Source organism: Nocardia jejuensis NBRC 103114 (assembly GCF_001613145.1).
GTDB classification, from domain to species: Bacteria; Actinomycetota; Actinomycetes; order Mycobacteriales; family Mycobacteriaceae; genus Nocardia; species Nocardia jejuensis.
Genome location: NZ_BDBU01000002.1, coordinates 1 through 55,781, shown reverse-complemented (window position 1 = coordinate 55,781; position 55,781 = coordinate 1). Strand labels below are relative to the sequence as shown.

The following is a 55,781-nucleotide window of genomic DNA, read 5'->3' as shown; positions in this document are numbered from 1 at the left end:
GGTGCCCGGGGCGAGCACGATCGAGGGAGAACGATGAAGGGGCTGGGGGCACTCGAGAGTCGGGTGATGGCGGTGCTGTGGGAGAGCCCGGATGCGCTCACGGTGCACGATCTGGTCGAGCGGCTCGGCGACGACGAGCGGGTGCCGGCGTACACCACGGTGCTCACGGTGGTGACGCACCTGTGGGAGAAGAACTGGGTGCGGCGCGAGAAGATCGGTCGTTCGTACAGTTATCTGCCACGCCGCACCCGCGCCGAGGCGACCACCGATCTGCTCCGGGAGATCCTCGACGCCAGTCCCGATGCCCCGGCGGTACTGCTGCACCTGGCCCGCACCGCCAGCGCGCACGAGGTGGACGCACTGCGGCGGGGACTCTCCGATGGACGGCCGTAGCTCATGATCCTCATCACCGCGTTGCTGGCCGCGGGCATCGCGCTGGCCGCGGCCACGCCCGCCGTGCTGTCCCGAATCGATTTCACCGCCGCCCCGCTCGCCGGGATGGTGGCGTGGCTGGGGGCGAGCGTCGCGACGCTGGGATGCGGTGTGCTGGTGCTGATCGCACTGCTGTGGCCGGGCGATCCGCCGGGCGAGTTCCTGGCGGGCAGCGTACTCGAGAGCCTGGGCGCGATCGAGCCGATGGTCGTGACCTGGACGGCCGGGCTGATCCTGCCGGTCGCGGCGATCGGCATCACCGTGCCCACCGGACAGCTCGCGCGAATCGCGATCGGACATCGCGGACGCGGTGCGGCGCTGCGCCGCCGGCACAACGAACTGGTCCGAGTGCTGGGCCGCGCCGATCCCACGAGCGCGAACCTGGTGTGGCTGGATCATCCGATTCCCCTGGCCTACAGCGTGGCCGGCCGCGACGGGTACATCGTGGTGACCGAGGGCCTGGCGCGCTGCCTGGACGAGGCGCAGTGGCGGGCGGTGCTCGCCCACGAGCGGGCCCATCTGCGGGGCCGTCATCATCACGTGCTCGGCGTGAGCCGCGTTCTCGCCCAAGCTTTTTGGTGGGTCCCGCTGTTCGGCGCGGCCCCGGCGGCACTGGCCACCCTGGTCGAACTCGCCGCCGACCGCACCGCGGCGGTCTCGACCGGCCCGCTGGCCCTGCACTCCGCACTGCACGCGGTCGCCGCGCACGCGGGCACCACACCGCTGGATCTGATCGACGAATCCCTGACCGTGCGGCTCGAATGCCTTTCGGCCGCACCCGAATCCCGGACGGCGTCTCGTCGCACCGCGACGCTACTACTCCTCGCGACATCGCTGCTGGCCCCGGCCGCGGCCGCGTTCACCGTCGGGCTGAGCGCGGCACTGGCAGGTCTGCTGATCGGCTGAGAATCGCTGCAAAATACTATGTTCCATAGTATTTTGACGGGCGAGGCGCGCGCCACCTGACCCAACCCCTCCTGAAGAGCGAGGAACATCGGCCGCCCCAAATGTGAAATGTCATCAGTTCAGAGTGAGACGCGTTGCGTGTCAACACCTCCTACCCAGGAGACACCGTGTGAGATATCTACCGATTGTCGCCACGTCCACCTTGCTGGCCGCCGGGCTCGCCGGAACCGGACTCGCCACCGCCGATCCCGTCCCGGATCAGACACAGACCCGCTATTCACTCGTCAACGGCTGCTACCGAATCGACGCACCGGCCGGTCCCCTCGTCCCGGACGCCGGGCCGTACCGCATGCACGCCACAGCCCTCGGCGAGTATCTGCTCTACGGACGCAAAGGCGAGATGCTCGACGCGTCCGGCAGATCCATCCATGCCGCGAAGAGTCCGTCGGAAAGCGCCGTCTGGACGGTGAACGGTTCCGGCGCAAGCGGATTCACCCTCACCAACGAGGCGACCGAGACCAGCACAGCCGCCTCCTTCGTCACGGACACCGGATGCGCGGAATTCCCCGAGGCCCAGACCGGGGCGGTGGGCACACCCGGCCCCAGTGTCAGCGCGGACGGTTCGGTGCTGGGCACCATCGACGCGCACGCGCATGTCACGGCCTACGAGTTCATGGGTGGCGACTTCCATTGCGGCCGTCCGTGGCACCCGTACGGGGTGACCTACGCGCTGCCCGACTGCGCGACGTACCGCACCGGCACCAACGGTCTGGTCGCCAGTTTCCTCGACTACGGCGCACCGTTCCACAGCTCGGATACCCGGGGCTGGCCCACCTTCCGGGACTGGCCGAAACCGTCCGTGCTCACCACCGAGGGCACCTACTGGACCAGCATCGAGCGATCCTGGAAGGCCGGGCTGCGTGTGATGACTGTCGACCTGGTCGACAACGAATCGCTGTGCGCGATGATGACCGATCGCCGAAACCCCTGCGACGACATGACTTCCGTGCGAACCCAGGCCGCCGGGCTCCGCTCGCTGCAGGATTACATCGACGCCCAGGCAGGCGGTCCCGGCCTGGGCTTCTTCCGGATCGTCACCAGCCCGGCCGAGGCACGCCTGACCGCGGCCTCAGGCAAGCTCGCGGTGGTTCTCGGGATGGAGCTGTCGGATCCGATGGGCTGCGGCGTGTTTCTCGGCCAGCCCAAGTGCGGCACCGGCGATGTCGATCGCTGGCTGAGCGAACTCCGTGGCCTCGGGGTCACCAGCTTCTTCCCCGTCCACAAATTCGACAATGCCTTCGGCGGTACGAAGATGGACACCGATGCCACCGGGCTGCTGGTCAACGCGGGCAACTTCATGCAGACCGGAACGTTCTGGAATGTGCAGTCCTGCAACGGCCCCGAGCGCGACAGCACTCAGCCCTCGGTTCCCATCGCCGGTGACGTCAATCAGTTCCTCAGCCGGCTCACCGGGCCGCTGCTCGGCGGCGCACCACTGCCGCTCTACGCGGCGGGGCCGCACTGCAACGCACGCGGACTCACCGATCTGGGCAGATACCTGATCAACCAGATGATCGACCGAGGGTTCCTCATCGAAGTGGATCACCTGAGCGAGGCGACCGCCGACGCGGTGATGTCGATCATCGAACAGCGCCACTATCCCGGAGTGCTGTCCTCACACGGCTGGGATTCGACCAAGACCACCCAGCGCGTCTATGCGGCAGGCGGTTTCGCGACGCCGTACGCGGGCGGGCCGGCGGGATTCGTGAACGCGTGGCGTGAGGCGCGCGCAATGGCGAGACCCGGTGGGGATTTCGGCTTCGGCTTCGGCTCGGATATGAACGGGATCGCCGGACAGGGTGCGGCGGTGGGTGCGGGAGTCGTGCCCTACCCCTTCACCTCCCACGACGGAGCGGTGACATTCGACCGGGAACGCTGGGGTGAGCGAACTTTCGACATCACGACCGACGGAACCGCGACCTACGGCACGTACGCCGACTGGCTCGAAGCGATTCGCGTGCTCGGCGGGCCCGAGATCATGACCGACGTGTTCCACGGCGCGGAGGTCTACCTGCGCCTGTGGGAGCGGGTCCGGGGATGAGTCGATAATCCCTCTCCGCCTCGCAGGTCGCGGCCTGCGAGGCGAGTTCTCGACCCGATCAGGCCCTGACGAAGAGCCGCATCGACTCACCGACCACGGCCTCGCGGGTGCGCCCCTGCGAGTCCGCGTCCGGCCGCAGCCAGATGGAGGCGTGATTGAGGATGCCGTGCAGGCAGTGCAGCGCCACCGAGGGGTCCGGGCAGTCGAACTCCCGCGACGCGATGCCCCGGTCGATGACTTCACGGAAGATCCGGTCGTGCCGGCGGCGCATGGTCTTGATGGCTTCCGTATGCTCGCTCGGCCACGGCGCCGGGAACGAGAACAGCTTGCCCGCTTCGGGATACAGGACGGTGAGCACGTGGAGTTGCTCGGCGACGAGCGCGCGCAACTGATCGGTCGCGGATCGGCCGGCGGCGGCATCGAGGGCTTCGCGCAGGCGGGTCAGCACATCGGAGGTCAGCGTCTCGAGAACCGCGGAGACGAGCGCGTCCTTGCTCGGGAAGTAATGGTACAGAGTGGCTTTGGCGATATCGGTGCGCTCGGCGACATCCTCGAACCGCATGCCCTGATAGCCGCTGCTGGACAGGATCTGCAACGCGGCCGCGATCATCTCCGCCTTGCGGCGATCGCGGCGACGCGCGGCACGCCCGGCGGGGGCGGCTTCCTCGACCGGATACGCAGTCATGAGCCGATCATATCCGGGACGCCGGTCGGAAAACCGGCCGTGAAGAGTGCTCGCGGACCCGGCGATCGAGCCGTCGAACTGCCCGAATCCACTGTTCCAGGGCATCGAGTGGACACCCACCGTGAAATCGACCACAAGGACTATCTACCGACTGGCTTGAACAAAACTCGACCCATAGGTTGAGAATCATGACGGACGCCACCGCCCACGAATCGAGCTACTTCCGGCGAAGTGGTGCGCACAGCTTCGTCCCGACCCGGCACGCCGGGGGCGCGTGGGACCTCACCGAGCAGCACTTCAGCCCGCTGGGCGGGCTGATCGTCCACGAGATCGAGCGCGCCAGAGCTCAGCAGGGGCGTCCCGCCCTCGCGATGAGCCGCATCAGTTTCGACATCCTCGGCCGAATCGCGTTCGAGGAGTTCGATATTCACGTCGAGGTCACTCGCCCGGGCCGAACCATAGAACTCGTCGAGGCCACGGTCACGATCGCGGGCCGCAGCGTGGTCGGCGCCCGCGCATGGTTCCTGCGCTCCGACGACACCGCCGGCGTCGCGGGCGGCGAACCCGACCGGCTCCCCCATCCCGACGCACTGCGGTCCTGGCCGCTGACCTCGGTGTGGAGCGGCGGATACATCGACTCCATCGACGTGCGGCCGGTGGGCGTCCCGCAGCCCGGCCGAACCACGGCCTGGGTCGCCACCCCCGTGGACCTGGTCGCGGACGAGGACACCACCCCGCTCGCGGCCTACATCGCCCTGGTCGACACCGCCAACGGCATCGCGGTCCGCCAGGACCCCACCAAATGGATGTTCCCCAATCTCGACCTGACCATCCATCTCTATCGCGGGCCGGAAGGCCCCTGGACCGGCCTGGACACCAGCGTCGTGTTCGGCCACACCGCCCAGGGCCTGACCAGCACCACCCTGCACGACCTGCACGGACCGGTCGGATCCGCCCAGCAGACGCTCACCCTGCGCCCCCAACCGGATCAGCGCCCCTGAGCCACACCTCGGCCGACCGGACTCATCACCATGTCGGGACGGGTGAGGGGTGTCATAATTTCGTTAGTTAGCGACATGCAACTATATTTGCTGTAGTTCGTTCGTTCGCTATTCGGGAGGCAAGATGGCTGCGGCCCCCACCACCGATCTCGATCCCGGTGATGTTCAGACCATTCGGCGGCGGTTGCGGGTCGACCGGGATCATCCGCACTACAAGTGGGTGGCGCTGAGCAATACGACGCTCGGCATGTTGATGGTCACCATCAACTCGTCGATCGTGATCATCTCGCTGCCCGCGATCTTCCGAGGGATCGATCTCAATCCCCTCGCGCCGGGCAATGTCAGTTATCTGCTGTGGCTGCTGATGGGGTTCCTGCTCACCTCGGCGGTGCTGGTCGTGCTGTTCGGGCGGCTCGGCGACATGTACGGGCGGGTGCGGATCTACAACCTCGGATTCGTGGTTTTCACGCTCTGCGCGATCGCGTTGTCACTCGATCCGTTCAACCACGGCGGTGGTGCGCTGTGGTTGATCGGGTGGCGTGTCATCCAGGGCGTCGGCGGCGCGATGCTGATGGCGAATTCGGCGGCGATTCTGACCGACGCGTTCCCGACCAACCAGCGCGGCGTGGCTCTGGGCATCAATCAGGTTGCGGCCGTTGCGGGTTCGTTCCTGGGTCTGCTGGTCGGCGGCCTGCTCTCGGAGTGGGACTGGAAGGCGATCTTCTGGGTCAGCATTCCGTTCGGCATTCTGGGCACCGTGTGGTCGTATCGATCGCTGCACGATTCGGGGGTGCGGACGCCGGGCTCGCTGGACATTCCGGGAACGGTCACCTTCGCGCTCGGTCTCACCGCGCTGCTGACCGGCATCACGTACGGCATTCAGCCGCACGGTGATTCCAAGACCGGCTGGGACAACCCGTGGGTGCTGGCCGCGGTGTTCGGCGGCATCGCACTGCTGCTCGCGTTCTGCTGGATCGAATCCAAGGTCGCCCAGCCGATGTTCAATCTGTCGCTGTTCAAGAATCGCGCCTTCGGCCTGGGCAACCTGGCCGGGCTGATGGCTTCGGTCGGACGCGGCGGCATGCAGTTCATGCTCATCATCTGGCTCCAGGGCATCTGGTTGCCGTTGCACGGCTACGACTTCGAGTCCACACCCCTGTGGGCGGGTATCTACATGCTCCCGCTGACGGTCGGATTCCTGGTGTCCGGACCGATCTCGGGCTGGCTCAGTGACCGCTTCGGCGGACGCTGGTTCACCACCGGCGGCTTGACGCTGGCCGCGGTCACCTTCGTACTGCTGGTGGTGATCCCGGTGGACTTCAACTACTGGCTGTTCGCGTTGATCATCCTGCTCAACGGCCTCGGCACCGGCATCTTCACCTCGCCGAACACCGCCGACATCATGTCCTCGGTTCCGGCCTCGCAGCGCGGTGTCGCCTCGGGTATGCGCGGCACGCTGATGAACGGCGGCATGGCGCTCTCGATCGGAGTGTTCTTCTCGCTCATGATCGTCGGACTGTCCGGCACCCTGCCCAATGCCATGAACTCCGGGCTCCAGGAGCAAGGCGTGTCCGGCGACGTCGCGGGTCAGATCGCGGATATGCCTCCGGTCGGCAGCCTGTTCGCGACGTTCCTGGGCTACAACCCGTTCAAGGAACTGCTCGGCCCCAGCGGCACGCTCGACAAACCCGGCGTCAACAGCGATGTTCTCACCGGTCAGGAGTTCTTCCCGCACTTGATCTCCGGGCCGTTCCATTCGGGTCTGGTCGTCGTGTTCCTCGCGGCCGCGCTTATGATGCTCATCGGCGCGGTGGCATCGTGGTTCGCCGGTGGCGGGTCCGTCCCGGATGAGGCCGAGGAGTTGCGTGCGGCCGAACGCGCCGGAATCTGACCGATGACGCCATGAGTCTGGAGGCTGTGCCTTTCCATGAGCCAGGAGGCTGTGCTGCCGAAACCCACCACTGTCGCCGATCCGGAACAACTCACCGAAGCGGCCGAGCTGTACCACGCGATCGGCCGGCTGCTGAGATTACTGCGGCACGCGGGTGACCTCGGCTCGCTGAGCCCCGGGGCCGCCTCGGCGCTGGCCTCGCTGGCTCGGTCGGGTCCGATGCGCCTGAGCGACCTGGCGAATGCCGAACGAGTCAGCGCACCGACCATGTCACGCATGGTGACCGGCCTCGAGAAGGCCGGTTACCTGGTGCGCGACGCGGATCCGGAAGATGGACGGGCACAACTGCTCTCGGCGACCCAGTCGGCGAACGACCTGGTGTCGGGACTCACCTCCGCACGCATCCAGCGTTTCGCGGTGGCGATGGAACAACTCGACCAGGAGCAGCGCACCGGACTGATGTCGGCACTGAACGGGCTGATCACAGCCCTCGACGAATAGCGGCCCGCCGGCGAACAACGGCTCAGCCCAGGCGCTTCCACTCGATCCAGTGCTCCGGGTCGGCCATCCGCTCCCCCTGCGGCACCGCCCAGCACGCGGACAGCAACCGGTAGCCGTGCAGGATCAACGCCGCGTGGCCGGGCCAGTGCGCCCGCGTCCACGCGGCGTCGTCGTGTGCGGCATCGACACCGCCACGCATGGCGCCGGTGAGTTCGAATTGCAGATCGCGGCGCAGTTCCATGGTGCGATCCACCGGTTCGGTGCGCAGATGCTCGACCAGGGTCTCGATCGCCGCGCGCACCCGTGTCTCGGTCCAGAGGAAGGTGCGCCGGTACGCGTGCGGCAGCAGCAATCGCAGCACGAGCACCGCCACCACGACTCCGACCACGGTTTCCAGAACGCGGTCCCCGACCAGCGCGCCGATCGCCTGATCGGTCGCACCACCCAATCCCGCGAGCAGCGCCACCGGCGTGATGAACACCGCGGCCAGCGCGTAGTTGCTCGGAATGAAGACCTCGATGCCGAACAGCAGCACCGCGACGATCGCGATCAGCGGATATCCACTCGGCGACAGGTGGTAGATCAGCGCGAACAACCCCGATCCGACGATGGTTCCGGCCATCCGATGCTCGGCGCGAATCCGGCCGCGCACCCGGTCCGGCCCCAACTGCAGCACGATGAGCGCGGTGAGAATCGCCCAGTGCGGATGCGGCGACCAGAGCAGCCAGCCCACCACACCGGCCACGGCACAGGCGAATCCGACGCGGAGGGTGGTCACCAGAGCATGCGCGTTCGGGGTGAGGGACCGGCGCAACCGGTAGCGCAGTGACGGTCGGGCCAGCGGGACGAGTCGCGGATCCTCGCCCGGATCGAGTGGACCGGCGTCGTTCAATCGCCGGTGCGCGTCGAGCAATTCGGTGACCAGGGGCGAATCCGGTGCGCGTTCGGAGATCCCGGCGTCGTAGAGCACCGCCCACGCGTGCGAGATGATCTCGCCCGCCGCGTGCCGTCCGGCCGCGGTGTCCGGTCCGTCCGCTCGCGCGGCGAGGTAGGCGTCCACCGCCGCGGACGCCGCGGCCACGGCCAGCCGTTCCGGTTTGCGCCGATCGATCAGGATCCCGGCCATCGACACCAGCATCGAGCCGCCGACGCCGAATGCCGTGTAGGACACCAGCTCTCGCACGTCGACTCCGGCGCCTCCGGCCACCAGTCCACCCGCGCAGGTCAGGGTGAAGAACAGCGGTCCGGGCGGACCCAGGCGACCGGCGTTCACCACGTAGGTTCCGATCATGGCGATCGTCACCAGGACCGCGATCTCGATCGCGACGGTCCCGGCATCGAGTCCCGCGCGCGCCGAGCCGATCACACCGCCGAGTCCGATCGCGGCCATCAGGGCGAGGCCCGCGACGAGCACCACCCATCCGCGCACCCGATAGGCGCGGCCGTCGCCGTAGAGCACCGCGAACGCGCCGAACAGGACGAACAACACCGCATTCGCATGCCCGGTGGCCGCGAGCACCGAGGCCGGAATCGCGAACGCCGACGCCGAGCGCGCACCCGGACCCCACCGCCTGGCGACGGACGACAGCGAGAAGGACGGCATCCGTTCCCGCGCGACCGGGGGTAGCGGATCCGGTGCTGCCGTACCTGTCGAAGTCACGGCATCCATCAAACCAGCCGGGTTGCCGGCCGGATGCGGGCGGCATCGACGCCTCGGTCACCGGTACCGCCACCGCTCTACTCGCGACCGGTCGTCCGGCTTCGCAGCCGGGGGGCCGAGCTACCCGTGCAAGTAGCGGACCAGGTGTTCGCGCTCGGTCTCCAGTTCCGCGATCTGGCTCTTGACCACGTCGCCGATGCTGACGATGCCGACCATGCGCCCGTCCGCCAGCACCGGCAGATGACGGATCCGGTGTTCGGTCATGGTGGCATTGAGGGTTTCGACATCGTCGTCGGGCGCGCAGGTGTGCACGACCGCGGTCATGATGTCGGCGACCGTGGCATCGAGCACGCCCGCCCCGTCGCGGTGCAGGCACCGGACCACATCTCGTTCGGACACGATGCCCGACATCAGCACTTCATCCGGTGATACCACCACCGCACCTACATTGTGTGCCGCCAGAACTCGCAGCAATTCGTGCACTGTTGCATCCGGTGCAATAGTGATGATGCCGGAAGTCTTTCGCCGCAGAATTTCCGAAATTCGCATACGCCCACCGCCCAACGCTCGGGACTATCTACCGCTCTCAGGATCCCGCGTTTCCGAGCGCGTGAACAGCAACGATTACGATCCGATCCCCAACCGGACGCGAGTGCGTCATGCGGTGATACCCATCACGGCATCATGACTCTCCCGCCCGTCCGGGCCGTGTGGAATTTCCCGGATTCCATTCACCGTGACTTCAACTCACGACTTTGCGACGGGCTCGAGTTGCTATGGCGAGTGCTGCCGGACAACCGGCTTCGCACCGCGCCAATCGAAGGACCCACCCATGGGACGGAACTCTTATCGACTCGCCGCCGCGTTCGCCGCGCTCGGCCTGTCGGTGATCGCCGCACCGGCCGCACAGGCCGAGCCCGCGCCGCTGAACGGTCTGTTCGCGCTGTCGCCGGGAGTGTGCTCGGGCGGTTCCGTGACGGGCAGCTTCTTCCGGATGATCCTGCCGACCGGCGATGCGAGCGGACCGTTTCTGGCCAACAGCGATTCGCGGTGCAGCGATCAGACGGTGACGACGCTGTCGGCGGGCAGCGACGGCGGACTCGTCAGCGGGAGTTATCAACCGCAGCCTGCGGCGGCCTTCGACGGCGCGGGCAACGCGCAATCGGGACGGGTGACCACGCCGGTGCGCTTCTACGGCGTGGACTTCGCGACCGCGACCAACCCGACCGATCCGCAGACCGGTGGTGGCACCTCGGTGCCGCAGCTGTTCACCGACGGCGGGCAGCTCTCGGGGGATCTGAGCAGTCTCGGGGTCACCTGGAACAACCAGGTGTTCAATCAGGGCTCGCCCAAGCCGGGCGGTGGGCTGCCGGGTAAGACGAGTCCGATCAGCGGAAGCATCGACGGCGCGGGCAATTTCGTCATCGAATGGACGAGTCAGATCGTGGGTGGGCCGTTCAACAACTTCACCGGGCTGTGGCATCTGGCGGGGCAGTATCGGGGTTCGGTGCCGCAGGCGGCTCCCGCGGCCGCGCCGTTGGGGGTTGCGCCGGGCGGCGGGTCCGCACCGGCGGGTGAGCAACCCGCTGCCAGCCAGCCGGGGGTCACGCCGTCCGGTGCCGGGCAGGGAGCCGCCGGGCAGGGCGGGGTCACTGGGCAGGGCGGGGTCACCGGGCAGGGCGGTGTCACGCAGCCCGGTGCCGGACAGGGGCTGCCAGGGCAGGGTGGGGTCGCCCCCGCGTCCGCGGCGGCCACGGTTCCCGGTTCGGTGCAGGCCGATCCGGTGCTCGCGACCAAGACCGTGGCCTTGCCGCGCGGAGACCGCAATCCGATCTGGCTCGTTCCGTCGCTGCTGGTGCTCGCGGTCGTTGCCGCCGGTGTGTTCGTCGGCGCGGACCGCATAGCGGGCCGGAATCGATCGTGACGGCCGTGGCCTCCACGCCGGGCAGCGCCGGGATCTCCGGTCTGCCCGCCTATTCCGAGTTCGTCTCCAATCTCGAAGCGCCACCGCCACCTCCGGCGACGCGGTGGCCGTTCGCGGTGCTCACCGTGATCGGTGCGCTGCTGGTGATCGCGCCGCTGGTGACGGGGATGTTCCCGCGAGCGGTCAAGGGCGAGGCCATGATCGGCTCGTTCGCGCCGTACGTGACCCAGTCGAGTATCGAGAACTATCGCGGTGATCTCGGGGTGCTCGACGAGGCGCGATCCAACGTTCTCGCGCTGCGTGCCGCCGGTGTGGAACCGGTGGGGCAGGTGTCCGGCGGTTATGCCCGGGTCGATCAGTTCGTGCGGGACTACCCGGAGATCCGGTCGGACATGTCAGCGATGATCGACGCGATCGACGGCAATCGGGGGAACTACGAAAAGCTTGCCTCCGTACCGCCTTTCGGGTCGCTGCCCTGGCTGATCGCCTTGCCGGGGCTGATTCTGATCGCCGCCGGAGTGTTCGGGTTCCGCCGCGCGCAGGCGGGCAATCGCGCGATCGTGTGGCGGTCGGTGGCCGCGATCGCCGCGCTCGGGTTGATCGCGGTTCCGCTCGCGGGTGGGCTCTTTCCCGCCGCCCCCGCCGCGCAACCGCTGATCGACGGTTTCCGACCGATTCTCACGCAGGACGAAGTGCGCAGGGTCCAGGGCTATTTCGTCACCCTGGTCGCCGCCGACGGTGAGCTGAACAGCCGCTACACCGGCGCGGTGCGCACGGCTCATCCCGACGCCGATCTGGCCGGGATCACCACGCTCGAATCCCGTTGGCAGCCGATGACTTCACGCTTCGCGGCTCTGATCGGCGCGATGAACGACAACATCGGCAACTTCGACGCGGTGGTGGCGCTCGATGATTCGACAAAGCCCTTGGGGTTCGGCGCGTTCCGCGGACTCGGATGGTTCTATCTCCTGCCCGGCGTGATAGCGCTGGCCGCCGCGGGTGCCGGGCTCCGCTCACGCGCAGCGCGGTCGGCCTCACCGGACGGAGGTCGGCGCTCCGCGGCTTCCGCCGGCAACTCGGCCGCTCCGGCACGAAACCCCGACCCTACGACTTCGATTGGTGGCCTGTGATGAGGACACGCACGACTATCGCCGCGACCGTCCTCGCAGTGCTGACCCTGGTGCTGCCGGGCTGTTCCAGCGGCGACGGCGAGACCGCCACTCCGTCGGCCCCGGAGAATCTGGTCGGACTACTGCGCTTCACGCCGGGTGCGGTGAGCGGAGATTCCGTGTCGGGCACCTGGTTCCGAATGGTGCAACCGGGCGGAACTCCGGAGAAGGGCCCGTACATGCCCAATGGAGACTCCCCCGCCCAAGCCGGCGCGACCACCCTGCTCGAACCCGGCAGTGAGGGCGGCCTGCGGATCGGCGCATTCCAGAGCGAACCCGAACCGGGCTTCGCGCAGGGTAATTCGCTCTCGGCATCGATCACGAAGCCGACCAAGTTCTTCGCGGTCGAGTTCGGGATCTCCACCAATCCGGTGGATCCGCAGACACAGCGCGAGGTCGCCCCGCCCACCGTGGTCCGGGACGGGAACACGCTCACCGCGAATCTCTCCTCGTGGGCGGCGTCCTGGAACGACCAGGAGTTCAACCAGGGCGCGCCCAAGCCGCCGGAGAAGCAGGGCGCGCAGATCGCGGGCGCGGAACAGGTCCAGAAGGTCTGGGATTTCGTCGCGCACCGCTGGTTCGATCAGCCGAAAGCCGATACGCCCCAGGGCCCTTCCGCCACCGGCACCTACGACCCCGCCACCCGCAAGTTCACCCTCGAATGGACCAGCCTGATCGTCGGCGGCCCGTTCAACAGTTTCACCGGCGTGTGGCATCTGGAAGGTGTCTTCGAGCCGGACACCGCCGCGCCGTCCTCTCCCCCGGCGGTTCCCGGGGCGAGCGGCCCCTCTGTTCCCTCCACGCCTGCCACCGAGACGACAACCCCACCGGCGCGATAAGCCGGCCGTCACCGAGACGAACCGCGACTGCCGGTGCCGACTCCGAACATCCTCGAGAAGGACACGACCCGATGACTTCCCGCACGACGACCCGCCCCGCGCTGGCCGGCGCTATCCGCGCTGTCGCCGCACTCACTGTGATCGGCAGCGCGGTCGCGGTCACCGCACTGACCGTCCGTCAGGACGATGATGTTGCCGCCGTGGTTGTTTCGCAGCAGCAGCCCGCGGCAACCGCCGCGACCACACAGGCTGCACCCGATGCGATCGCCGGCGCGCCCGGTGCGGCGCCGTCCGCCGGAGCGGGAGCGCCCGCGCCCGGCGGGGCTCCTATCGCGGGAGCCGCGCCCGCCGGTCCGGGTGCCTCGGTTCCCCTCGGAACGAGCCCGGGCGCGTCCGTTCCCCTCGGAACCAGCCCCGGCGCAACACTTCCCGCCGCGACCACGCCCGGCGCAGCGACTCCCGGGGTCGCGACTCCGGGTGGATCGAACCCCGGTGCGGCGGTTCCGCTCGGCACCGGGCCCGGTGCTTCGGTCCAGCTCGGCGCGGGGACGAATCCGTTCGCCGCCGCCCCGGCCGATACCCAACCCGCGTGCCCGCTGGGCTGGCCCGCACCGAAACAGCAAGGCGGCCTTGCCTCGTTGATCGGCCTCGCGCCCCTGGCTGGCCCGTTCTCCTCCGAGGCGTTCGCACTCGGGTCGGTATATCAGCCGATACTGCAGCTCGTCGGCCCGGTGCTCGCGGAGATCGCCCCGGTGATCACGCAGTTCCAGCCGCAGATCGACCCGCTGATCGCGCAGGTTCAGGGCGTGGAAGCCACTGTCCTGCAAGCGATCCTGCCGTACTACGGACCGTACCGCGATCAGCTCATCGCGGCCGAGGGCGATTTCGCGAAGGTTCTGACTCCGATCCTCACCAACGCCTACAACAGCGAGATCGCCTCGTGCTTCGTGGCGTGGCAGGGGCAGATCATCGATCAGGCCAAGGGCGGCCGCATCACGGTCGCCTCGCTCGCGCACCCCGGCACCGTCGTGGAACTCGACCCGAAGGACTGACGCACGCGGACGCGAACGCTCGCGGCCTATTCGGCCGCGAGCGCTTCCTCGACGGTGTGGTAGAGCGCCAGGACCTCATCCAGTCCGGTCAGTTCGATGGGCCGGATCACGGGACGGTTCGCATCGACGACGATCTTCAACGGCTCTCGCCTGAGTTCGGCCTGCTGCGTCACGTCCACGAGGGTCGCGAGCCCACGCGGGCCGAGGAACTGCACCTCGGTCAGATCCACGATGCACGGTCCCGCGGCGGCGCGATCGAGAGCGGCGATGATCACCTCGCCCATCGCGGGGGCGGTGTCGGAATCCACCTCACCGGCGATCGCGACCACGACGACATCGGGCAGGTTGTGCCAGTGGACCGACAGCGTCGGCGCGGGCAGCGGGATATCGTTCGGAGAGGCCACCGGGCCACCCTAGCCGAGGTCCGGCTCCGGGTTTTCCGGCGTGTCCGCGACGGCCATGTGCAGGGCACCGGGCCGGTCCGTCGCGATTTCGACCCAGACCGTCTTGTGGTTCTCGTGATGAATCACGCCCCACGAGTGGGAGAGGCGGTCGATCAGCACCATTCCCAGGCCGCCGGTGGTGTCTCGCGCGCGTTGTGTGGGTGCGACGGGTGAGCTGTCCTCGACCTCTATGCGCAGTAGTCGTTGCGCGTTCAGCATGATCAAACGACAGCTGCGAGGCGGACTGCCGTGCCGGCGGGCATTGCTCACCAACTCGTCGGCTACCTGGACCGCGTCATCGACCACGACTCCGGTGCGGGTGCCGAACAGCCGGCGCACCTGGGCTCGGACCTGCTCGAGCGACGTGAGATCAAGATCGATGACAATCACGGGATCGCGATCGGCCGTGCCCGAGCTCTGCGACGCTGCACCCATTGCATCCTCTTCGTTATCGGCAGTTCACGGTACCCGCGCCCGGTCCGGCCCCGGCGATCGCCCCGGCCGGCGGGCGCGCGCCGGTCGGGTGGTCCCATTCTGCCGTCCCCGTTCGGAGATCCCCCTACCCGGGCCACGGCGTGTATTGCATTGCGATCGTGTGGATTTGAAATGGAAACGACTCGCTGGTCCGCTCTAGGGTGGACCCATGACATCGGTCAGGCAGATCCAGGTCACCTTCGACTGCGCGGAACCCGAACGCGTCGCTCGATTCTGGTCCGAGGTGTTGGGTTACGAGCACCGAGGTAGGGCATGCGCCGATCCCGCTGGTGTGGGCCCGCGTCTGTACTTCCAGCGCGTGCCCGAAGGCAAGGTCGTGAAGAATCGGGTGCACATCGACGTGCGAGTCGGCACCGGACTGGTGGGCGACGAACGGGTGGAAGCACTCGAGTCCGAATGCGCACGACTGGTCGCGCTCGGCGCGGTTCGCGTGCGATTGCTGCGCGCCGATGGCGTCAACGAATCGTGTCTCGTGATGCAGGACATCGAAGGCAACGAATTCTGCCTCGACTGAGCGAGATCGAAACCGGCACTATGAACGGGTGAACTCGACACAACAGAACCAGCAGCTACCCGGAGAACGCGAGACGCTCACCGAAGTCCTGGAATTCCATCGAGAAACACTGGCCCGCAAGTGCTCCGGACTCACCGCCGACCAACTTCGCCTGCGGGCCGTGGAACCGTCGCGATTGTCACTGCTCGGCCTCGTCCGTCATCTCACCGACGTCGAACTGGGCTGGTTCGGCCGCATTCTCTCCGGATCGAATACCCCGTTCGAGTACTGGCAGGCCGACGCTCCGGACGGCACCGATTTCGAGGTCGACAACGCCGATGCGGACGAAGCACTCCGATTGTGGCACAACGCCTACACACGATCCCGCGAGATCGCCGACGCCTGCGAATCACTCGACACCTTCGGCGTCGACGAGCCCACCGGCGACCGCTACAGCCTCCGCTGGATCCTCACCCACATGATTCAGGAATACGCCCGCCACAACGGCCACGCCGACCTCCTCCGCGAACGCATCGACGGCCGCACCGGAGATTAGCACCGGCGCGACCGAACGAGACCCTCGAATAGTCAACCGGGCCAACGAATCCGACATCACCTTCGACCGGCCCTCACGAATACCCTGTGGTCACCGTCGATATCGGTATCGACACCGGCGATGTCCTGCGCCTTGTCGAAATCGGCGGCGTGAACAGTTGGGGAATCTATGGTTCGAAGGTCTCCGATTTCATCGCCGCGATGGAAGCCGAGGCTCTCGATCGTGCGGATGTGTGAGGGGTGCGGGGCGTCACGAATTACAGCGATGCGATTCAGCGGCGGGTATGGATGTGCGGTGGGTAAAAGGCTTTTCGAGCGCATACCCCGAATACGGGCATACGATGGATATGTCGTTCGTACTTGAAACGAGATGCGCTCAGGCATCGCGGCGAAAGGTACCGGAATGCGATTACAACGCTCTACTGCGGTTTTGATCGGTGCGACTTTTGCTTTTCCACTGCTGACAGGTTTGGCCTCCCCCGCATCGGCCGATCTGGTGTACGGCGGATGCTACGGCGGTGAACTCACCACCACCAACGTTCCAGGTAGTGGCAGCGTAGGAATGAATACCAATGTGACGGGCGGGCTCACCGACTGCGGCAGCGCGCAGATGCCCGGTGTCTCCGGTGGGATGCTGAACATCAGCTATCCGTTCAATATCGTCACCGGCAGCAACTCCGGAACCGGTGCGGGCGGCAATCCCGCCAGCGGTTCCATAGCCTGGTCCGACGGCAGCGTCAGCGTCGTCTCGGGCAATTGGGTGACCTCACCGGTGGGCCAGAACGCCATCAGCACCCTGGGCGTGCAGAGCGGCCCGGGCGCGGGTCAGCAAATCGTGCTCGGCACCCGCCAGATCGCCAACGCCGGATCGGTCGGCGGCGGCAGCGGCGGCGCCGGATCGGTCGTGGTCATCGACGCACTCTTCCACTGACGACAGTCTGATTCCGACCCGGATCGCCGCCCGTGCGCGGAACTCGGCACTGCCGGACCCGCAGGCCACGAGTCCGGCCCGGGTCGGCAGACGCCGGCATTTCCGTGCGCCGCACCTCGATCGGTGTCGGATTGTCCGGTCCGTGTCGGCGCGATCGGCAATGCTGTAGCCATGCGATATGTCGGCCGGGTGCCCGCTCCGCCTCTGGACGAGTTCATCGACGACATCTACTGCCTCACGGGAGCACCGCGCCACAGGTCGATGAATGTTCCGCCGATGCCGTCGGCACACCTGCTCATCAATCTCGGCGATCCCGCGCGACTGTGGGACCGGGGATCCTCGGACGGGGACCCGATGGTTCTCACCGATGGATGGTTCATGGGTACCAGGACCACGCGTGTCCTCGTCGAGTACCCGGCGTCGGTGAGGATTGTCGGAGTGCATTTCAAGCCCTGGGGCATCGCGCCGTTCGTCGACGTTCCAGCGTCCGAGCTGTGCGACCGGACGGTGCCGTTCGACGCCCTCTGGCAGCGGTCCCTCACGGATCGGATCCGCAATCGGATCGGCGACCTCCGGCACGCTCCCGAGATACTGCAGGTGCTCGAGCGTGAGCTCCGAGCGCGGCTCACCGAGACCTCGCCGCGCGGTTTCGACCTGGTCCGGCACACGGGACCGCGCCTGGAGAATTCCTACGGCGCGGTATCCGTCGGTGCGCTCGCCGACGCTGCGGGTGTGAGCGTCAATCACCTTGCGGCGCAATTCAAGTCACATGTCGGGGTGACTCCGAAGCGGGTGGCGCGGATGTACCGCTTCGCACGGTCGATCGTGTCGGTGGACGCTCTGGGTCCGGTCGACTGGGCGGAGCTCGCTCACTCGGCGGGCTACTTCGATCAGGCCCATTTCAGCCGCGAGTTCAAGGAATTCACGGGCCACACTCCCACGGAGTATCTCGCGCTGCGGCGCAGGTTCCCCGCCGACCGTGAGTTCCCACCGGACAATGGGCCGATGCCCGCCGAGTGATTTTCTACAAGACCGCGCGCCCGGCGGACGACAAGATCGCAAGTGAACGGGAGAGACTCGAGGAGGATCCATGGGAACAGTGATCATGCACAACGCGGTATCGGTCGACGGCTTCATCGCCGACAAGAACGACGATGTCGGGCCTCTGCACAACTGGTACTTCGACGGAGACACCCCGATCACCGCGGTCGACGACGAGAAGTTCGACCATTCGGGCAGCGGACACGGGTTCAGGGTCTCCACCGAGTCGGCCCGGTACGTCCGTGGCATGTGGGAGTCGATCGGCGTAATCGTGATGGGCCGCAACCTTTTCGACCTGGTGAACGGCTGGGAGGGCCGACCGCCCACCGGCGAGCACGTGGTGGTCGTGTCGCACCGGCCCAAGCCCGAGGGCTGGCATCCGGAAGCGTCCTACCATTTCGTCGACGACCCCGTATCGGCGATCGCCGAAGCCCAGAAGCTCGCCGGGGACCGAGTCGTCGCGGTCAATGCCGGGGAGGTGGGCGGGCAGATTTTCGCCGCCGGTCTCGTGGACGAGGAGGCGATGGATGTCGTGCCCGTGGTGTTCGGGTCGGGCAAACGCTACTTCGGAAGTGTCGATGGCCAGCATCTGCTCGAGGATCCCCACCTGCTCATCCAGGGCAGCGGAGTTCTGCACCTGAAGTTCACAGTCCAGCGCTGATCAGAGTCGCCCAGACCGGTAGCAGCAGCAGAGCCAGAACGGTGCTCTTGACGACCACCGCGGCGGCCAGGTCGACATCGACGTCATAGGCCTGAGCGAGGATGAACAGGTTCTGCGGACTCGGCATCGCCGCGATCATCACCATGTATCCCAGCCACGGCGCGGTGAGGTGAAATCCGAAGCGCGCCAACGCGTACGCCAGCAGTGGGAATCCGAGGCACTTGACACCGATCAGCCAGTATTCATCGCTGTCGGCACTGCGCAGGCGCATACCGGTACCGCCCGTGTGCAGGCCCAGCGCGAACAAGGCGACCGGTGAGGCAGCGGTGCCCGCCATCGACAAGCTGTCCACCATCCATTGCGGCGCAGGCAGATCGGCGATGTTCGCGGCGATGCCCGCCCAGCAGGCCACCACCACGGGAGTCGTCAGCGCCGCCGACACCGCCCGCCACACCCCGCCCGCAGCGGTATCCGCCCCGGCTGGCGCGGTCTCCATGATCGTGATCACGACCGTGGTCAGCACACATACCTGAAGCAGGACGACCGGGAAGATCGGCGTCACATCGTTGAACAGCAACGTGAACACCGGGATGGCGACGTAGGCCGTATTCACCTGACACGCGGCCATGATCCGCAGCGCGCCTTGGCGCGCACTCCGCCCGCCAGCGCAGGCGACGCCCCCGACGATGATCGCCCCCACCGCGGCGGTCACGGTGTAGGCCGCCAGCGCCGGCACGTCGAACACCCTGCGCAGGTCCGCGCGATAGAGGCTGACCAGCAGGTACGCGGGGATCGCGAAGCGGAATGCGAACTCGGAGAACGCCTTCGACACGCTCGCGTCGATGATCCCGCGACGCGCGAAATACACCCCGGCCGCGAACACGAATACGATCGGTGCGAGCTTGCCGACCATGGCGATCAGGCCGGTCACCACCCACACCCCTCCCGAACGCCCAACCTAGCGCCACCCGTTTCGAGTTGACCTGACAGTGGGTGGAAGGTGCAGGTTGGTGTCGTGCACGAAGACACCGATCTGTTCACAGTCGGACAGCTGGCAAAGCGAACCGGGTTGTCCGCGCGGACAACCCGGTTCCGGGCCGATATCGGAGCGGTGCCGCCCATCGCGCGATCGGCCGGTGGGTACCGGCTTTTCGACGTTACCGCGATCGAGCGCCTCGAGTCGGTATAACCGGATCGAGTTCGGCCTCGATATCCGGCCTGTGGTGCTCGAGCATTCCCCCTGCCGACAAGGGTTCAGCCAGGGCAGCACTGATCCTTGTCGACAGGGTCGAACAGCGCGCGTTCGGTGGCTCGCAGAGCGGCTCTTGCACGCCGACTCAACGGTGGGTTTCGCTGCGCGCTCAGCCCAGTGTGAAGGTCGTGCGGCCCGCGAGGTGCTCCAGATCCACGTTCTGTGGGTATACCTCGGAGTACGTGTCGATCCAGGACTCCACCTTCCCGGCGCCCGGCCCCATACCCATGCCGGTGATCACGTTGTCCGGCAGGCCGACCACCGACGTGCCTTCGACGCGCTGTGACTGTCCGCTGGTCAACCCGGTGTCGAGGTTCCGCCAATGCACGGTGAGGTAGTAGGCGGAGCAGAAATCCCCGGTCTGCGTGATCTTCACCCGAACACCGAACACACCGGACTGCGGCTGCGGCACGGTCTCGGCACGGATGATCGCGGCACAGTCGGGTCCCGGAACCCGGGTAAGGGTCGAGGTGTACTGGGCGACCGGATCGTTCGAGTTGGCGCCGGCGGTACCGGCGAACCCGCTGCACGCGGCCACCACCGCCGTCGCAAACACACCCGTGCGGAACGTGAACTGTTGCAGGGAAACGTTTTTCAGGCTCATGCCCGTCTGTCGTTCCGTACCCGGATTGCGTTATGACTTCCCGCGCCCTCAATTTCAGGGGCACGCCGACACCGCCGAGGTTCGGTCTCCGGGATACGACCGAATGTGCGGTCGAAGGTTGCCTCGCAGCAAGGAGTCGGCGCAACGGGTGCGCCAACGGCGTCACTTCGGCGGCGACGCGACCCGGCCAGGACGCGTCAGTGCCAGTCCTTCCGGGCGTACAGGCCCGCGATCGCGATGGCAAGATCCGCCGCGATCTCGAACAGCGCTGCGAACCAGGAGAATCCGGTGACACCCGCCGAGGGCGGCGGGTTGATGAAGCTGTCGCTGAGTGGTCCGAACCAATCCGGTAACAGGTGTACGACCACGAATCCGGCCGCGCTGAGGAATCCCACCCAGATCGCAGCGCGTGGCGCCCATCGATGCCGGGTGAACACCCACACCACGGTCACTACCGCCGCCGCCATCTGAACCGTGCCGAGCGCCATGACCAGCATCGACACACTGCTCATGCCGCGTCGAAGGTGGTCGGCGGCGTGCACTGTCAACGCGATCGCGAATACGACTGTCACCCAGCGCAACAGCGCGCTCGACGATCGATCGACTCGTCCCAGCCGGGGTGTCCGTTCGATCATGATCCCTCCCGAAGTCTTGTTCGTATCTCGAAGGAGCGCACCAATCGCGCCCCGGTAGCCTGCGGAAACGTCGGCCCGAGCCAGTCGACGACCGGCGAGTTCGGGATATCCCTCGCTCGCACCGGTGACGCCGACACCGCGCCCGCGTCTTGTCGACCGCCCTCATCGGCGCAGGGCGCGGCAGCAGTGGGTGAATCGATCACGACGCTCGGCATCGAGGAAGGTCCCGGCTCGCCACACTCGGATCGACTCCTCATCGTGGTTGCTCCAGTATGGATTTCACCGCGACGCGCACCAGGTCATCGGTCCATCCCGGTGGTGGCCTCCCCTCGGCCAGGTGTCGACGGACCGCGCCGAAGGGCAGGTCGAATATCGCGAAATCGAGGCGGTGGGGGTCGATATCGGGGTGGAGCGCGAGGAATCCGCGATACGCCACCGCCGCCGAGTCGTTGATCGTCCGCAATCGCGCGCCGAGCTCAGCGGGCCAGCGATCGCAGAGATCTTCGCGCCGATAGAGCATCAGCACCGTGGCTTCGGCGGTATGGGTTCGGCTCCAGCGCACACCGTGCAGCGCCGCCGCCTCGGCATCACCCGAGTCGAGCGCTTGGATGAAACCCGTTTGGAAGCGCCCGATTTCGCGAATCCACAACTCGGCCAGGATCAACTCCCGCGAGGCGAAACGATGATAGATGGAGCCGGTCGGAGCACCCAGACGACCGGCGATGGCACCGATCGTCGCCGCCTGTGGCCCGCCTTCGGCGACGAGAGTCAGCGCCGCGTCCAGGATCGCCTCGCTGTCGTACTTCGCTGCGCGTCCCATAGCCCGTCCAAACCTAGATTTCAGATACTAGAACCTTAATTCTAAAAAAGGCGGTGCGCAATATGCGAACCGATGCTCGGTGGTACCGCGTGGCTGAAGGCGAAGTCCACATGGGCGAGGTAGGACTGCACCCGAGTTCACCACCAACCCACAACGGCGATTTCAGGAGCACTCATTGTTCGCATCCACGCTGCGCATCGTGTTCACGCTCACCGCAACCGGCGCGGCCACCACACTGTCGGCCGCGACCGCCTCGGCACTCGCAGCCACTCCCGCTTCCGGCGACGTAACGATCACCTTCTCCCAGAGCGAATCCGCAGCGATCGACACCATGGGTCTCGGGGCCGCGCTCGGCCAGCTGCCGCCCAGCTTCACTCCGCAAGCCAAAACCGCTCTCGGGCAATCCATTTCCCGCTATGCGAAGCAGGCGGCACAGGATCCCACCTATCAGCTCACGATCGTGATCGACGATCCGATCCTGGATCCGAACGCGGTGACGGTCGGTGCGCTCGCCTGATCCGATACCGCGACTCCGTACCGCTCGGCGACCACTGCGACTGGCCGGTGGTGGTCGCCGAGCCCTTCGGCGACCGGCGCGCATCCGGCCTGACACCGATCATCGCGGCACACTCGTGCGCGCTCCGTCGACGGACTAGACGCGATCGAGCGGGAGCACCCCGGTACCGGCGAGGATTGTCCGGGCGACGAGCGCCGGATCGTCGATCATCGGCACGTGCCCGACGGCGGGCAGAATTTCGAAGCGTGCCTGCGGTATTCGTTCGCGGGCGATCGTGCCGTTCACCGCGACGGGCAGGATGGCATCTCGTTCCGACCAGGCGAGCGTGACCGGGCAGGGCAGTGGGTCCAGGGGCGCGATCTGATCGTGGTTGCCGAGGAGGTCATCGGCGACCGCACAACCGAGCAGGTCCCGCGCGGCGTCGAGTGCCTGTGCGGCCGAGAGGCGGTCGCCGCGACGAGCGATGTCGCGCAGCGCCACTCGCCGCACGATCGGAGAGTGCATCGCCAGAGGTTGCAGCCACGGTGTGAGCCGGGCGAGTCCGATCATCCTGCGCAGCTTCGCAACCCCGGTGCTCTGTCCCGCAGCGCCCGCGTCCCAGAAACCCGCGGGCGAGAGCGCGCATACGGTGAGCGCGCGACCGCGCCGAGCGCGTTCGAGAACCATCCACCCGCCCATCGAATTCCCCGCGAGGTGAGCTCGTTCCACCCCGAGGTCGTCCAGGACCCGTTCCGCGTCGTCGACCAGGTCACCGATCACGGCCGGGCGGCGTACTACGGGCGCACCGCCGCGATGTCCCAGCGCCGTCAGCGCGATCACCTCGAGATGGGGCGTGAGCAAAGGGGTGACATCCTGCCAAGCCTTGGCGGACATCGTAATTCCGTGCAGCAGGACGAGCGGGGGCCTCTCGGGGATCACGAAGTGAGCTTCGCATGCTCGTGCCGCGGCGGGAAGGCCGGCCGCCGCCGCGAATCGATCGCTACGCCGTGGCGGCGGGCTCGATATCGTGCCGCTTCACGAGCAGAATGATCGCCAGCACCGGGTAGACCAGCACGGGCACCAGCGATCCGACATAGGGCTCCTGATCGGCCAGGACCGCCGAACCACTGAGCAAGGAGAAGTCGAACAGGCCGTGGATGATCGAGTTCGCGGCATTGCCGCGGCTCACTCGCCGGATCAGGTAGAAGAAATATCCTGCCAGGCTGACCGCGATGGCCTGCGGCAGCGCCGAAATGCCATGGCCGACAACATTTGTCAGATGCACCGCACCGAAGATGACGCTCGACCACAGCGCGACCCGGCCTTCGGTGAGTCCGTGCCGCCGCAGCACCGTGACTCCGATGCCGCGGAACATGCCCTCCTCACCCCAGCCCACGAACTGGGTGCCGATCAGCAGCACCACCACGTACACCCAGCCCTTCTCGGCCAGGGCGCTGTAATCGATGCCCGAGGCGATCGCGACGAGGAACACGATCGGCACGACGCGCACCCACGGCCGGGTCGGGCGATCATCGCGCAGCACCGGACGCAACCAGCCCAGATACGAGATCACCCCGTAGGTGAAGGCCAATGCCACGCCCAGCGGGATGATCATGCCGTAGAGGAGCCCGCGCGTGGTGAGGAAATCGTCCTCACCGACCAGCTCGGTCAGCCACAACCCGCCGCCCTGGATGATCACCAGGTACACCACCACGATCACCGCGAACAGCGGATACGACAGATGCCGTCCGGGTGTGCCCGAAGACGGCGAGACATCCGTGGTACTCATCCAGCAAATATAGTGTTACGCGTACCGCAATGTCCGATTTGGGCGATGCCGCGCCGATCCGGCAGGCCCGCAACAACTCCGGCCCTGCTCGGCTCGGCGAACGTCAGTCGGTCACCAGGCGGTCGCGCAGGATCACCACCGGAATCTCGCGCTCGGTCCATGCCTGTTAGGTGTCGAAATCCGCGTATGCCTCGACGAGCAACGGCCACAACCGGGCACGTTGCTCGGCGTCGGCGGTCGTCGCGTGCACGGGACGGCGCTCGCGTCCGATCTGAATATGCGTGTCCGGGTGCGTGCGCACATTGTGGTACCACTGCGGGTGTTTGGGGAGCCCGCCCTGAGACGCGACGATGATCGTGTCGGCGCCATCGGTGATGTAGAGCAGCGGCGTCGTGTAGGCCGCGCCGGATTTGCGGCCCCGATGCTCGAGCAGCAGGGTCGGGACCGGCTTGCGGAATCCGGCGCCGATCCGCCACTTCCCGCCGATCCGCCCTCCGGTGCGCCGGTAGACCCACACCTGCGCCTTGCCCACGTGTTTGAAGATCTTCGGCAGAACGGGTGAATCGAGTTGTTTCGGGCGTGGCGGAATAACGGCGGCCATGGGTGTTCCTTCCGTGCGACAGATAGGAAGACCATACAACTAGCATCATGTGTATGGTCAAGGACGGAAGGCGACGCCCCTTCGCCGACCGGTACGCTCGATTTCCCATCGACGCAGAGCAGGAGGCGGGGTAATCCGGTGCGCACCCACGGATGGGCGGGCGTGACGCCCGTCGACGACGACGAAGCCGTCACCCGGATTCTGGCCGCCGCCCGCGCGGCGATCGACCGATCCGGCACCGAGTTCACCCTCGCCGAGATCGCCCGCGACCTGGGCGTGACCCGGCAGACCGTGTACCGCTACTTCGCCGGTGTCGATGCGCTGCTGCGCGCCACGGCCGTCGCACAGGCCGGGCACTTCCTGGATGTCCTCGCCGAGCATCTGAGCGATATCGCCGATCCCGCCACCGCCGTGGTGGAGGGCATCGCCTACACCCTCGAGCGGCTGCCCGACGAGCCCTACCTCAATCTGCTGCTGACCCCCGGGCGCGCCAGCGCGTTCTCCGCCGGTGTCACCTCCGACACCGCCCTGGCCTTCGGACGCTCTATGCTGCAACGGTATTCGGTCGATTGGGCCCGGACCGGCATCACCGACCTGGACCAGCTGGTCGAACACATGCTTCGCATCGTCCAGTCGTTCGTCATCGATCCCGGACGGCCACCGCGACGCGGTGCGGACCTGCGCGCGTACCTGACCCAATGGGTCGCACCGGCGCTGGCCGGGCAGTCCCCCGTGACGCAGTAGCGGTACGCGCGGCATCGGCCGCAATCTCGATGGCTCCGTCGGACTTTCGCTTCGTCAGCCGCTGACGTGGGCGGTGTTGTCGAGCCAGTGCCGAGCGAGGGCGGGGTCACCCTCGATGGTGATGTCGGCGGGCTGAGGAACGCCGAGGGAGAGTCGTCGGGTCAGGATCAGCAGCAACGATCGTGCCGGGCCGCTCACCGTCACGTCGGCCTGCTGGGCGCCGGGGCGCCAGGTCGCTCCGTCCGGCCGTCGCTCGACGAGCCATGCGCCCGAGTCATCGGCGACGTCGGTGGCCAGCCACTGCAGTCGCTCTCCGGCGCCGCGAATGGCGTGCGCGGACTCGGATCGCTGCATCTCCCACGTGGGCGAGGTGAGCATCGCGAAGTGGTTCGCGATGAGCGCGGCTGCGATGTCGGGGGCTATATCGGCCGGTCGCTTCGCCGCGGTGGCGGCGTCGACACCGTGCACGACCGCCTCGTTGAGCATGCTGGACAGCCAGAATCGGGTCCCGGACCGCCCGTCGGTAGCGGGGTTGAACACCGGCGCGTCGAGCACGTCGTCGGAGCACGCATTCGCCACCCGTTGCGCGGACTCCTCCAGCCAGGCCGGCCACTCCGCGGGGTCGGCCGGAAGCTCGGCCATCTCCGTGGGCAACTGGGTGGGGTCGCCGATGCGCCGCTCGATGATCTCGGCGACCCAGTTCTGGGTCTGGCCCACGTGTTCGACGAGATCCTTGACGGTCCAGTCCGGGGCCGTCGGCACGGCGGCATCCGGGCCGGCCGCGGCGGCTGCGTCCGCCAGGGCTCGGGTGTGTTCGACGATTGCTTGCCGGGTGCGTTCGGCGGTCAACTCGGTCATCGGTTGTCCTTTCGTAGCGTCGGGTTGCTGGATACGACTGGCCGGGTCGGCCGAATTCATCGGTGCCGGGCAGGTTTCTCATCGGTTGCGAGATCGGCCCCTCGGTCGCAATCGACGGTCGCCGTACAGCGATGCCGACCGGCATCTCACCGGTCGCCGTTCCCGCTCGCGGCCGGGCCGATCTCGTCGATCGTGCGCGTCAGGCGTGATGCCGCTTCGGCGTCGTCGTGGGCCGACAGCGCCTGGTTGACGATCAGCCACTCCGAGATGTCCTCACCGACAACATATTTGCGAAAGCAGTTGTAGATCGCGTAGTAGGCGAACTCGACCGGGTCGGGGAAGGTGAGATCGTCGTCTTGCAGGGCGGTGATGGGCTCGAGATATCGGGTGGCGATATCCGCGAGATCCACACCGGCGCAGGCGGAGCGCAGGGCGTCGGCCGGAAGCTCGACATCCACCCGGTGCCGCATCCCGACGACCGAGTCGCGGTACCGCAGCGGGGACCGCGCGGCCCCGGCGTAGGCGACCCAGGTCGTCAGGGCATCCTGGCACAACGACAGGTGAACCTGTCGCCGGCGATCGGCTCCCAGTTGGAAGAACAGTTCTCTCGGCGTCATGAGCGATTCTAACGACAGGCCGGGGCCAGGCCGACGACATGCGTGCACCGACGACGAGAGCATCCGTCGCCCACGCCCGCCGCCGCTCGAAACCACCTGCGCGCGCAGTGCCCCGTGACCGCCCTGCCGCATCGCGGGGTGGCCGCCGCTCGACCGCGGCAGGCAACCGGCAGAAAGCGTTGGCGCGAGGACACTTTCCGGTTCGCGCTCCCGAGACACGGTGTCGTGCGGCGTCGGTGATCGGAAATTCCCGATGCGCACGGACGACTGCGCGCAGTAGCTGCGAGGACTGGTTCGCTGATCCCGGCACTTTCCGAGAGTGTGTGCCCGCACGCAGGCACTCGACCGGAGCCCACCCGGAGACACCTGGAGCGCGCGAAGTCCCCAAGATCGAATATCATAGTCGCGCAGAGTATTTCGATCTTCGGAAGTGGTGTAGTGGGATGATGAGCATAGGCAAGATCTTCGCAGGAGTCCAGCATGAATTGACCCGGCAGGTGATCAACGTCTTGACTGTGCCGCACCGTTTGCCGAACCCTTTCGCGCCGTCCCTGCGTGATCGCGTGGCCGGCAAGACCGTGGTGATCACCGGGGCCTCCAGCGGAATCGGCCGCGCGCTGTCCCTGCGGGTGGCAGAGGCGGGAGCGACCGTCGTCGTCACCGCCCGCCGCACCAGCGAACTGGATCAACTGGTCGCCGAGATTCACGAGCGGGGCGGGCAGGCGTTCGCGATCACTTCCGACCTGTCCACCTCCGAGGGTGTGGAGAAGTTCGCGGACGAGGTGCTCGTCGAGTTCGGCGCCCCCGACATTCTCGTCAACAACGCGGGCCGGTCCATCTTCCGTTCGCTCGCCGAGTCCGAAAACCGTCTGCACGACTTCGAACGCACCATGCGGATCAACTACTACGCGCCGGTCGGGCTGATCCTGCGTTTCCTGCCCGAGATGCGCCGCCGCGGCTCGGGTCATATCGTGTCCAGCTCCTCGCTCGGCGTGATCACCGACATTCCGCGCTTCTCCGCCTACGTCGGCTCCAAGGCCGCCCTCGAGGCGGTCATGCGGATCGCGGCCAACGAATGCTATTCCGACGGAGTCGCTTTCACCGATGTCCGGCTCCCGCTGGTCGCCACCGATATGAGCGCGGCGCTGGGCTGGAGCGGTTACAAGGCCCTGTCCGCCGATGCCGCCGTGGACATGCTGGTCGATGCCATCATTCGCCGCCCCGACCATCTGGAGAACCTGCACGGCGCGCTGTGCATCTGGTTCAACCGGCTCCTGCCCGGCCTGGCCCACTACAGCCTCAACCAGGTCCACCTCTACATGCCCGAAAAGGCGCCCCTCCCGGCCACCCCGCCTCCCGGCAAGAATCCGGTCACCGGTGCCGAGAAGGCACAGCCCGCACCCGCGAACAACTAGCTCCTGGGCCGCCGTGGCCGGCACCCACGGCGGCAATCACACTGCGACAGCGCGGTTCTCCGGGATCGACGAACCCCGCGACAGCAGGGAACCATCCGGTTCGCAGCTCACCCCAGCGCGTCCAGAGCGGATTCGATGGCGCGGTGGAACGTCGGATAGGCGTAGATCATCTCGCGGAGGGTCGCGGTGGGGACTTGGGCATGCACGGCGACGACCAGCGCGCCCAGGACTTCACCGCCGTCCGGGCCCGCGGACGTGGCGCCGACCAGGACACCTCGGTCGGCGTCTTCGACGAGTTTGATGAAACCGGCGTTGCCCACCTTGTGAATCCAGCCGCGAGTCGAGGTGGTGAGGTCGGTGATGCCGGTGCGGACGGTCAATCCGGCCGCACGCGCTTGCTCTTCGGTGAGGCCCACCGCACCGATTTCGGGGTCGGTGAACGTCACCCGGGGAACGGCTCGGTAGTCCGCGGGAGCACCGGGCTCACCGAGGATGTCCCGCACCGCGATTCGGGACTGATACATGGACATGTGGGTGAAGGCACCGTGACCCGCGACATCGCCGATCACCCAGACGCCGTCGGCGGCGCGCATGTGCTCGTTCACCGCAATGGATTTGGCGGACTCGTCGAGGCCGATGGCACCGATGCCCAGGGCCGCGAAGTCGGTACGCCGACCGGTCGCGATCAGGAGTTGTTGCGCGCGAAGGGTTTCACCGCCGTCGAGCTCGAGGGCGAATGCACCGCCGTCGTGGGAGACACCCGTGCCGCGCACGCCGGTGCGGACCGTAATGCCCTCGGCCTCGAAAACTTTCGCCAGCAACTCCCCCGCCTCGGGTTCGTCCTGCGGCAGTAACCGCCGGGGCACCACGACGGTGACCTTCGCACCGAATCGGGCGAAGATCTGCGCGAACTCGACGCCGACCGGGCCTCCACCCAGCACGATGAGCGAATCGGGGACCTCGGTGGCGGTGACGGCTTCCCGGTTGGTCCAGTACGGGGTTCCGGCCAAGCCCCGCAGCGGCGGAACCGCCGGAGCCGTACCGGGATTCAGGACGATCGCCTTGTTCGCGCGGAACACCCGGTCACCGGCGTCGGTCGCGACGGTGACCTCGCCGGGCGCGGAGATCCGGCCCCAGCCGCGCACGAAGGCGCCGCCCGCCTTCTCGAAGCGCTCCACCGCGACGGTGTCGTCCCAGTCATCGGTCGCCTCGTCGCGAATCCGCGCGGCGACCGGATCCCAATTCGGCTGCACCGTGGCAGATCCCGCGAGTCCGTTCACCCGTCGCGCCTCGGCCAGCGCGCCGGCCGCGCGGACCATGATCTTGGTCGGCACACACGCGTAGTACGGGCATTCACCGCCGACGAGCCGGCCTTCGACACCGACCACCGCGAGTCCGGCTTTGGCGAGCCGGGTCGCCGCGTCCTCCCCGCCCGGTCCCATTCCGATCACCACGACATCCACAGCCTCGGCAGGCACGGCGTTCTCCTCACGATCGTCGAGTGTCTCCCCACAGACGCTACTCGAGTCGATCGGCGATATTCCCCTCAGGCACCGGCCGAGTCGAAGGTGAAGATTCGACCGCCGAGCAGCACCTGACTGCCGGCGGCGAGGATCACGGGGTGGCCGGGGGTGGCCCGCGTCCATTCCGGGCGGGCGGGTGAGCGGACATGGGTGCCGTTCGCCGAACCGCGATCCAGCACCGTCACGTCCCAGCCCACCAGCCGGATCTCCGCGTGCACGCGGGACATGCCACCGGAGCCGTCCTCGACCCGAACCGCCCTCGCCCCATGCCGTACCTGCGCCGACAACTCCGGTTCCCGTCCGATCACCAGATCCGCGTCCAGCGGATACGCGCTCCCGTCGTCGAGCCGCAGCATTCCCAGGGACGGCCGAACTCCCTCGGCCGGCACCCCCGACAGCTGATCGATCCGATATCCGCACACCCCGCACGATGTCGAGCGTGGATCGTTCAGATGGTGCCGAGGACATTCGTATCCCCGGACCCGAACACTCGGCCACCCGCGAGGCTGCCGCGCTCGATCCGACTCGACCGGGTTCGCCTCGCGCCCACCCGAATCCCCCGTGTCGAGGGAGAGCGGGGTCTGGTCCGCTGTTCGCTCGCCCGCGGCCGAGCTTGTGGTCGACCGTGCGGCGGCACCTTGCTCCGACGGGTTCGGGGGCGTCTCGGTGAACCACGCGACCGCCCCCGCACCGGGCATGCGCCCCTCGGTCAAGGACCAGATGCCGGGTGCGGGCAGATCGTCGCGAGGATGCTCCTCGTCCACGAACACCGCGGCGGCGTGAGACGGCGGGGGCACGACCATGCGATCGACGCTGAATCCGGCGTCGCGCCCGTGCAGTACTTCCTTGCGGTCGCCGTCGAGCACGGCGGTCACGTTGCCGTGCAGGAATACCGCCAATCCGCGGGTCCCCGGTGTCAGCACACCGAATTCGATGCGGTCCTCGTCGTCGCGGTTCATGATCCAGTCGCTGACCGATTGCGCGAAGGCCCGTCCGGTACGCCGGGTTTCCCGCGAGGCGGAGTCGCGGACCAGCCGCAGGACGGTCTCGAGCACCATCATCGATCGCGAGTCGGCGGTCACCGGTTCCGGATCGCGGTGTGCGACAACAACGATGACGCCGTCGACGGATGCGACGAGATGGCCGCCGGGCACCACTTCCACCCGCCCGGCGACCACCCCGGCCTTGCGGCGCAGGGCCGAGGTCACCGAACGTTCACGGTGTTGCGCACCAGCACTCACGGCAGCCAACTCTCATCGGAAAGGGTCGGCGAATGTCCCTGCCCGAACATCGGGCCGCGCACGGGTTTCGTTCCGTCCCCGAGCGGCGTTTCCTCTCATTTGCCGGATGTTACCGGTTCTGCTCCTCGGTTCGACAGCCGTCAACTCATTGGGCGGCACGGCTTTCCGCGACGCGCGCAGCAGTTCGAGCGAAGCTGCCACGAGGATCGCCACCAGGGCCGTAGCATGCGGGGCGTGGCCGATACGAAGCGTTCCGCCGCTTTGCGGGTGCTGGTGTACAGCAACGATGCCGATACTCGAAGCCAGGTCATGCTGGCGTTGGGCAGGAGGCCGCACCCGGATCTACCCGCGATCGAGTATCTCGAGGTGGCAACCGGATCGGTCGTGATCGAGCACATGGACGCCCATGACCTGGATCTGGCCATTCTGGACGGCGAATCCGCGCCGACCGGTGGTCTCGGGCTGGCCAAACAGCTCAAGGACGAAATCGACGACTGCCCCCCGATCCTGGTGCTGACCGGCCGTCCCGACGACGCCTGGCTGGCGAATTGGTCGCGCGCGGATGCCGCGGTATCGCATCCGATCGACCCGATCCGCCTCACGGACGCGGTACTCGGCGTCCTGCGCGGTCGTTCCGCGGCCTGACCCCGCGTTCTCGCGGTTCACACCGGCGGTGATCGCCGCCGGAATACCTCGCTCACCCGTCCCCGCACCAGGGGAAATCTGTGTCACGTGACGTTCGCGATTCCGTCCAATCGGTCATAAAAGACCATTCCGAATTCGATCAAACACCATCGCGAAACGTCATGTATCTTCACGGCTGAGTTGTAGGCTGTGCCGTAGCTCACACGAGCGCGGGCCCAGGCATCAATGTAGTTTCCGCGTCAGTCCCCGAACGTCCGTGCCCTCGATGAGCGGTGCCCTGGGGTGGAACTGGCCCGGCAGACGACGATGTCAGCCCGCCTCGGCGATTGCCGTCCAGTTGCGCACATAGCCCGTGCGTCCAGCGTGCAGGAGGGGTAGTGCCGTTGTGAATATCGAGGTTCCGACACTCGTACTCGGCGCGGTTGCCGCCGCGTTCGGGTTGTTCTCCATCGGTCTGGCGTCCCTCGTCGGCCCGAAACGCTACAACCGAGCCAAGCTCGAGCCCTACGAATGCGGTATCGAACCCACTCCGCACGCCGTCGGCGGCGGCCCGGGAAATACTGGGGGACAACGCTTCCCGGTGAAGTACTACCTCACCGCGATGCTGTTCATAATCTTCGATATCGAGATCGTCTTCCTGTACCCCTGGGCCGTGCACTTCGACTCGCTGGGTCTGTTCGGCCTGGCGGCGATGGCGTTGTTCATCTTCAACGTCTCGGTGGCCTACGCCTACGAATGGCGGCGAGGCGGCCTCAGCTGGGATTGATTCGCGCAGGGGGATTTTCGACAAGTGCTCCCCGTTTTCGCGGGGATGAGCCACGGGAGAAGTAGTCCGACATGGGTCTCGAAGAGAAACTGCCCAGTGGATTTCTGCTGAGCACGGTAGAGGATTTCGCCGGCTATCTGCGCAAGAGTTCGTTGTGGCCGGCCACATTCGGCTTGGCGTGCTGCGCGATCGAGATGATGGCCACCGGTGGTGGCCGCTTCGATATCGCCCGCTTCGGCATGGAGGCGTTCCGCGCCTCGCCGCGCCAGGCCGATCTGATGATCGTCGCGGGCCGGGTGAGCCAGAAGATGGCCCCGGTGCTGCGTCAGGTCTACGACCAGATGACCGAACCCAAATGGGTACTGGCCATGGGTGTCTGCGCGTCCTCGGGCGGCATGTTCAACAACTACGCCATCGTGCAGGGCGTCGATCACGTCGTGCCGGTCGACATCTACCTGCCCGGCTGCCCGCCGCGGCCGGAGATGCTGTTGAACGCGATCCTGAAGCTGCACGAGAAGATTCAGGAAATGCCGCTCGGCGTCAATCGCGAGGAGGCCGTGCGCGCCGCCGAGGCCGCCGCACTCGCCAGCACCCCCACTATCCAGTTGAAGGGGCTGTTGCGATGACGTTCGATACACCGTCCGGCACGGAAAGCCCTCCGGAGGCGACCGTCGTGGATCCGAAGAACCAAAACCGCACCGAGACAACAGAACCCGAGGTGCCCTCCGCCCCCGACGATGAAGTAATCGGGACGCGAAAGGGCATGTTCGGCGTTTCGGGCACCGGTGACACCTCCGGCTACGGCGGGCTGAGCCGCACCGTGCGCCTGCCCGGCGGCACCCCGCCGCCGTGGGGCGGCTACTTCGACGAGCTGGTCGCCCTGCTGCGCAAGGCACTGGGCTCGCCGTTCGAGGAGGCCATCGAGAAGATCGTGGTCTTCCGCGATGAGCTCACCCTGCACGTGCGCCGCGAGCATCTGCCGCTGGTCGCGAAGACGCTGCGGGACAATGCCGCGCTGCGTTTCGAGCTGTGCCTCGGGGTCAACGGCGCGCACTATCCGGAGGACACCGGCCGGGAACTGCACGCGGTCTATCACCTCAATTCCATCACCCACAATCGCCGGGTGCGGCTGGAAGTCTCGATCCCCGACGCGGATCCGCATCTCCCCTCGCTGTATTCCGTGTATCCGACCACGGACTGGCACGAGCGCGAGACCTACGACTTCTTCGGCATCCTGTTCGACGGTCACCCCTCGCTGACCCGCATCGCCATGCCGGACGACTGGCGCGGGCATCCGCAGCGCAAGGACTACCCGCTCGGCGGAATCCCGGTCGAATACAAGGGCGCGCGCATCCCGCCGCCCGACGAGCGGAGGTCTTACTCCTGATGAACGACATCGGCATCGACACCCCGCGCGAGCACACCCAGCGACCCGAACGCGACGTCACCGTCGTGGGCAACGACTGGGACGAGTTCACCGCCAGCCTGGACGGCGCCGCCGAAGAGCGGATCGTCGTGAACATGGGCCCGCAGCACCCCTCCACACACGGGGTGCTGCGGCTCATTCTCGAGATCGAGGGCGAGACCGTCACCGAGGCCCGCTGCGGCATCGGCTATCTGCACACCGGTATCGAGAAGAATCTCGAATACCGCAACTGGGTGCAGGGCGTGACCTTCGTGACCCGGATGGACTACCTCTCACCGTTCTTCAACGAGACGGCCTACTGCCTGGGCGTCGAGAAGCTGCTCGGCATCACCGAGGACGTACCCGAGCGCGCCAGCGTCATCCGGGTGATGCTCATGGAGCTCAACCGGATCTCCTCGCATCTGGTGGCGCTGGCCACCGGCGGAATGGAGCTGGGCGCGCTCACCCCGATGCTGTTCGGCTTCCGCGAACGCGAACTGATTCTCGACGTGTTCGAGAACATCACCGGCCTGCGGATGAACCACGCGTTCATCCGGCCCGGCGGCCTGGCCCAGGATCTGGCCGAGGACAGCGTCGAGAAGGTCCGCGATCTGCTGGCGCTCATGCCGAAGCGGTTGCGGGACATGGAGTTGCTCCTCAACGAGAACCCGATCTGGAAGGCCCGCACCCGCAATGTCGGGTACCTGGACCTGACCGGGTGCATGGCGCTGGGCATCACCGGCCCGGTGCTGCGCTCCACCGGTCTGCCGCACGATCTGCGCAAGGCGCAGCCGTACTGCGGCTACGAGAACTACGAGTTCGACGTCATGGTCGACACCGGCTGTGACTGCTACGGGCGCTACCTCATCCGGGTGAACGAGATGAAGGAGTCGCTCAAGATCGTCGAGCAGTGCCTGGACAAGCTGCGCCCGGGCCCGATCATGGTGGAGGACAAGAAGTTCGCCTGGCCGGCGGATCTGGAGCTGGGCCCGGACGGGCTGGGCAACTCCCCCAAGCACATCTCCAAGATCATGGGCTCCTCGATGGAGTCGCTCATCCACCACTTCAAGCTGGTGACCGAGGGCCTGCGGGTCCCGCCGGGCCAGGTGTACGTGGCGGTGGAGTCTCCGCGCGGCGAGCTGGGCGTGCACATGATCAGCGACGGTGGCACGCGGCCCTATCGCGTGCACTACCGCGATCCCTCGTTCACGAATCTGCAGGCCGTCGCGGCGACCTGCGAGGGCGGCCTGGTCGCGGATGTCATTGCCGCAGTGGCGAGTATCGACCCGGTGATGGGTGGGGTGGACCGATGACCTTGGAACGAACCGAAGCAATGAGCGCGCCGATTCTGCTGAATCTCACCGTGCGCCCCATCCCGTATCCGCAGCAGGTGCACGACCGGCTCGAACTCGAGGCTCGGGAGATCATCGCGCGCTACCCGCATCCGCGTTCGGCGCTGCTGCCGATGCTGCATCTGGTGCAATCGGTGGAGAGCTACGTCTCGGGCACCGGGATCGAATTCTGCGCGGAGCAGCTGGGTTTGACCGACGCGGAGGTGACCGCGGTGGCCACCTTCTACTCCATGTACCGGCGCTCGCGCACCGGCGACTACCACGTCGGGGTGTGCACCAATACGCTGTGCGCGGTCATGGGCGGCGACGAGATCATGGCCGATCTGAAGCAGCACTTGGGAATCGGGCACGGGGAGACGACCGCCGACGGCGCGGTCACCCTCGAGCACATCGAGTGCAACGCGGCGTGCGACTACGCGCCGGTCATGATGGTGAACTGGGAGTTCTTCGACAACCAGACACCGGAATCCGCACGCGGACTGGTGGATTCACTGCGCCGCGGCGAGGACGTCACCGGATCGCGCAGCGGTGCGCCGCTGTGCACGTTCCGCGAGACCGCGCGCATCCTGGCCGGGTATCCGGATCCGCGTCCGGGCGCGACGGACGGGGCCGCGGGGCCGGCGACACTCGCGGGTCTGCAAGTGGCCGAACAGGATTCGACCGGAGGCGCCCAGTGACAACCGCTCTGACCCCCGTTCTGTCCAAGCACTGGGCGGATCCGAACGGCTGGACCCTGGACGCCTACCGCGGCCAGGGCGGCTATCGCGGGCTGGCCAAGGCCCTGCGCATGCAGCCGGACGACGTCATCGCCACGATCAAGGACTCCGGTCTGCGCGGTCGCGGCGGCGCGGGCTTCCCGACCGGCATGAAGTGGGGCTTCATCCCGCAGGGCCCCGGTCCGGACGGCATCACGAAACCGCACTACCTGGTGGTCAACGCCGACGAGTCGGAACCCGGTACCTGCAAGGACATTCCGCTCATGCTGGCCTCCCCGCACGCGCTGGTGGAGGGCGTCATCATCGCGTCGTACGCGATCCGGGCCTCGCACGCGTTCATCTATGTGCGCGGTGAGGTCGTGCCGGTGCTGCGACGTCTGCAGGCCGCGGTCCAGCAGGCGTACGAGGCGGGCATGCTCGGGCGCGATATCAAGGGGTCGGGCTACGACCTCGAGATCGTCGTGCACGCCGGTGCGGGCGCGTACATCTGCGGCGAGGAGACCGCGCTGCTGGATTCGCTCGAGGGCCGTCGCGGCCAACCGCGACTGCGGCCCCCGTTCCCCGCGGTCGCGGGCCTCTACGCCTGCCCGACCGTGGTGAACAATGTGGAGTCCATCGCGTCGGTGCCCAGCATTCTCGCCAATGGCGTGGAATGGTTCCGGTCCTTCGGCACCGAGAAGTCGCCGGGGTTCACGCTGTACTCGCTCTCGGGTCACGTGAGGCGACCGGGCCAGTACGAAGCGCCGCTGGGAATCACGTTGCGGGAGTTGCTGACCCACGCCGGTGGCGTGCGCGCGGGACACGAACTCAAGTTCTGGACCCCGGGCGGTTCCTCCACTCCCCTGTTCACCCGGGAGCACCTGGACGTCGCGCTCGACTACGAGGGCGTTGCCGCCGCCGGATCCATGCTGGGCACCAAGGCACTGCAGATCTTCGACGACACCACCTGCGTGGTGCGCGCCGTGCTGCGCTGGACCGAGTTCTACGCCCACGAGTCCTGCGGCAAGTGCACCCCCTGCCGCGAGGGCACCTACTGGCTGGTCCAGCTGCTCGAGCGCATCGAACAGGGCCGGGGCACCGACAGCGATCTGGGCAAGCTGCTCGATATCGCCGACACCATCAACGGCAAATCGTTCTGTGCCCTCGGTGACGGCGCCGCCAGCCCGATCTTCTCCTCCCTGAAGTACTTCCGCGACGAGTACGCCGAGCACATCCGCCTCGGCGCCTGCCCGCTCGACCCGGCCCGCACCACCGTCTGGGCCGAAGGAGTGCGATGACCGCGATAGCCAATTCCAACACCAGTGGCGTGACGCCCGCCGATATGGTCAGCGTGACCATCGACGGCACCACGATTTCCGTGCCCAAGGGCACGCTGGTGATCCGTGCGGCCGAGCTGATCGGCATTCAGATTCCGCGGTTCTGCGACCATCCGCTGCTGGATCCGGTCGGCGCCTGCCGCCAGTGCATCGTCGAGGTCGAGGGGCAGCGCAAGCCGGTCGCCTCGTGCACCATGACGGTCGCCGACGGCATGGTGGTGACCACCCAGCTGTCCTCACCCGTCGCCGCCAAGGCCCAGGAGGGGGTGATGGAGCTGCTGCTCATCAATCACCCCCTGGACTGCCCGGTCTGCGACAAGGGCGGGGAATGCCCGCTGCAGAACCAGGCCATGTCCACCGGCCGGGCCGAGTCCCGGTTCGACGGCGAGAAGCGCACCTATCCCAAGCCGATCCCGCTGTCCTCGGCCATCCTGCTCGATCGCGAGCGCTGCGTGCTGTGTGCGCGCTGCACCCGCTTCTCCCAGCAGGTGGCGGGCGATCCGTTCATCGAATTGATGGATCGTGGTGCGCTGCAACAGGTCGGCATCGCCGCGGGAGCGCCGATGGATTCCTACTTCTCCGGCAACACCGTGCAGATCTGCCCGGTCGGCGCGTTGACCGGGAGTACCTACCGGTTCCGGGCACGGCCGTTCGATCTGGTCTCCAGCCCGGCGGTGTGCGAGCACTGCGCCTCGGGATGCGCCCAGCGCACCGATCACCGGCGCGGCAAGGTCATGCGCCGGTTGGCCGGTGACGACCCGCAGGTCAACGAGGAATGGAACTGCGACAAGGGCCGTTTCGCGTTCGCCTACGCCACCGAACCGGATCGGCTCACCACTCCCCTGGTCCGCAGCTGGGACGGGACGCTGCAGCCGGCGTCCTGGTCCGAGGCCATCAATGCCGCCGCGCGCGGACTGGCCTCGGCGCGCGGCAATGCCGGTGTTCTGGTCGGCGGCCGGGTGACGCTGGAGGACGCCTACGCGTACTCCAAGTTCGCCCGAGTCGCGTTGGATACCAACGACATCGACTTCCGCGCGCGCGAGCACTCCGCCGAAGAGGCCGATTTCCTGGCCGCGCGAATCGCGGGCCAGGGTCTGACGGTCGATTACGCGGCGCTGGACCGGGCGCCGATCGCGCTGCTCGTCGGCTTCGAGGCCGAGGAGGAGTCGCCGATCGTCTACCTGCGGCTGCGCAAAGCCGCCCGCAAGAACGGCACCCGGGTCTTCTCGCTCGCGCCGTTCGCCAGCAACGGCCTGGAGCGGATGTCGGGCCGCCTGCTCACCACCGCACCGGGCACGGAAGCCCATGTGCTGGAGGCGATCCGGGCCGGGGATCCGGAGTTCGGGTCGCTCGCGCACGGGCTGCCCCGGGAAATCCTGACCCTGCTGCACGAGCCCGGCGCGCTGATCCTGGCCGGGGAACGACTCGGCGGCATTCCCGGTGGTCTCTCGGCCGCCGCCCGTCTCGCCGACGACACCGGGGCCCTGCTCGCCTGGATCCCGCGGCGAGCCGGTGAGCGCGGCGCACTCGAGGCCGGCGCACTGCCGGTGCTGCTGCCCGGCGGCCGTCCGGTCGCCGATTCGGCCGCACGCCAACAGGTTCGCGAATCCTGGAACGTCGAGGAACTGCCGTCGACCCCCGGCCGCGACACCGCCGCCATCCTCGCGGCCGCCCCGACCCTGGGTGCGATCCTCATCGGCGGCGTGGAGGTCGGCGATCTGCCGGATCCGCACGCCGCGCTCGCCGCCATCGACGCCGCCAGCTTCGTGGTGTGCATGGAGTTGCGGCGCAGCGATATCAGCGATCGCGCCGATGTGGTCTTCCCGGTGGCCTCGGCCATGGAGAAGACCGGCACCTTCCTCACCTGGGAGGGCCGTCACCGCCAATTCGACGCCGCCCTGCGCGATTCCACGGTCCGGCGTGAGGCCGCACCGCTGGCGGAGTACCGGGTGCTGGACGCCATCGCGAACGATATGGGCATCCGGCTCGGCCTGCCCGACGCGGCCAGCGCCCGCGCCGAACTGGCCGACCTCGGGGTGTGGGACGGTCAGCCCGCCGACACCCCGGTGCACCGCCCGCAGCCGATCGCGCAGCCGTCCTCGGGTACCGCCGTGCTGTCCTCGTGGCGCATGCTGGTGGATAGGGGCCGGTTGCAGGACGGTGAGCCCAATCTGGCCGGCACCGCGCGCACCCCCGTGGTGCGGCTCTCGCCGGTCACCGCGGCCGAGATCGGCGCCACCACAGGCGATCCCGTCACGGTCGGCAACGACCACGGGCACATCACCCTGCCGCTGGTCATCACCGAGATGCCCGATCGCGTGGTGTGGCTGCCCATGAATTCCCCCGGCTCCGACGTGCTGGTGCAGCTCGGCACCACACCCGGCCACCTCGTGCGCATCCGAAGGGAAGACCACCGTGAGTGAGCTCTACGCGACAGCGGGATTCGCGGTGACGCACGCTGCCGCCGCGCCCGAGGCGAATCCGCTCGGGGTCTTCGGCCACGATCCGTGGTGGCTGGTGCTGGTCAAGTCGGTCGGCATCTTCGTGTTCCTGCTGCTCATTCCGATGATCGCGGTGTACGCCGAGCGAAAGATCGTGGCGTTCATGCAGATGCGCGTCGGCCCCAACCGGGTCGGCCCGCGCGGCAGCCTGCAATCCATCGCCGACGGCGTGAAGATGCTGCTCAAGGAAGACATCGTCCCGGCCATCGTGGACAAGCCCATCTTCATTCTCGCGCCGGTCATTTCGCTGATCCCGGCCGTGATGGCGTTCGCGGTGATCCCGTTCGGGCCCGAGGTCTCGATGTTCGGGCACCGCACTCCGCTGCAGCTGACCGATATGCCGGTGGGCGTGCTCTACGTGCTGGCCATGGCTTCGGTCGGCGTGTACGGCATCGTGCTGGCGGGCTGGGCGTCCGGATCCACCTACCCGCTGCTGGGCGGGCTGCGCTCCACCGCGCAGGTGATCTCGTACGAGATCGCCATGGCGCTGTGCTTCGCGGCGGTGTTCCTGCTGTCCGGCACCATGGCCACCTCGGGAATCGTCAAGGCGCAGGAGGGAACCTGGTACGTCTTCCTGCTGCTGCCCTCGTTCCTGATCTACGCCGTCTCCATGGTCGGTGAGACCAACCGCGCGCCCTTCGACCTCCCCGAGGCCGAGGGCGAGCTGGTCGGCGGCTTCCACACCGAGTACTCCTCGCTCAAGTTCGCCATGTTCATGATGGCCGAATACATCAACATGGCAACGGTTTCCGCGCTGGCGACCACGCTGTTCTTCGGCGGCTGGCACGCACCGTTCCCGATCAGCCTGTGGGCGGGCGCGAACTCCGGCTGGTGGCCGATGCTGTGGTTCACCGCCAAGGTGTGGGGCTTCCTGTTCGTGTTCATCTGGCTGCGCGGCACGCTGCCGCGACTGCGCTACGACCAGTTCATGAATCTCGGCTGGAAGCTGCTGATTCCGGTCTCGCTGGCCTGGGTCATGTTCGTGGCGACCCTGCGGGCGCTGCAGAACGAGGGCATCCACGTGCAGACCTGGGGCATGGTCGTCGGCGGACTACTCATCTCGGGCCTGATCGTCGGGATGTTCCTGCGCGCCGGGCATGCGGGCGACGATCGCAGCAAGGCCGCGCCCGATGAGCACGCCACCTCCGCGTACGCGGACTTCCCGGTGCCGCCCATGCCCGCCGAACCGGCCGCGAGCGGCCCGAAACCCGGTCTGCTGGAACCGCTCGGCGGCTTCTTCGTCACCGCGGCCACCATGTTCAAGAAGCCGAACACCGAGCTGTACCCCGAGGTCAAGACCCCGACCCAGCCGCGCTATCACGGGCGGCATCAGCTCAATCGGCATCCCGACGGGCTGGAGAAGTGCATCGGCTGCGAGCTGTGCGCCTGGGCGTGCCCGGCGGACGCCATCTATGTCGAGGGCGCGGACAACACCGAGGACGCGCGCTTCTCGCCCGGTGAGCGGTACGGGCGGGTCTATCAGATCAACTACCTGCGCTGCATCGGGTGCGGCCTCTGCATCGAGGCGTGCCCGACCCGGGCGCTGACCATGACCAACGAGTACGAGATGGCCGACGACAATCGCGCGGATCTGATCCTGGAGAAGACGGATCTGCTCGCGCCGATGCTCGCGGGCATGGCGCCGCCGCCGCACGATATGTACCCCGGCGCGGACGAGGGTTCGTACTACCGCGGTGAAGTACCGGGCGCGGCAACCGAAATGGCCGTCAGCGAAGGAGGAAAGCGGTGATGAACCCGGCCGATGTCCATGCGGCACAGGAGGTGCTCACGCACACCTCCTCCGGTGAGGCCGTGCAGTTCTGGATCCTGTCGGTGGTGGCGGTGCTCGGCGCGCTGGGCATGGTGTGCGCCCGCAAGGCCGTGCACTCCGCACTCTGCCTGGCCGCCACCATGATCACGCTCTCGGCGTTCTACATCGCGCAGAACGCCCTGTTCCTGGGCATCGTGCAGATCGTCGTCTACACCGGTGCGGTCATGATGCTCTTCCTGTTCGTGCTCATGCTGGTCGGCGTCGATTCGCAGGAGTCCCTGCGCGAGACGCTGCGCGGGCAGCGGCTCGCGGTGCTGTTCGTCGGCATCGGGTTCGGCATGCTCGTCATCGCGGCCGTCGCGCGCGGCATGTCCGAGACCAGCGTCGCGGAGACCGGTGCGGGCCTGGGCGGCGACGACGCCATCGGCGCGCTGGCCGAGCTGCTCTTCGTGCGGTACGTGTGGGCGTTCGAGCTGACCGGCGCACTGCTGATCACCGCGACCGTGGGCGCCATGGTGCTGGCACACCGGGAGCGGTTCGGGCCGCCGAGTGGCCAACGCGCGCAGTCGATCCGGCGATTCAAGGACGGTTCGCGGGTCACACCGCTGCCGACGCCGGGCGTGTACGCGCGCCACAACGCCGTCGACGCGCCCGCTCGGCTGCCGGACGGCTCGTTCGAGGAGCTGTCGGTCAGCACGATCCTGCGGCACCGGCGCGACCGCGCCCACACCGAGGCCGTGGTCCGGACCGTCGGCACGAACGGCAACGCCGCGCACGGCCCGGAGAGCAACGGCGGCAACGGCTCCCATGCCGGAACCGACGGCGCCGGCGCGCATGACGAAGACCCCCGTGGCGGCCAAGACGACCAGGAAGGCTCGCGGTGAACCCGGACAACTATCTGTATCTCTCGGCATTGCTGTTCACCGTCGGCGCGGCCGGAGTGCTGGTGCGGCGCAACGCGATCGTGGTGTTCATGTGCATCGAGCTCATGCTCAACGCGGTCAATCTCTCCTTCGTCACCTTCGCCCGGTTGCACGGCAATCTGGACGGTCAGGTGTTCGCGTTCTTCACCATGGTGGTCGCCGCCGCAGAGGTCGTCGTCGGCCTGGCCATCATCATGACCATCTTCCGCGCCCGTCGCTCGACCTCGGTCGACGACGCCAACCTGCTGCGGTACTGATATGAGTACCGCACAGATGATGCTGTGGCTGCTGCCCGCCCTGCCCTTGGGCGGCGCCGTATCCCTGCTGCTGCTGGGACGATTCAGCGATAAAATGGGTCACCTGCTGGGAACCGTGCTCGCGCTCGGATCCTTCGGGGTGGCCGCCTGGGCGTTCCTGGAGATGCTGGACCGAGCCGACGCGCAACGGGCGGTGCACTACAACCTCTTCAGCTGGCTGCCGGTCACGGGATTGCAGGTGGACTTCGCGCTGCAACTCGATCAGCTCTCGATGTGCTTCGCGCTCTTGATCACCGGTGTCGGATCGCTGATCCACATCTATTCGATCGGCTACATGAGCCATGACCCGGAGCGGCGGCGCTTCTTCGCCTACCTCAACCTGTTCCTGGCCGCGATGCTGGTGCTGGTCCTCGCGGACAACTTCCTGGTGCTGTACCTCGGGTGGGAAGGCGTGGGCCTGGCGTCCTACCTGCTGATCGGATTCTGGAACCACAAGCCCTCGGCCGCGACCGCGGCCAAGAAGGCGTTCGTGGTCAACCGGGTCGGCGATATGGGCCTGGCCATCGCACTGATGATCATGTTCGCCACCTTCGGCTCGGTCGACTACCGCACCGTGTTCGGAGCGGCGGATCAGGCGAGCTCCGGAACCCTCACGGGCATCGGGCTTCTGCTGCTGCTGGGCGCGTGCGGCAAGTCCGCGCAGGTACCACTGCAGGCCTGGCTCGGGGACGCGATGGAGGGTCCGACTCCCGTGTCCGCGCTCATCCACGCGGCCACCATGGTCACCGCCGGCGTGTATCTCATCGCACGGGCCAATCCGATCTTCGATCTGGCTCCCGCCGCGCAGAGTGCGGTGATGGCGGTCGGGGCGGTGACGCTGCTGTACGGCGCGATCATCGGCTGCGCCAAGGACGACATCAAGAAGGCCCTCGCCGCCTCGACCATGAGCCAGATCGGCTATATGGTGCTCGCGGCCGGACTCGGTCCGGTCGGTTACGCGGCGGCGATCATGCACCTGCTCACGCACGGCTTCTTCAAGGCCGGATTGTTCCTCGGCGCGGGTTCGGTCATGCACGCCATGGACGACGAGACCGATATGCGGCGCTACGGCGGGCTGCGCAAGCTGCTGCCCATCACGTACGTCACCTTCGGGCTGGGTTACCTTGCGATCCTTGGTGTTCCGCCGTTCGCGGGCTTCTTCTCCAAGGATCGGATCATCGAGGCGGCGTTCGCGCACGGTGGTTTCGGCGGCATCGTCACCGGCCTGGCGGCGCTCGCGGGCGCGGGCATCACCGCGTTCTACATGACGCGCGTCATGCTGTTCACCTTCTTCGGCGAGCAGCGCTGGAAAGAGGGCACACACCCGCACGAGTCACCCGCCTCGATGACGGGCCCGATGATCCTGCTGGCGTTCGGTTCGGTGTTCTCCGGCGGCCTGCTGGCGTACGGGTCCTCGCTGCAGAACTGGCTGGCTCCGGTGGTCGGCACGCATCACGGTGAACCGGTCATCCCGGCCTGGGCGATCACCTTCTTCGCCCTCGCGGTGGTCGCCGCGGGCGTGTGGGTGGCCTACGACCAGTACGCCAGGGGGGCCATCCCCGAAACCGCCACGGCGGGAACGCCACTCACCGAAGCCGCCCGCCGCGACCTGTACGGCGACGACTTCAACGAGGCCGCGTTCATGCGTCCCGGCCGGCATCTGACCCGCTCGCTGGTCTTCCTCGACAGCCGCGGTATCGACGGTCTGGTCAACACCACCGCCGCGGTCATCGGCGGCCTGTCCGCACGAGTGCGCCAGGTGCAGACCGGCTTCGTGCGTTCCTACGCCCTGTCCATGTTCACCGGCGCGGCCCTGGTGGCCGCCGCCCTGCTGGCGGTGAGGTTGCTGTGAGGGATTTGCCTTGGCTCACGATGCTCTGGGTGGTTCCACTCGCGGGAGCCGCACTGGTGCTGTTGTTTCCGGCGGCCTGGCGCACGGCGGCGCGATCCTTCGCGCTGGTCGTCTCGCTGGCCGCCCTCGGTATCGGGATCTGGCTCGCCACCCAGTTCGAACCCGGCGGTGAGCAGTACCAATTCGTCGAATCACGCACGTGGATACCGGCTTTCGGCGCGGGCTACACCGTCGGCATGGACGGCATCGCGCTGGTGCTGGTGCTCCTGACCGCCGCTCTGGTGCCGCTGCTGCTGCTGGCCGGCTGGCAGGACGAGCGCGAGGTCGGCACCGGAGCACGGGTGACGCACTACTACGTGGCCCTGACGCTGGTCGTCGAGGCGATGGTGCTGATCTCCTTCGTCTCGCTGGACATCCTGCTGTTCTATGTGTTCTTCGAGGTCATGCTCATCCCGATGTATTTCCTCATCGGTGGATTCGGGCCGAGGACGAGCGATGTCGCGGTGCGGCAGCAGCGGTCCCGGGCCGCGGTGAAGTTCCTGCTGTACAACCTGTTCGGCGGGCTCATCATGCTCGCGGCGGTGATCGGGCTGTACGTGATCACCGCGCGGGAGAAGCTCGGCGTCGACGGAGCCGGGACGTTCGATTTCCGAATCGTCATGCAGGCGGCCAACTCCGGGCAGCTCGGGGCCGCGCCCGCGGTGCTGAACGCGCTGTTCCTGGGCTTCATGTTCGCGTTCGCGGTGAAGGCGCCGCTGTGGCCGCTGCACACGTGGCTGCCGGACGCGGCGGTATCGGCCACTCCCGCCAGCGCGGTGCTCATGATGGCGGTCGTGGACAAGGTCGGCACCTTCGGCATGCTGCGCTACTGCCTGCTGCTGTTCCCCTCCGCCTCCGCCACGTACGCGCCGGTGATCAGCGTGCTCGCGGTGATCGGGATCATCTACGGCGCGCTGCTGGCGATCGGGCAGACCGACGTCATGCGGCTGATCGCGTACACCTCGATCTCGCACTTCGGATTCATCATCCTGGGCATCTTCGCGATGACCACCCAGGGCGGAACCGGGGCGACGCTCTACATGGTCAATCACGGCATCTCGACCGCGGCGCTGTTCCTCATCGCCGGATTCCTGGTGTCGCGCAGGGGAACCCGCCTCATCGCCGACTACGGCGGCGTGCAGAAGGTCGCGCCGATTCTGGCGGGCACCTTCTTCATCTCCGGTCTGGCGACGCTGTCGCTGCCGGGACTCGCGCCGTTCGTCAGCGAATTCATGGTCCTGATCGGAACCTTCACGCGATACCCGGTGGCGGCGATCTTCGCCTCCACCGCGCTCGTGCTCGCGGCGCTCTACGTGCTGTGGATGTACCAGCGGATGATGACCGGTCCGGTCAAGGCGGGCAACGAGAAGCTCTACGATCTGCTGCCCCGGGAAATGGTGGTGGTGGTCCCGCTGATCGCGGCGCTGCTGTTCCTGGGCGCGTATCCGAAACCCGCGCTGGACCGGATCGATCCGGCCGTGGCACGCACGCTCACCACGATCGGACAGCACGATCCGGCCCCGGCCGTGAAACCGGAAGCCGCCACAACGCCTAGCGGAGGTGCTCACAAGTGAGCGGAACACCCCTGAATGTCGACTCGGCCACGATCCTCGCCGCCGCGGTGCCCGCACCGAGCATCGAGTGGCGGGACCTGTCACCGATGCTCATCGTGTTCGGTGTCGCGGTGGCCGGGGTGCTCGTGGAGGCGTTCGCGCCCCGCGCGGCCCGGTATGTGCTGCAGGTGATTCTGGCGCTGGGCGGTATGGGCGTCGCGTTCGGCGCGGTCATCGGATTGCGCGGCACGAACGAGACAGCCGTGGTGGGCGCGGTGGCCGTCGACGGGGTGACCCTGTTCATGCAGGGCACCATCCTGGTGGTCTCGATCCTGGGACTGCTGTTCATCGCCGAGCGGCGAGCCGATCGGCAGCCCGTCCACCGAGAGGGGCCGGGCACCTGGAGTCTGGCCGCCTCGCGCGGGGTCGACGCCTTCGCCCCGCAGGCCGCGTCCATGCCCGGCAGCTCCGACGAGATCGCCGCGACCAAGGCCGGAATCGCCACCACCGAGGTCTTCCCGCTCACCATGTTCGCGGTGGCCGGGCTCATGTTGTTCCCGGCCTCCAACGATCTGCTGACCATGTTCGTCGCGCTCGAGGTGCTCTCGCTGCCGCTGTACCTGCTGTGCGGGCTGGCGCGGCGTCGGCGGCTGCTCTCGCAGGAGGCCGCGCTCAAGTACTTCCTGCTCGGGGCGTTCTCCTCGGCGTTCTTCCTCTACGGAATGGCGCTGCTGTACGGGTACGCGGGCACGGTGCGACTCAGCGGTATCGCGGATGCCGTTGCGCGCGACGGCGGTACGTCGCACACGCTCGCCGTCCTGGGGGTCGGGCTGCTCGCGGTGGGACTGCTGTTCAAGATCGGCGCGGTGCCGTTCCAGTCCTGGGTGCCCGATGTGTACCAGGGCGCGCCGACCTCGATCACCGCGTTCATGGCCGCGGCCACCAAGATCGCGGCGGTGGGTGCGCTGCTGCGGGTGCTGTACGTCGCGGTGCCGGGGCTGCGCGACGATTGGCGGCCGGTGCTCGGGGCGATCGCCATCGCCACCATGATCGTGGGCGCGGTGCTGGCCATCACGCAGACCGATATGAAGCGCATGCTCGCGTATTCGTCCGTGGCGCATGCCGGTTTCATTCTGACGGCGCTGGTGGCGGCCAACGACCAGGGCATCTCCTCGGTGCTGTTCTATCTGTCGGTCTACGGGCTGGGCACACTGGGCGCGTTCGCGATCGTCAGCCTGGTCCGGGACGAGAACGGCGACGAGGCAACGACTCTCGCGTCCTGGGCGGGGATGGGGCGGCGCTCGCCCTGGCTGGCGACGATCTTCTCGCTGTTCCTGCTGTCCTTCGCGGGCATCCCGCTCACTAGCGGGTTCATCGCCAAGTTCGCGGTGTTCGCGGCGGCTTCCGCGGGCGGGTCCACGCCGCTGGTGATCGTCGGTGTGATCTGCAGTGCGATCGCGGCGTTCTTCTACATTCGCGTCATCGTGCTCATGTTCTTCACCGACGCACCCACTGCGCCACCGGTCCTGGTGTTCCCGACCATGACGACCACGCTGGTCGCGGTCACCGCGGCGGCGACGCTGGTGCTCGGCATCTTCCCGCAGCCGCTGCTGGATCTCGCGGAGAGTGCGTCGAGCTTCGCTCGCTGAGTGGTTGTCCGATTACCGAAAGGCCCGCCGTAATCCAGGGCGGGCCTTTCGGTTTCGATGCCGAGGTTGCCCCGGGTCTGGACCGCTTCAGCGCTGAGGCCGGGGCGCGGGTCGTGGCCGGGGCGCGGGTCGTAGCCGAGTCGCGGGTCGTAGCCGAGTCGCGGGTCGTAGCCGAGTCGCGGGTCGTAGCCGAGTCGCGGGTCGTAGCCGAGGCGCGGGTCGTAGCCGAGGCGCGGGTCGTAGCCAGGGCGCGGGTCGTAGCCAGGGCGCGGGTCGTGGCCGGGGTACTCGGGTCGAGCCAGGGTCGCGGGTCGAGGCGGGGTCGCGGGCGAGGTCGGGGGCGGAGGCGGGGCAGGCGAGGAGCGCTTGCTCAACTCTTCTGGTCGGCGATCGAGGACCACAGGGTGTGCAGCGACCGGAGAAACGCTGTGCGATCGGCGGCCGGGAGTTGGTCCAGCAGAAGGTTTTCCTTCTCTTGGATCTCGGCTTGGGCGCGGTCGCGGAGGGTGCGGCCGGCGGGGGTGAGCGAGAGCAGGCGGGCGCGGCGGTCGGCGGGGTCGGGGTCGCGGCGGATCAGGGCCCGATGCTGGAGCTCGTCGAGGACGCCGATGATGCGGGTCTTGTCGGCGCCGATCGCCTTGGCCAGGGCAGCCTGGGTGTAGACGGGTTCGTCACCGAGGCCGAGCAGGACCACGTAGCCCCACATGGACAGGTCGTGGCGTTCCAGCACCGGCAGTTCCGCGGTGGCGAGGGCACGGCCCAGCGGCAGGAGCATCGCGGCGAGATCGGGGCGCTGGGCGTGCGGCATGTATCGAAAATACAGCTTGGCTTATCGTAAGCTGAAGCATACGATATGCAGCAGCTTATCAATTGGATCGAGAGGACCGCACGATGACCACCGATTCCACAGCAGCCGACACCACGCGGGAACTGAACTCGCTCGACACCCTGGGAGCCGGGATCGACCTGATCTCGGTGCACGCGCGAGCCCTCCGAGCCAGCATCGATGTCGTATCCGCCGTCACGACAGCCGATCTCGTCAAGCCCACCCCGTGTGCGGACTGGACCCTGCACGGGCTGCTCACCCATTCGATCGCCCAGCACCACGGGTTCGCCGCCGCGTCACGCGGCAACGGCGATCCGGCGCTGTGGAAAGTGCGACCGCTCGGGCCGGACCCCGTCGCGGAGTATCGCGCCGCCGCGGAACACGTCGTGGCCGCCTTCGCCGAGGACGGTGTCCTCGACCGCCAGTTCCCCCTTCCGGAGTTCACCACCGATTTCACCTTCTCCGGCAGACAGGCCGTCAGCTTCCATTTCATCGACTACGTCGTGCACACCTGGGACCTCGCCCGAACCCTCGGGCGGACGATCACGTTCGATGACGACGTCCTCGCGGCCGCCCTCCCCATCGCCCGGTCCGTCCCCGGCGGCGCACTCCGCACCGCTCCCGGAGCGGCCTTCGCCCCCGAGGTGCCATGGTCCGGAAACTCCGCCCTCGACGACATCCTCGCCATGCTCGGCCGCTCCCCCAACTGGCCGGGCTGACCGGTCTGTGACCGTCCGCCCCGAATCAGCTGCCGCACACCATGAGTAGTCAGCGGGCACACCCCGAACTCAGGGGGTTGGACGACTTCCGAGAGTGGCTACTCATCAAGAATGAAGGCCGCGGAATGCAACTCGCCTGGCGAGCCCTACTCGAAGATATCGCGCTGCAGGACAGCGAATTCGGCGTCGACCGCACCCTGGAGCCGGAAGCGCACCTGCTAGCAATGATTTTCGAACTGCTCGACGCCTTCCTCTCCGAGCGCGAAACGGCGAGGTAAACCGCTGCAGGCTACCGAGAACCAGGATCTGATGGATTCGCCGAGCCGAGCAGGCGGAATGTCCGCTACTGCCGATGAGCGAGTGGTCTGCCGAAGATCGAAGGGTAGGAGAGCATCTCGGCAGTTGGGGCTGGGCATGATCAGCGAAACTGGTCCGTTCAGGGCAAGGTAGTTGACCTATCGCACAATAGAAAGTGCTCATGTTGGTCGAAACTGAGAAAGTCGAGCACATCGCCACCGTTGCAGCATCGTTCGACTGGAGCTGGACCGAGGATGACCTCATCCCGCTGTGCGATGTGCTCGGGTGGGCAGGGGTTGTCAGCCGAACCAAGCGAACGGCGACCCTCCGCACCGATCTCTCAGCGGCGCAGTCCCAGGCGTATTGGCGCGACTGGGACCAGGGCGGCATCGGTGCGCTGATCATGGTCGTCACTGACCAGGTCGATGCGAGCGACGGCGCGGCAATACAGCGGCTGCACGGCGAATACGACACTCTGGTGGCCCGCCTGGCAACTGTGCTGGGCCCGCCCCACGATGTTCGACGGGGACCGAAGCCAAAGGCGCGGTGGGACCGCAACAATCTGGTTGTCCGGCTCTATGTGCTGCGCGGATACATCAACCTCTACCTGGTCAACCCCGCCTACCAGGGATGGCTCGACACCCCGGACGACTTCGCGGCGTACTGAGCTGGCACGAATCGGTTCCACGAAATCCGAGCGATCGATGTGGGACACATGGCGTATTCGGGCTGGGGCTATCTCGATCATCTGCAACGCACTGGAACGCCGAGTTCGCGCGATCGATGGTCGGTCGGCGGCCTCTCTGGAACTAAGACACGATCAGACCTATTTCATGGATATCGTCGTTCTCATCAGCGAATCGATGGAGGACATACGTTGACCAGCAACACTTCCGAGCATGTGCCCGCCGGCTACGCGAGCGTGACGCCGTGGATCAGTGGACCCGATACCGGTGCGCTCATGGACTTCCTGAGCGAGGCGTTCGAGGCGCAGGAACTGGCGCGCATTGCCAACGCGGACGGGAGCATCGGACACGCGGAGGCGCGGATCGGTGATTCGGTGGTGATGGCTTTCGACTCTCGGCCGGGGTGGCCGGTGACGCCCTCGCTGATCCGGCTGTTCGTCGCGGATGCCGATGCGGTCTACGAGCAGGCGCTCAGGGCCGGGGCCACGTCGGTCACCGCGGTGACGGAGCTGTTCTTCGGGGATCGAGTCGGACGGGTGCGCGATCCGTTCGGCAATATCTGGTGGATCCAGGCGCATGTGAAAGATATTCCGGCGGAACAGTTTGCGGCTGCGGCGAGCGATCCCGGCGCGATCGAAGCGATGACCTACTTGCAGACCTCGCTCGATGCGGAACTTCGCGGTCGGTCGCACTGAAAGTCGTTGCGGCCCGGTCTTGCTCCCGCATTCAGCAGCAGGAGCCGGGCCGATCCACTCGCTGATGCGTGGCGCTGAAGGAGTGTGGACGCCGAGCGATCGCTCGGCCGGAGACGCGACAGCAGTCCGACACCTCCGGTCCAACGGCCGCCCGATCCTCGATCTCACGCTGCCTCGGCGACGGTATCGCCGGACCGCAGCTCGAGATCAATTGCCGTGCTCGCCGGGGTCGGTCCGCGCCACGCGTGAACACGCGGGAGACCCGCGCGCGCAGCCGCCGCGGGACGTCCAGCCGACCCACTCCCAGGACTCGGTCGTCAGCGGTGCGAGGATGGCCCGGTGCGCGTACTCGTCACCGGTGCAGGTGGATATCTCGGGCGAGCCGTCGTCGCGGCCCTCGGTTCGGCGGGGCACGACGTGGTCGCCATGGTGCATACGCCGGGTGCGCCGATTCCCGGGGCGGCCGAGGTTCGGGTCGCGGATGTGCTCGAGGCGGGTGCGCTTCGGCGGGCGATGGAGGGTGTCGACGCGGTGGCTCATCTCGCGGGGCTGGCTCGCGCTCGCGAGTCTCTCACCGAGCCGCTGCGGTATTTCCGGGTGAATACCAGCGGCACGATCGGGGTGCTCGAGGCCATGGCGGCCGCGGGGGTGACGCGTCTGGCGTTCGCGTCGACGGCGGCGATCTACGCGAGCTCACCGGATCGCGCCCTGACCGAGGATGCTCCCGACGCACCGCCGCACCCGTATGCCGCCAGCAAGCTCGCCGCCGAACTCGCCGTCGAGGCCGAGGCCGGGGCAACCGGCTTGTCCGCCACGGTGATCCGGTTGTTGAACCTGACCGGTGGGACCGGGGCGAACCCGTCCGGGCTGGTACCCCGGACGCTGGACGCCGTGGTGACAGGCACTCCCCTGACGATCAATGGCGACGGCACTGCGATTCGCGACTATCTGCACGTGGCCGATGCGGCGACCGCCTTCGTCGCGGCACTGGACCGCACCACATCCGGCGCCACCCGGTACAACATCGGAAGTGGCACCGGCACCAGCATTCTCGATGTGGTCGCCGCCGTGGAGCGGGTCACCGGGCGGCGCGTTCCGATCCGGCACAACCCGCCGGTACCCGAGTCGGCGGCACTCGTGTGCGATCCAGCCAAGGCGCGCCGCGAATTGTCCTGGACCCCCGCGCATTCCGATCTGGACCGGATCATCGCCGAAGCCTGGCAGGCGATGTCGCGGCAGCCGTAGGTCAGTGGTCGAGTTCGGCCAGGACTCGCAGGATGAGCGCTCGGGCTTCACGGCCGTAGACCGCGGCGCCCTTGAGGACCTCGAACATGCGGGCGTACTGCAGGCGTTCGTCGGGGCGGGTGACTTGGATACTGGCGGTGGGGGTTTCGAGGGCGACGAGATCGTCGTCGAAGATCCAGAAACCCGCGGAGGCCACGGCTTCACGCTCGCGCATGAGAGGGATGATGCCGAGCGAAAGATTGGGCAGAGCCATCAGTTCCAGCAGTCGGCCGAGCTGACCGGCCTGTACCTCCCGGGTGCCGAACCAGGTGCGCAGCGCCTGCTCCTCGAGCACGACGACGAAGCGTTTACCGCCGCGCTGCAGGATGCGCTGACGCTCCATGCGCACCGCGACGGCTTCCTCCGCGTCATTGGGCGTGCCGAGGAATCGAATCCAGAACGCCAGCATGGCCGCCGAATACTCCGCGGTCTGGAACAGACCGGGAATCACATTGTGCTCATAGATCCGGAAGACGCTGGTCTGCTGGTATCTGCGCGGGGTGTGCGCGCCCAGCACCCGCTTCATTCCGGCCCGCGATTCGCGGCGGAACTCGAGATACGCCGAATCCACCGCGTGCAGGGTCGCGAGCAGATCCTGGACCTGATCCTCGGCGCCGCAGGCGCGGCACCACTCCCGGATGTCATGGTCCGAGGGCGGCTGCACGCCGTTCTCGATCTTCGACACCCGGGTGAAATGCTGGCCCGTGCTCACGCCGAGCTGGCGAACGGTCAGGGCTGCCCCGGTGCGCAATTCGCGCAGGCGTGCGCCGAGGGATCGTCGCGCCTCGGCGGCGGCGCTACTGGGGCTGGTAGTCACGATGCGGTACCGAGGATCGCCACACCGCCTCGAAAGCCGTGTGGCACAGGCGGATGTCGTGTGGATCGGTCGAGACGGACTTGCCGGCGGCGCCTCCGTCGCCGGTGTAGTGCAGGTAGATCACCAGTGCGGCATCCAGGAGATAGAAATCGTTGCCGGGCAACGCAATGGACGAGATCCGGCGGCGCGGCACCCAGCGGATGTCCTCCCCGGCCTCGACCAGCGCGTGAGCGATGCTGTGCGACCAGCGCTGGTACGCGCTCAGCGGTTCGGACACGATGCGTGCGCGCCGGATGGAGCGTCCCGCGCGCACGTGCGTGCCGAGGGTCGCGCGCCAGCCGTCGAGCCAGCTCAGGTCGTCCGGTTCGCCGGCCGACCACTTCGCCAGGTACGGAAGTTCCACCGTGGTGCCGTACGCATCACGGGTCTCCAGATGGACGGCCTCGCGATCGAATTCCCTCAGTAGACGGTCGAACTCGTCGTCACTGATCGAGATCACTGTCTCCCTGCCCGAAAAAGGGGATCAGACGGTCTGGAATCTCCACACATGATTCTCCTTCAGGAATGTCCATTCTGGCCAGAGCCGCGGGGTCGGTGACGACCCAGCCCTGCACCACCCACGAATCGCGATCGGTGCGATACAGGGTCGGAGATCCGGAAGGATTCGAGCCGGGGTCCTTGGCAATGAATGTAAGACGCATGAGCTGTCCCTGCCTTGTTGTTGCGGTCTGTTGCTCAGCGGAGTGTCAATCGTCGCGCCGCCCACCCGACACGTCAAGACGCGACACCCACGCGCGCGCCAGATGACCTGCGAACACGCCGTTTCGGTACAAAATCCGCTACGTTTCGCAACAACCTTCCGCCGCACCGACTTCGGCGCTTAGCGTTCACAGCGGATCCCACCGGAACGACGAGAGGAATGGGCAATGCGGCCAGTCCCGACAGCGATCGGATTCCTGCGGCACGATGTATCGGGGACTCGGCAGCGGGCAGATCAGCTCCAAATCCAGGAGCTCGCGCGGAAACTCGGCTACGACCTGCGCAAGACTCTCGTCTTCGGCCCCGACACCGACCGACCCCTGACCCGCGTTCGCACCGCGGTCTCGCGCCTGGACGCCGATGCGGTGATCACCCCGAACCTGGAACACTTCGACGGCCGCGTCCCCGACGATGTCGTTCGGGTAGCCGACCTCATCACCGTCACGCCGGAGAACACCTACACCCGTCACGCGCCCTCCCCCGGCGCCAACTGACTCGGCGGCAAACGCGGAGTCGCGGACCGGCTGCCGCATCGGGCAGTGAACGGCCGTTGCCGCAGAATGGAAGGCGTTGCGGGTGTCGGTCACGACCCACCGGGTGGCGGGTGCCGCCGCGTGCGCTGTGCGATGAATTCGCGCGGCGGGCGGCGTCTGCACTTTCGGACACTCATATCCGGAGGTGAAGCATGACCCGAAGCGATTCGACGACCCCCACGGTGCTGCTCGACGGGCTCGCGCTCGGAGAATCCCCGCGCTGGCACGACGGGCGTCTGTGGCTCTCGGATTGGCCGGCCGGACAGATACTCAGCGTGGACGTGCACGGCACGCCCACGGTCGAGCTGGAGATGTCGGGCCTGCCGTTCTGTTTCGACTGGCTGCCCGACGGCCGACTGCTCGTGGTGTCGAACGCCGACGGGCGCAGGCTGCTGCGCCGTGAACCCGACGGCACCCTCGTCACCCATGCCGATCTCGCGGGCATCTCCGAGTACCCGTGGAACGAGATCGTCGTCGACGCTCGGGGCAATGCCTACGTCAACAGCATCGGCTACGACATGATGAGCGGCCAGGAGCCCCGGCCCGGCATCCTCGCCGTGGTGGGACCCGACGGCGGCGCCCGGCAGATCGCCGAGGACCTGCACTTCCCCAACGGCATGGCCATCACCCCGGACGGCGGCACGCTGATCGTCGCCGAATCGCACGCGAAACGCCTGTCCGCCTTCGATATCCGCCCCGATGCCACCGTCGGGGACCGCCGGGTCTGGGCCGAGGTCGACGGCTATCCCGACGGCATCTGCATCGACGCCGAGGGTGCGGTGTGGGCCGCGGCGATGGACCGCTGCCTGCGAATCCACGAGGGCGGCAAGGAACTCGCGGAGGCGCCGATCGATCGCAGCGCGTTCGCCTGCATGCTGGGCGGGCCCGACGGGACCACGCTGTACATCGTGGCCGCGGAATGGAAAGGCGCGGAAGGCATGTCACCCGCCCATCGCACCGGGCAGATCCTCACCGCACGGGCGCCCGCACCACACGCCGGACGTCC

61 protein-coding genes and 1 pseudogene are annotated in these 55,781 nt (G+C 67.3%); 42 read left to right on the top strand and 20 right to left on the bottom strand.

Going from position 1 to position 55,781, the window contains the following annotated elements:
* Positions 1–33 precede the first annotated feature (33 nt).
* The 3 genes from NJ1_RS00630 to NJ1_RS00620 all read left to right on the top strand — a co-directional run bounded on the left by NJ1_RS00630 (position 34) and on the right by NJ1_RS00620 (position 3,439).
* Positions 34–393, top strand: a complete 360-nt coding sequence (locus NJ1_RS00630) for a BlaI/MecI/CopY family transcriptional regulator (protein WP_067685904.1) — start codon at positions 34–36, stop codon at positions 391–393.
* Positions 394–396: 3 nt separating this feature from the next.
* Positions 397–1,338, top strand: coding sequence for a M56 family metallopeptidase (locus NJ1_RS00625; RefSeq protein WP_067685902.1), 942 nt, complete (start codon positions 397–399; stop codon positions 1,336–1,338).
* A gap of 169 nt (positions 1,339–1,507) precedes the next feature.
* Positions 1,508–3,439 carry an amidohydrolase family protein gene (locus tag NJ1_RS00620; protein ID WP_067685900.1) on the top strand — a complete coding sequence of 644 codons (1,932 nt, stop codon included), beginning with the start codon at positions 1,508–1,510 and terminating at the stop codon, positions 3,437–3,439.
* A 58-nt stretch (positions 3,440–3,497) separates the two neighbouring features.
* On the opposite strand, the gene NJ1_RS00615 is transcribed toward NJ1_RS00620, so the two are convergent.
* Positions 3,498–4,124, bottom strand: a complete 627-nt coding sequence (locus NJ1_RS00615) for a TetR/AcrR family transcriptional regulator (protein WP_067686778.1) — start codon at positions 4,122–4,124, stop codon at positions 3,498–3,500.
* A 188-nt stretch (positions 4,125–4,312) separates the two neighbouring features.
* Here NJ1_RS00615 and NJ1_RS00610 point away from each other — a divergent pair, with 188 nt between their 5' ends.
* The 3 genes from NJ1_RS00610 (at position 4,313) to NJ1_RS00600 (ending at position 7,517) form a co-directional block, all read left to right on the top strand.
* Positions 4,313–5,125, top strand: coding sequence for a thioesterase family protein (locus tag NJ1_RS00610; protein ID WP_067685898.1), 813 nt, complete (start codon positions 4,313–4,315; stop codon positions 5,123–5,125).
* Positions 5,126–5,249: 124 nt separating this feature from the next.
* A complete protein-coding gene (locus NJ1_RS00605; protein WP_067685896.1) occupies positions 5,250–7,016 on the top strand; it encodes an MFS transporter in 1,767 nt (588 codons plus the stop codon).
* A 36-nt stretch (positions 7,017–7,052) separates the two neighbouring features.
* Positions 7,053–7,517, top strand: a complete 465-nt coding sequence (locus tag NJ1_RS00600) for a MarR family winged helix-turn-helix transcriptional regulator (protein ID WP_067685894.1) — start codon at positions 7,053–7,055, stop codon at positions 7,515–7,517.
* 22 nt (positions 7,518–7,539) lie between these two features.
* On the opposite strand, the gene NJ1_RS00595 is transcribed toward NJ1_RS00600, so the two are convergent.
* Positions 7,540–9,177 carry an FUSC family protein gene (locus tag NJ1_RS00595; RefSeq protein WP_157573665.1) on the bottom strand — a complete coding sequence of 546 codons (1,638 nt, stop codon included), beginning with the start codon at positions 9,175–9,177 and terminating at the stop codon, positions 7,540–7,542.
* A gap of 120 nt (positions 9,178–9,297) precedes the next feature.
* Complete coding sequence (locus NJ1_RS00590) at positions 9,298–9,726, bottom strand: CBS domain-containing protein (RefSeq protein ID WP_067685892.1); 429 nt, start codon at positions 9,724–9,726, stop codon at positions 9,298–9,300.
* A 283-nt stretch (positions 9,727–10,009) separates the two neighbouring features.
* Between NJ1_RS00590 and NJ1_RS00585 the strand changes: the two genes are divergently transcribed.
* The 4 genes from NJ1_RS00585 to NJ1_RS00570 all read left to right on the top strand — a co-directional run bounded on the left by NJ1_RS00585 (position 10,010) and on the right by NJ1_RS00570 (position 14,161).
* Positions 10,010–11,101 carry a hypothetical protein gene (locus NJ1_RS00585; RefSeq protein ID WP_067685890.1) on the top strand — a complete coding sequence of 364 codons (1,092 nt, stop codon included), beginning with the start codon at positions 10,010–10,012 and terminating at the stop codon, positions 11,099–11,101.
* On the top strand, positions 11,098–12,231 hold the full coding sequence (locus NJ1_RS00580; protein ID WP_067685888.1) for a hypothetical protein: 1,134 nt from the start codon (positions 11,098–11,100) through the stop codon (positions 12,229–12,231). Before NJ1_RS00585 ends, NJ1_RS00580 begins: the two co-directional genes overlap by 4 nt.
* Complete coding sequence (locus NJ1_RS00575) at positions 12,231–13,109, top strand: hypothetical protein (RefSeq protein ID WP_245717155.1); 879 nt, start codon at positions 12,231–12,233, stop codon at positions 13,107–13,109. The genes NJ1_RS00580 and NJ1_RS00575 overlap by 1 nt, the downstream gene beginning before the upstream one ends.
* A gap of 71 nt (positions 13,110–13,180) precedes the next feature.
* The gene (locus NJ1_RS00570; RefSeq protein WP_067685886.1) at positions 13,181–14,161 is read left to right on the top strand and encodes a hypothetical protein; all 981 of its coding nucleotides are present in this window, start codon (positions 13,181–13,183) and stop codon (positions 14,159–14,161) included.
* 26 nt (positions 14,162–14,187) lie between these two features.
* Here the strand turns inward: NJ1_RS00570 and NJ1_RS00565 are convergent, their stop codons facing one another.
* Positions 14,188–14,565 (bottom strand): anti-sigma factor antagonist, encoded by a 378-nt coding sequence (locus NJ1_RS00565; RefSeq protein ID WP_084477599.1) that lies wholly within the window; start codon positions 14,563–14,565, stop codon positions 14,188–14,190.
* 9 nt (positions 14,566–14,574) lie between these two features.
* On the bottom strand, positions 14,575–15,039 hold the full coding sequence (locus NJ1_RS00560) for an ATP-binding protein (protein ID WP_067685884.1): 465 nt from the start codon (positions 15,037–15,039) through the stop codon (positions 14,575–14,577).
* A 208-nt stretch (positions 15,040–15,247) separates the two neighbouring features.
* Here NJ1_RS00560 and NJ1_RS00555 point away from each other — a divergent pair, with 208 nt between their 5' ends.
* The 6 genes from NJ1_RS00555 (at position 15,248) to NJ1_RS00535 (ending at position 18,780) form a co-directional block, all read left to right on the top strand.
* Entirely contained in the window at positions 15,248–15,613 is a 366-nt protein-coding gene (locus NJ1_RS00555; RefSeq protein WP_067685882.1) for a VOC family protein, read from the top strand.
* A gap of 28 nt (positions 15,614–15,641) precedes the next feature.
* Entirely contained in the window at positions 15,642–16,148 is a 507-nt protein-coding gene (locus NJ1_RS00550) for a DinB family protein (RefSeq protein WP_067685880.1), read from the top strand.
* 86 nt (positions 16,149–16,234) lie between these two features.
* Entirely contained in the window at positions 16,235–16,384 is a 150-nt protein-coding gene (locus NJ1_RS38630) for an ATP-grasp domain-containing protein (RefSeq protein WP_218025098.1), read from the top strand.
* A gap of 325 nt (positions 16,385–16,709) precedes the next feature.
* Positions 16,710–17,078 carry a hypothetical protein gene (locus tag NJ1_RS00545; RefSeq protein WP_157573664.1) on the top strand — a complete coding sequence of 123 codons (369 nt, stop codon included), beginning with the start codon at positions 16,710–16,712 and terminating at the stop codon, positions 17,076–17,078.
* A 171-nt stretch (positions 17,079–17,249) separates the two neighbouring features.
* Positions 17,250–18,098, top strand: coding sequence for a helix-turn-helix domain-containing protein (locus NJ1_RS00540; protein ID WP_067685876.1), 849 nt, complete (start codon positions 17,250–17,252; stop codon positions 18,096–18,098).
* Between the two features lie 70 nt (positions 18,099–18,168).
* Complete coding sequence (locus tag NJ1_RS00535) at positions 18,169–18,780, top strand: dihydrofolate reductase family protein (RefSeq protein WP_067685874.1); 612 nt, start codon at positions 18,169–18,171, stop codon at positions 18,778–18,780.
* Here the strand turns inward: NJ1_RS00535 and NJ1_RS00530 are convergent.
* Positions 18,764–19,711 carry an AEC family transporter gene (locus NJ1_RS00530; protein ID WP_245717153.1) on the bottom strand — a complete coding sequence of 316 codons (948 nt, stop codon included), beginning with the start codon at positions 19,709–19,711 and terminating at the stop codon, positions 18,764–18,766. The genes NJ1_RS00535 and NJ1_RS00530 overlap by 17 nt on opposite strands.
* 69 nt (positions 19,712–19,780) lie before the next feature.
* Between NJ1_RS00530 and NJ1_RS00525 the strand changes: the two genes are divergently transcribed.
* Positions 19,781–19,969: a MerR family DNA-binding transcriptional regulator gene (locus tag NJ1_RS00525; protein ID WP_067685872.1), complete on the top strand. Its 189-nt coding sequence runs from the start codon at positions 19,781–19,783 to the stop codon at positions 19,967–19,969.
* A gap of 172 nt (positions 19,970–20,141) precedes the next feature.
* Here the strand turns inward: NJ1_RS00525 and NJ1_RS00520 are convergent, their stop codons facing one another.
* The 3 genes from NJ1_RS00520 to NJ1_RS00510 all read right to left on the bottom strand — a co-directional run bounded on the left by NJ1_RS00520 (position 20,142) and on the right by NJ1_RS00510 (position 22,091).
* Positions 20,142–20,636, bottom strand: coding sequence for a hypothetical protein (locus NJ1_RS00520; RefSeq protein ID WP_067685870.1), 495 nt, complete (start codon positions 20,634–20,636; stop codon positions 20,142–20,144).
* Between the two features lie 197 nt (positions 20,637–20,833).
* Positions 20,834–21,271 (bottom strand): hypothetical protein, encoded by a 438-nt coding sequence (locus NJ1_RS00515; protein ID WP_067685868.1) that lies wholly within the window; start codon positions 21,269–21,271, stop codon positions 20,834–20,836.
* Positions 21,272–21,524: 253 nt separating this feature from the next.
* Positions 21,525–22,091 (bottom strand): TetR/AcrR family transcriptional regulator, encoded by a 567-nt coding sequence (locus NJ1_RS00510; protein WP_067685866.1) that lies wholly within the window; start codon positions 22,089–22,091, stop codon positions 21,525–21,527.
* Between the two features lie 175 nt (positions 22,092–22,266).
* Here NJ1_RS00510 and NJ1_RS00505 point away from each other — a divergent pair, with 175 nt between their 5' ends.
* Positions 22,267–22,608 (top strand): hypothetical protein, encoded by a 342-nt coding sequence (locus tag NJ1_RS00505; protein WP_067685864.1) that lies wholly within the window; start codon positions 22,267–22,269, stop codon positions 22,606–22,608.
* A 135-nt stretch (positions 22,609–22,743) separates the two neighbouring features.
* Here the strand turns inward: NJ1_RS00505 and NJ1_RS00500 are convergent, their stop codons facing one another.
* The 3 genes from NJ1_RS00500 to NJ1_RS00490 form a co-directional block, all read right to left on the bottom strand.
* A complete protein-coding gene (locus NJ1_RS00500; protein ID WP_084477598.1) occupies positions 22,744–23,526 on the bottom strand; it encodes an alpha/beta fold hydrolase in 783 nt (260 codons plus the stop codon).
* 61 nt (positions 23,527–23,587) lie between these two features.
* Positions 23,588–24,376: a CPBP family intramembrane glutamic endopeptidase gene (locus tag NJ1_RS00495; RefSeq protein ID WP_067685860.1), complete on the bottom strand. Its 789-nt coding sequence runs from the start codon at positions 24,374–24,376 to the stop codon at positions 23,588–23,590.
* Between the two features lie 166 nt (positions 24,377–24,542).
* Positions 24,543–24,977, bottom strand: coding sequence for a nitroreductase/quinone reductase family protein (locus NJ1_RS00490; RefSeq protein ID WP_084477597.1), 435 nt, complete (start codon positions 24,975–24,977; stop codon positions 24,543–24,545).
* Between the two features lie 138 nt (positions 24,978–25,115).
* Between NJ1_RS00490 and NJ1_RS00485 the strand changes: the two genes are divergently transcribed.
* Positions 25,116–25,721: a TetR/AcrR family transcriptional regulator gene (locus NJ1_RS00485; RefSeq protein ID WP_067685858.1), complete on the top strand. Its 606-nt coding sequence runs from the start codon at positions 25,116–25,118 to the stop codon at positions 25,719–25,721.
* Between the two features lie 54 nt (positions 25,722–25,775).
* On the opposite strand, the gene NJ1_RS00480 is transcribed toward NJ1_RS00485, so the two are convergent.
* Positions 25,776–26,579: a maleylpyruvate isomerase family mycothiol-dependent enzyme gene (locus NJ1_RS00480; RefSeq protein WP_067685856.1), complete on the bottom strand. Its 804-nt coding sequence runs from the start codon at positions 26,577–26,579 to the stop codon at positions 25,776–25,778.
* A 146-nt stretch (positions 26,580–26,725) separates the two neighbouring features.
* Complete coding sequence (locus NJ1_RS00475; protein ID WP_067685854.1) at positions 26,726–27,196, bottom strand: hypothetical protein; 471 nt, start codon at positions 27,194–27,196, stop codon at positions 26,726–26,728.
* Positions 27,197–27,642: 446 nt separating this feature from the next.
* Between NJ1_RS00475 and NJ1_RS00470 the strand changes: the two genes are divergently transcribed.
* On the top strand, positions 27,643–28,611 hold the full coding sequence (locus NJ1_RS00470) for an SDR family NAD(P)-dependent oxidoreductase (protein ID WP_157573663.1): 969 nt from the start codon (positions 27,643–27,645) through the stop codon (positions 28,609–28,611).
* 107 nt (positions 28,612–28,718) lie between these two features.
* Here NJ1_RS00470 and NJ1_RS00465 read toward each other — a convergent pair whose 3' ends face one another.
* Together NJ1_RS00465 and NJ1_RS00460 are read right to left on the bottom strand one after the other, a co-directional pair.
* Positions 28,719–30,089 (bottom strand): dihydrolipoyl dehydrogenase family protein, encoded by a 1,371-nt coding sequence (locus NJ1_RS00465; RefSeq protein WP_245717152.1) that lies wholly within the window; start codon positions 30,087–30,089, stop codon positions 28,719–28,721.
* A 68-nt stretch (positions 30,090–30,157) separates the two neighbouring features.
* Positions 30,158–31,375, bottom strand: a complete 1,218-nt coding sequence (locus NJ1_RS00460) for an FHA domain-containing protein (RefSeq protein WP_067685850.1) — start codon at positions 31,373–31,375, stop codon at positions 30,158–30,160.
* Positions 31,376–31,600: 225 nt separating this feature from the next.
* On the opposite strand from NJ1_RS00460, the gene NJ1_RS00455 reads away from it, so the two are divergent.
* The 15 genes and pseudogenes from NJ1_RS00455 to nuoN all read left to right on the top strand — a co-directional run bounded on the left by NJ1_RS00455 (position 31,601) and on the right by nuoN (position 48,159).
* A complete protein-coding gene (locus NJ1_RS00455) occupies positions 31,601–32,020 on the top strand; it encodes an Rv3143 family two-component system response regulator (RefSeq protein WP_067685848.1) in 420 nt (139 codons plus the stop codon).
* A 385-nt stretch (positions 32,021–32,405) separates the two neighbouring features.
* The gene (locus NJ1_RS00450; RefSeq protein WP_067685846.1) at positions 32,406–32,786 is read left to right on the top strand and encodes an NADH-quinone oxidoreductase subunit A; all 381 of its coding nucleotides are present in this window, start codon (positions 32,406–32,408) and stop codon (positions 32,784–32,786) included.
* A gap of 71 nt (positions 32,787–32,857) precedes the next feature.
* On the top strand, positions 32,858–33,412 hold the full coding sequence (locus NJ1_RS00445) for a NuoB/complex I 20 kDa subunit family protein (RefSeq protein WP_067685844.1): 555 nt from the start codon (positions 32,858–32,860) through the stop codon (positions 33,410–33,412).
* 47 nt (positions 33,413–33,459) lie between these two features.
* Entirely contained in the window at positions 33,460–34,173 is a 714-nt protein-coding gene (locus tag NJ1_RS00440; RefSeq protein ID WP_067686763.1) for an NADH-quinone oxidoreductase subunit C, read from the top strand.
* Positions 34,173–35,504 (top strand): NADH dehydrogenase (quinone) subunit D, encoded by a 1,332-nt coding sequence (nuoD, locus tag NJ1_RS00435; RefSeq protein ID WP_067685843.1) that lies wholly within the window; start codon positions 34,173–34,175, stop codon positions 35,502–35,504. Before NJ1_RS00440 ends, nuoD begins: the two co-directional genes overlap by 1 nt.
* Positions 35,501–36,220 (top strand): NADH-quinone oxidoreductase subunit NuoE, encoded by a 720-nt coding sequence (nuoE, locus tag NJ1_RS00430; protein WP_084477593.1) that lies wholly within the window; start codon positions 35,501–35,503, stop codon positions 36,218–36,220. Before nuoD ends, nuoE begins: the two co-directional genes overlap by 4 nt.
* Positions 36,217–37,536: an NADH-quinone oxidoreductase subunit NuoF gene (gene nuoF, locus NJ1_RS00425; RefSeq protein ID WP_067685841.1), complete on the top strand. Its 1,320-nt coding sequence runs from the start codon at positions 36,217–36,219 to the stop codon at positions 37,534–37,536. Before nuoE ends, nuoF begins: the two co-directional genes overlap by 4 nt.
* Positions 37,533–39,998 (top strand): NADH-quinone oxidoreductase subunit G, encoded by a 2,466-nt coding sequence (locus NJ1_RS00420; protein ID WP_067685839.1) that lies wholly within the window; start codon positions 37,533–37,535, stop codon positions 39,996–39,998. Before nuoF ends, NJ1_RS00420 begins: the two co-directional genes overlap by 4 nt.
* A gap of 25 nt (positions 39,999–40,023) precedes the next feature.
* Positions 40,024–41,262 (top strand): annotated as a pseudogene (nuoH, locus tag NJ1_RS00415) (NADH-quinone oxidoreductase subunit NuoH); the annotation flags it as partial.
* The gene (gene nuoI, locus NJ1_RS40310; RefSeq protein ID WP_281202082.1) at positions 41,251–41,826 is read left to right on the top strand and encodes an NADH-quinone oxidoreductase subunit NuoI; all 576 of its coding nucleotides are present in this window, start codon (positions 41,251–41,253) and stop codon (positions 41,824–41,826) included. The pseudogene nuoH and the gene nuoI, both read left to right, overlap by 12 nt.
* Positions 41,826–42,731, top strand: a complete 906-nt coding sequence (locus NJ1_RS00410; RefSeq protein WP_084477592.1) for an NADH-quinone oxidoreductase subunit J — start codon at positions 41,826–41,828, stop codon at positions 42,729–42,731. Before nuoI ends, NJ1_RS00410 begins: the two co-directional genes overlap by 1 nt.
* Positions 42,728–43,027 carry an NADH-quinone oxidoreductase subunit NuoK gene (gene nuoK, locus NJ1_RS00405; RefSeq protein WP_067685837.1) on the top strand — a complete coding sequence of 100 codons (300 nt, stop codon included), beginning with the start codon at positions 42,728–42,730 and terminating at the stop codon, positions 43,025–43,027. Before NJ1_RS00410 ends, nuoK begins: the two co-directional genes overlap by 4 nt.
* A gap of 19 nt (positions 43,028–43,046) precedes the next feature.
* On the top strand, positions 43,047–44,918 hold the full coding sequence (nuoL, locus tag NJ1_RS00400) for an NADH-quinone oxidoreductase subunit L (RefSeq protein ID WP_174557037.1): 1,872 nt from the start codon (positions 43,047–43,049) through the stop codon (positions 44,916–44,918).
* Entirely contained in the window at positions 44,915–46,531 is a 1,617-nt protein-coding gene (locus NJ1_RS00395) for an NADH-quinone oxidoreductase subunit M (RefSeq protein WP_084477591.1), read from the top strand. The genes nuoL and NJ1_RS00395 overlap by 4 nt, the downstream gene beginning before the upstream one ends.
* A gap of 11 nt (positions 46,532–46,542) precedes the next feature.
* A complete protein-coding gene (gene nuoN / locus NJ1_RS00390) occupies positions 46,543–48,159 on the top strand; it encodes an NADH-quinone oxidoreductase subunit NuoN (RefSeq protein WP_067686755.1) in 1,617 nt (538 codons plus the stop codon).
* A 370-nt stretch (positions 48,160–48,529) separates the two neighbouring features.
* Here the strand turns inward: nuoN and NJ1_RS00385 are convergent, their stop codons facing one another.
* A complete protein-coding gene (locus NJ1_RS00385; RefSeq protein WP_067685831.1) occupies positions 48,530–48,967 on the bottom strand; it encodes a MarR family winged helix-turn-helix transcriptional regulator in 438 nt (145 codons plus the stop codon).
* An 83-nt stretch (positions 48,968–49,050) separates the two neighbouring features.
* Here NJ1_RS00385 and NJ1_RS00380 point away from each other — a divergent pair, with 83 nt between their 5' ends.
* The 5 genes from NJ1_RS00380 to NJ1_RS00360 all read left to right on the top strand — a co-directional run bounded on the left by NJ1_RS00380 (position 49,051) and on the right by NJ1_RS00360 (position 52,627).
* Positions 49,051–49,704, top strand: a complete 654-nt coding sequence (locus NJ1_RS00380; protein ID WP_084477589.1) for a TIGR03086 family metal-binding protein — start codon at positions 49,051–49,053, stop codon at positions 49,702–49,704.
* Between the two features lie 125 nt (positions 49,705–49,829).
* Positions 49,830–49,982, top strand: a complete 153-nt coding sequence (locus tag NJ1_RS00375) for a hypothetical protein (protein WP_157573662.1) — start codon at positions 49,830–49,832, stop codon at positions 49,980–49,982.
* A 200-nt stretch (positions 49,983–50,182) separates the two neighbouring features.
* Positions 50,183–50,668, top strand: coding sequence for a DUF6301 family protein (locus NJ1_RS00370; protein WP_067685827.1), 486 nt, complete (start codon positions 50,183–50,185; stop codon positions 50,666–50,668).
* A 48-nt stretch (positions 50,669–50,716) separates the two neighbouring features.
* A complete protein-coding gene (locus NJ1_RS00365; RefSeq protein ID WP_157573660.1) occupies positions 50,717–51,382 on the top strand; it encodes a VOC family protein in 666 nt (221 codons plus the stop codon).
* A 339-nt stretch (positions 51,383–51,721) separates the two neighbouring features.
* Positions 51,722–52,627 carry an NAD-dependent epimerase/dehydratase family protein gene (locus tag NJ1_RS00360; protein WP_067685823.1) on the top strand — a complete coding sequence of 302 codons (906 nt, stop codon included), beginning with the start codon at positions 51,722–51,724 and terminating at the stop codon, positions 52,625–52,627.
* Between the two features lies 1 nt (position 52,628).
* Here the strand turns inward: NJ1_RS00360 and NJ1_RS00355 are convergent, their stop codons facing one another.
* The 3 genes from NJ1_RS00355 to NJ1_RS37715 are packed head-to-tail and all read right to left on the bottom strand — an operon-like array spanning position 52,629 to position 54,184.
* A complete protein-coding gene (locus NJ1_RS00355) occupies positions 52,629–53,483 on the bottom strand; it encodes a helix-turn-helix domain-containing protein (RefSeq protein WP_067685821.1) in 855 nt (284 codons plus the stop codon).
* On the bottom strand, positions 53,464–53,982 hold the full coding sequence (locus NJ1_RS00350; RefSeq protein ID WP_067685819.1) for a DUF6879 family protein: 519 nt from the start codon (positions 53,980–53,982) through the stop codon (positions 53,464–53,466). The genes NJ1_RS00355 and NJ1_RS00350 overlap by 20 nt, the downstream gene beginning before the upstream one ends.
* The gene (locus tag NJ1_RS37715; RefSeq protein ID WP_084477588.1) at positions 53,966–54,184 is read right to left on the bottom strand and encodes a hypothetical protein; all 219 of its coding nucleotides are present in this window, start codon (positions 54,182–54,184) and stop codon (positions 53,966–53,968) included. Before NJ1_RS37715 ends, NJ1_RS00350 begins: the two co-directional genes overlap by 17 nt.
* A gap of 225 nt (positions 54,185–54,409) precedes the next feature.
* Here NJ1_RS37715 and NJ1_RS00345 point away from each other — a divergent pair, with 225 nt between their 5' ends.
* Both NJ1_RS00345 and NJ1_RS00340 read left to right on the top strand, forming a co-directional pair.
* The gene (locus tag NJ1_RS00345) at positions 54,410–54,736 is read left to right on the top strand and encodes a hypothetical protein (RefSeq protein ID WP_067685817.1); all 327 of its coding nucleotides are present in this window, start codon (positions 54,410–54,412) and stop codon (positions 54,734–54,736) included.
* Positions 54,737–54,927: 191 nt separating this feature from the next.
* On the top strand, positions 54,928–55,781 hold an 854-nt coding region (locus tag NJ1_RS00340), incomplete at its 3' end, for an SMP-30/gluconolactonase/LRE family protein (RefSeq protein WP_067685815.1).

Bases quoted from the DNA above. Each gene is read 5' to 3' on its own strand.
- NJ1_RS00570 (WP_067685886.1), top strand. From the start codon at position 13,181: ATGACTTCCCGCACGACGACCCGCCCCGCGCTGGCCGGCGCTATCCGC.
- nuoL (WP_174557037.1), top strand. From the start codon at position 43,047: ATGCTGTGGCTGCTGCCCGCCCTGCCCTTGGGCGGCGCCGTATCCCTG.
- NJ1_RS00535 (WP_067685874.1), top strand. From the start codon at position 18,169: ATGGGAACAGTGATCATGCACAACGCGGTATCGGTCGACGGCTTCATC.
- nuoD (WP_067685843.1), top strand. From the start codon at position 34,173: ATGAACGACATCGGCATCGACACCCCGCGCGAGCACACCCAGCGACCC.
- NJ1_RS00495 (WP_067685860.1), bottom strand. From the start codon at position 24,376: ATGAGTACCACGGATGTCTCGCCGTCTTCGGGCACACCCGGACGGCAT.
- NJ1_RS00345 (WP_067685817.1), top strand. From the start codon at position 54,410: ATGCGGCCAGTCCCGACAGCGATCGGATTCCTGCGGCACGATGTATCG.
- NJ1_RS00520 (WP_067685870.1), bottom strand. From the start codon at position 20,636: ATGAGCCTGAAAAACGTTTCCCTGCAACAGTTCACGTTCCGCACGGGT.
- NJ1_RS00510 (WP_067685866.1), bottom strand. From the start codon at position 22,091: ATGGGACGCGCAGCGAAGTACGACAGCGAGGCGATCCTGGACGCGGCG.
- NJ1_RS00600 (WP_067685894.1), top strand. From the start codon at position 7,053: ATGAGCCAGGAGGCTGTGCTGCCGAAACCCACCACTGTCGCCGATCCG.
- NJ1_RS00615 (WP_067686778.1), bottom strand. From the start codon at position 4,124: ATGACTGCGTATCCGGTCGAGGAAGCCGCCCCCGCCGGGCGTGCCGCG.
- NJ1_RS00545 (WP_157573664.1), top strand. From the start codon at position 16,710: ATGAATACCAATGTGACGGGCGGGCTCACCGACTGCGGCAGCGCGCAG.
- NJ1_RS00480 (WP_067685856.1), bottom strand. From the start codon at position 26,579: ATGACCGAGTTGACCGCCGAACGCACCCGGCAAGCAATCGTCGAACAC.
- NJ1_RS00380 (WP_084477589.1), top strand. From the start codon at position 49,051: ATGACCACCGATTCCACAGCAGCCGACACCACGCGGGAACTGAACTCG.
- NJ1_RS00625 (WP_067685902.1), top strand. From the start codon at position 397: ATGATCCTCATCACCGCGTTGCTGGCCGCGGGCATCGCGCTGGCCGCG.
- NJ1_RS00490 (WP_084477597.1), bottom strand. From the start codon at position 24,977: ATGGCCGCCGTTATTCCGCCACGCCCGAAACAACTCGATTCACCCGTT.
- NJ1_RS00475 (WP_067685854.1), bottom strand. From the start codon at position 27,196: ATGACGCCGAGAGAACTGTTCTTCCAACTGGGAGCCGATCGCCGGCGA.
- NJ1_RS00560 (WP_067685884.1), bottom strand. From the start codon at position 15,039: ATGGGTGCAGCGTCGCAGAGCTCGGGCACGGCCGATCGCGATCCCGTG.
- NJ1_RS00375 (WP_157573662.1), top strand. From the start codon at position 49,830: ATGCAACTCGCCTGGCGAGCCCTACTCGAAGATATCGCGCTGCAGGAC.
- NJ1_RS00455 (WP_067685848.1), top strand. From the start codon at position 31,601: ATGCGGGGCGTGGCCGATACGAAGCGTTCCGCCGCTTTGCGGGTGCTG.
- NJ1_RS00470 (WP_157573663.1), top strand. From the start codon at position 27,643: ATGAGCATAGGCAAGATCTTCGCAGGAGTCCAGCATGAATTGACCCGG.
- nuoI (WP_281202082.1), top strand. From the start codon at position 41,251: ATGCCCGCCGAACCGGCCGCGAGCGGCCCGAAACCCGGTCTGCTGGAA.
- NJ1_RS00385 (WP_067685831.1), bottom strand. From the start codon at position 48,967: ATGCCGCACGCCCAGCGCCCCGATCTCGCCGCGATGCTCCTGCCGCTG.
- NJ1_RS00605 (WP_067685896.1), top strand. From the start codon at position 5,250: ATGGCTGCGGCCCCCACCACCGATCTCGATCCCGGTGATGTTCAGACC.
- NJ1_RS00630 (WP_067685904.1), top strand. From the start codon at position 34: ATGAAGGGGCTGGGGGCACTCGAGAGTCGGGTGATGGCGGTGCTGTGG.
- NJ1_RS00365 (WP_157573660.1), top strand. From the start codon at position 50,717: ATGGCGTATTCGGGCTGGGGCTATCTCGATCATCTGCAACGCACTGGA.
- NJ1_RS00590 (WP_067685892.1), bottom strand. From the start codon at position 9,726: ATGCGAATTTCGGAAATTCTGCGGCGAAAGACTTCCGGCATCATCACT.
- NJ1_RS00515 (WP_067685868.1), bottom strand. From the start codon at position 21,271: ATGATCGAACGGACACCCCGGCTGGGACGAGTCGATCGATCGTCGAGC.
- nuoE (WP_084477593.1), top strand. From the start codon at position 35,501: ATGACCTTGGAACGAACCGAAGCAATGAGCGCGCCGATTCTGCTGAAT.
- NJ1_RS00540 (WP_067685876.1), top strand. From the start codon at position 17,250: ATGCGATATGTCGGCCGGGTGCCCGCTCCGCCTCTGGACGAGTTCATC.
- NJ1_RS00410 (WP_084477592.1), top strand. From the start codon at position 41,826: ATGAACCCGGCCGATGTCCATGCGGCACAGGAGGTGCTCACGCACACC.
- NJ1_RS00420 (WP_067685839.1), top strand. From the start codon at position 37,533: ATGACCGCGATAGCCAATTCCAACACCAGTGGCGTGACGCCCGCCGAT.
- NJ1_RS37715 (WP_084477588.1), bottom strand. From the start codon at position 54,184: ATGCGTCTTACATTCATTGCCAAGGACCCCGGCTCGAATCCTTCCGGA.
- NJ1_RS00555 (WP_067685882.1), top strand. From the start codon at position 15,248: ATGACATCGGTCAGGCAGATCCAGGTCACCTTCGACTGCGCGGAACCC.
- NJ1_RS00575 (WP_245717155.1), top strand. From the start codon at position 12,231: ATGAGGACACGCACGACTATCGCCGCGACCGTCCTCGCAGTGCTGACC.
- NJ1_RS00610 (WP_067685898.1), top strand. From the start codon at position 4,313: ATGACGGACGCCACCGCCCACGAATCGAGCTACTTCCGGCGAAGTGGT.
- NJ1_RS00445 (WP_067685844.1), top strand. From the start codon at position 32,858: ATGGGTCTCGAAGAGAAACTGCCCAGTGGATTTCTGCTGAGCACGGTA.
- NJ1_RS00585 (WP_067685890.1), top strand. From the start codon at position 10,010: ATGGGACGGAACTCTTATCGACTCGCCGCCGCGTTCGCCGCGCTCGGC.
- NJ1_RS00370 (WP_067685827.1), top strand. From the start codon at position 50,183: ATGTTGGTCGAAACTGAGAAAGTCGAGCACATCGCCACCGTTGCAGCA.